The 41,179-nt window shown below is 42.6% G+C and carries 33 protein-coding genes and 4 pseudogenes (1 of these 37 running past the window's edge); 6 read left to right on the top strand and 31 right to left on the bottom strand.

Annotation, left to right across the window (positions count from 1 at the left end; genetic code table 11):
• The 3 genes from JV16_RS08940 to JV16_RS08930 all read right to left on the bottom strand — a co-directional run.
• Positions 1-5,079, bottom strand: a 5,079-nt coding sequence (locus JV16_RS08940; protein WP_042535349.1) for a pullulanase X25 domain-containing protein, incomplete at its 3' end; no start/stop codon positions are given.
• A 181-nt stretch (positions 5,080-5,260) separates the two neighbouring features.
• Entirely contained in the window at positions 5,261-5,647 is a 387-nt protein-coding gene (locus JV16_RS08935; protein ID WP_042535347.1) for a type II toxin-antitoxin system PemK/MazF family toxin, read from the bottom strand.
• A complete protein-coding gene (locus JV16_RS08930; protein ID WP_035063647.1) occupies positions 5,647-5,955 on the bottom strand; it encodes an AbrB/MazE/SpoVT family DNA-binding domain-containing protein in 309 nt (102 codons plus the stop codon). The genes JV16_RS08935 and JV16_RS08930 overlap by 1 nt, the downstream gene beginning before the upstream one ends.
• Positions 5,956-6,103: 148 nt before the next feature.
• Here JV16_RS08930 and JV16_RS16185 point away from each other — a divergent pair, with 148 nt between their 5' ends.
• Positions 6,104-6,394, top strand: coding sequence for an IS3 family transposase (locus JV16_RS16185; protein ID WP_141229953.1), 291 nt, complete (start codon positions 6,104-6,106; stop codon positions 6,392-6,394).
• On the opposite strand, the pseudogene JV16_RS15240 reads toward JV16_RS16185, so the two are convergent.
• The 15 genes and pseudogenes from JV16_RS15240 to JV16_RS08865 all read right to left on the bottom strand — a co-directional run.
• A pseudogene (locus JV16_RS15240) lies at positions 6,393-6,653 on the bottom strand (transposase); the annotation flags it as partial. The gene JV16_RS16185 and the pseudogene JV16_RS15240 sit on opposite strands and share 2 nt — an antisense overlap.
• A gap of 125 nt (positions 6,654-6,778) precedes the next feature.
• On the bottom strand, positions 6,779-7,078 hold the full coding sequence (locus tag JV16_RS08920; protein ID WP_021096047.1) for a DUF2283 domain-containing protein: 300 nt from the start codon (positions 7,076-7,078) through the stop codon (positions 6,779-6,781).
• Positions 7,047-7,430: a hypothetical protein gene (locus JV16_RS08915; protein WP_021096046.1), complete on the bottom strand. Its 384-nt coding sequence runs from the start codon at positions 7,428-7,430 to the stop codon at positions 7,047-7,049. The genes JV16_RS08920 and JV16_RS08915 overlap by 32 nt, the downstream gene beginning before the upstream one ends.
• The gene (locus JV16_RS16100; protein WP_035063648.1) at positions 7,430-7,708 is read right to left on the bottom strand and encodes a DUF3467 domain-containing protein; all 279 of its coding nucleotides are present in this window, start codon (positions 7,706-7,708) and stop codon (positions 7,430-7,432) included. The genes JV16_RS08915 and JV16_RS16100 overlap by 1 nt, the downstream gene beginning before the upstream one ends.
• A gap of 100 nt (positions 7,709-7,808) precedes the next feature.
• Positions 7,809-7,916 (bottom strand): annotated as a pseudogene (locus JV16_RS15965) (DNA repair protein RadC); the annotation flags it as partial.
• An 81-nt stretch (positions 7,917-7,997) separates the two neighbouring features.
• Positions 7,998-9,518: a YifB family Mg chelatase-like AAA ATPase gene (locus tag JV16_RS08905; protein ID WP_021096111.1), complete on the bottom strand. Its 1,521-nt coding sequence runs from the start codon at positions 9,516-9,518 to the stop codon at positions 7,998-8,000.
• 1 nt (position 9,519) lies between these two features.
• Entirely contained in the window at positions 9,520-10,095 is a 576-nt protein-coding gene (locus JV16_RS08900; RefSeq protein ID WP_042535338.1) for a transposase, read from the bottom strand.
• Positions 10,096-10,675: 580 nt separating this feature from the next.
• Positions 10,676-11,557, bottom strand: a complete 882-nt coding sequence (locus JV16_RS08895; protein ID WP_042535337.1) for an RpnC/YadD family protein — start codon at positions 11,555-11,557, stop codon at positions 10,676-10,678.
• A gap of 105 nt (positions 11,558-11,662) precedes the next feature.
• Positions 11,663-12,202 carry a hypothetical protein gene (locus tag JV16_RS15960; RefSeq protein ID WP_244463814.1) on the bottom strand — a complete coding sequence of 180 codons (540 nt, stop codon included), beginning with the start codon at positions 12,200-12,202 and terminating at the stop codon, positions 11,663-11,665.
• 13 nt (positions 12,203-12,215) lie between these two features.
• Entirely contained in the window at positions 12,216-12,590 is a 375-nt protein-coding gene (locus tag JV16_RS15955; protein WP_244463813.1) for a hypothetical protein, read from the bottom strand.
• 63 nt (positions 12,591-12,653) lie between these two features.
• A pseudogene (locus tag JV16_RS15235) lies at positions 12,654-12,893 on the bottom strand (transposase); the annotation flags it as partial.
• Positions 12,894-13,098: 205 nt separating this feature from the next.
• Positions 13,099-13,392 carry a hypothetical protein gene (locus JV16_RS08880; protein ID WP_042535331.1) on the bottom strand — a complete coding sequence of 98 codons (294 nt, stop codon included), beginning with the start codon at positions 13,390-13,392 and terminating at the stop codon, positions 13,099-13,101.
• 60 nt (positions 13,393-13,452) lie between these two features.
• Positions 13,453-13,662, bottom strand: a complete 210-nt coding sequence (locus JV16_RS08875) for a YegP family protein (protein ID WP_167333730.1) — start codon at positions 13,660-13,662, stop codon at positions 13,453-13,455.
• Between the two features lie 666 nt (positions 13,663-14,328).
• Positions 14,329-14,469, bottom strand: a pseudogene (locus JV16_RS15945) (DNA repair protein RadC); the annotation flags it as partial.
• A 566-nt stretch (positions 14,470-15,035) separates the two neighbouring features.
• Complete coding sequence (locus tag JV16_RS08865; RefSeq protein ID WP_052481248.1) at positions 15,036-18,590, bottom strand: S-layer homology domain-containing protein; 3,555 nt, start codon at positions 18,588-18,590, stop codon at positions 15,036-15,038.
• A 376-nt stretch (positions 18,591-18,966) separates the two neighbouring features.
• Between JV16_RS08865 and JV16_RS08860 the strand changes: the two genes are divergently transcribed.
• Positions 18,967-19,932: a C40 family peptidase gene (locus JV16_RS08860; protein WP_042535327.1), complete on the top strand. Its 966-nt coding sequence runs from the start codon at positions 18,967-18,969 to the stop codon at positions 19,930-19,932.
• 23 nt (positions 19,933-19,955) lie between these two features.
• On the opposite strand, the gene JV16_RS08855 is transcribed toward JV16_RS08860, so the two are convergent.
• Positions 19,956-21,539 carry an S-layer homology domain-containing protein gene (locus JV16_RS08855; protein ID WP_042535325.1) on the bottom strand — a complete coding sequence of 528 codons (1,584 nt, stop codon included), beginning with the start codon at positions 21,537-21,539 and terminating at the stop codon, positions 19,956-19,958.
• Between the two features lie 112 nt (positions 21,540-21,651).
• Entirely contained in the window at positions 21,652-25,092 is a 3,441-nt protein-coding gene (locus tag JV16_RS08850) for a S8 family peptidase (protein ID WP_042535323.1), read from the bottom strand.
• Between the two features lie 236 nt (positions 25,093-25,328).
• On the opposite strand from JV16_RS08850, the gene secA2 reads away from it, so the two are divergent.
• The gene (gene secA2 / locus JV16_RS08845; protein ID WP_042535320.1) at positions 25,329-27,662 is read left to right on the top strand and encodes an accessory Sec system translocase SecA2; all 2,334 of its coding nucleotides are present in this window, start codon (positions 25,329-25,331) and stop codon (positions 27,660-27,662) included.
• A 16-nt stretch (positions 27,663-27,678) separates the two neighbouring features.
• The gene (locus JV16_RS08840) at positions 27,679-28,548 is read left to right on the top strand and encodes an accessory Sec system S-layer assembly protein (RefSeq protein WP_042535318.1); all 870 of its coding nucleotides are present in this window, start codon (positions 27,679-27,681) and stop codon (positions 28,546-28,548) included.
• 181 nt (positions 28,549-28,729) lie between these two features.
• Here JV16_RS08840 and JV16_RS08835 read toward each other — a convergent pair whose 3' ends face one another.
• Complete coding sequence (locus JV16_RS08835; RefSeq protein WP_035063140.1) at positions 28,730-29,179, bottom strand: hypothetical protein; 450 nt, start codon at positions 29,177-29,179, stop codon at positions 28,730-28,732.
• Between the two features lie 188 nt (positions 29,180-29,367).
• Here JV16_RS08835 and JV16_RS08830 point away from each other — a divergent pair, with 188 nt between their 5' ends.
• Positions 29,368-29,784, top strand: coding sequence for a helix-turn-helix domain-containing protein (locus JV16_RS08830; protein WP_235045436.1), 417 nt, complete (start codon positions 29,368-29,370; stop codon positions 29,782-29,784).
• A gap of 21 nt (positions 29,785-29,805) precedes the next feature.
• On the opposite strand, the gene JV16_RS08825 is transcribed toward JV16_RS08830, so the two are convergent.
• Entirely contained in the window at positions 29,806-30,033 is a 228-nt protein-coding gene (locus JV16_RS08825; protein WP_021094675.1) for a hypothetical protein, read from the bottom strand.
• 365 nt (positions 30,034-30,398) lie between these two features.
• On the opposite strand from JV16_RS08825, the gene JV16_RS08820 reads away from it, so the two are divergent.
• The gene (locus tag JV16_RS08820) at positions 30,399-30,806 is read left to right on the top strand and encodes a YwpF-like family protein (RefSeq protein WP_042535316.1); all 408 of its coding nucleotides are present in this window, start codon (positions 30,399-30,401) and stop codon (positions 30,804-30,806) included.
• Here JV16_RS08820 and JV16_RS08815 read toward each other — a convergent pair.
• From JV16_RS08815 to JV16_RS08775, 9 genes are all read right to left on the bottom strand, one after another.
• Positions 30,803-31,312: a class D sortase gene (locus JV16_RS08815; protein ID WP_244463812.1), complete on the bottom strand. Its 510-nt coding sequence runs from the start codon at positions 31,310-31,312 to the stop codon at positions 30,803-30,805. The genes JV16_RS08820 and JV16_RS08815 overlap by 4 nt on opposite strands.
• Positions 31,276-32,196 carry a processed acidic surface protein gene (locus tag JV16_RS08810; RefSeq protein WP_021094678.1) on the bottom strand — a complete coding sequence of 307 codons (921 nt, stop codon included), beginning with the start codon at positions 32,194-32,196 and terminating at the stop codon, positions 31,276-31,278. The genes JV16_RS08815 and JV16_RS08810 overlap by 37 nt, the downstream gene beginning before the upstream one ends.
• A 60-nt stretch (positions 32,197-32,256) precedes the next feature.
• Positions 32,257-33,603, bottom strand: a complete 1,347-nt coding sequence (locus JV16_RS08805; protein WP_021094679.1) for an aspartate kinase — start codon at positions 33,601-33,603, stop codon at positions 32,257-32,259.
• A gap of 49 nt (positions 33,604-33,652) precedes the next feature.
• On the bottom strand, positions 33,653-34,081 hold the full coding sequence (locus tag JV16_RS08800) for a DUF1284 domain-containing protein (RefSeq protein ID WP_021094680.1): 429 nt from the start codon (positions 34,079-34,081) through the stop codon (positions 33,653-33,655).
• Positions 34,082-34,115: 34 nt separating this feature from the next.
• Positions 34,116-34,598, bottom strand: coding sequence for a competence protein ComK (locus JV16_RS08795; protein ID WP_021094681.1), 483 nt, complete (start codon positions 34,596-34,598; stop codon positions 34,116-34,118).
• An 89-nt stretch (positions 34,599-34,687) separates the two neighbouring features.
• A complete protein-coding gene (locus JV16_RS08790) occupies positions 34,688-36,784 on the bottom strand; it encodes a methyl-accepting chemotaxis protein (RefSeq protein ID WP_021094682.1) in 2,097 nt (698 codons plus the stop codon).
• 111 nt (positions 36,785-36,895) lie between these two features.
• On the bottom strand, positions 36,896-37,972 hold the full coding sequence (csaB, locus tag JV16_RS08785) for a polysaccharide pyruvyl transferase CsaB (RefSeq protein WP_042535314.1): 1,077 nt from the start codon (positions 37,970-37,972) through the stop codon (positions 36,896-36,898).
• On the bottom strand, positions 37,969-39,831 hold the full coding sequence (locus tag JV16_RS08780; RefSeq protein ID WP_244463815.1) for a DUF5693 family protein: 1,863 nt from the start codon (positions 39,829-39,831) through the stop codon (positions 37,969-37,971). The genes csaB and JV16_RS08780 overlap by 4 nt, the downstream gene beginning before the upstream one ends.
• On the bottom strand, positions 39,828-41,179 hold the 3' portion of the coding sequence (locus JV16_RS08775; RefSeq protein WP_042535310.1) for a putative polysaccharide biosynthesis protein. 181 nt of this gene lie beyond the right edge of the window; 1,352 of the gene's 1,533 nt are visible here — the last part of the coding sequence; its start codon lies beyond the right edge, outside the window; its stop codon occupies positions 39,828-39,830. Before JV16_RS08775 ends, JV16_RS08780 begins: the two co-directional genes overlap by 4 nt.

Below are 41,179 nucleotides of genomic sequence, written 5' to 3'. Positions count from 1 at the left end.
TTCAACTTCATTTGTTGAAATAGTTGCCACTTTTTCTACTACTTTGCCGTCTTTTTCTTTCGTCTCTACTTTCGGCTGTAAAACAACCGTACCATTTTCACCCTTCACTGGTGTTGTGCCACTTCCTGGTGTTGTGCCACTTCCTGGTGTTGTGCCGCTGCCCGGTGTTGTGCCACTGCCCGGTGTTGTGCCACTGCCCGGTGTTGTGCCGCTGCCCGGCATTGTGCCGCTACCTGGTGTTGTGCCGCTACCTGGTGCTGTGCCACTGCCTGGTGTTGTACCGCTGCCTGGTGTTGTGCCACTGCCCGGTGTTGTGCCGCTACCCGGTGTTGTACCACTACCTGGTGTTGTGCCACTGCCTGGTGTTGTGCCGCTACCTGGTGTTGTGCCACTTCCCGGTGTTGTATCCCCTTGCAACACACCTTCGCGCAATTGTTTTGTTTCGATACTTAGTACGTAGTTTTTCGTATTTTTCGCAATGGCACCACCATCATTTTTAAAGATGTCTGACTTACTTCGTTCAGACGGTTCGATGTGGATGCCCACTTCTTTTTGATTGGCTGCTGGTGTGAACGTGTACGTAAATGACATGTCGTCTTGAATCGTGACACGTTCTTTATTGATCGTTAACACGCCATCTTTAATCGCGTTTCCCTTAATCGTGACGCGTTCCCCTTCCTTTTTCACATCTTCGACAACGACAGGCATGTCAATCCAACGTAAAATATAATCTTGAATGACCATTTTGTTATTGCCTTGATTGTGCACCGTTACTTTTAAATCTGTGCCAATCGCACCGTATCCGTAATAGCTCACATCATCATCCGATTGATCGTCACGTGTATGATCAGCTAGCCCTTCTTGATCCCATGAGCTACCTTTTACGTATTTATAAATAATCGTTTCACCTTCTTGTAGCTCCGTTGTAAACTCCCAATCTGGCGTTACGGCTCCACCGCGCGTCATTTCCCATGCTCCTGTGTTCCAGCCATTGATGCTATTTGGAATTGTAATACGCGTATCTAACGGTGTATAGCTTGGTGCTTTCACTTTAAATGTCACTTCAACCATGACAATGTTCGGTGTAATTTCCACCGCGTTTGATGCCACAAAGTTTCCAGCGCGGTCATACAATTTCACGACATAAGTGTATGTTTTTCCATTTTCTACATCGTAATCAGTGAACGATGTACTAATCGTTGTCGTCGTATGAATGACTTGACCGTTACGCTCAATGACAAGCATATATGCATCATCGTCATCACGGTCAACGAACGACCATAATAAATTGACTTGACCCGATTCAACTTCCGGTTGAACGAGCTGAATGTCTTTTGCTGGTGCTTGTGTATCTTCTGTATTTGCGTTGAGCGTAAATGTTTTTTCGCTTGTGTACACCCAATCGATACCTATATTTGTCGTAAATCCGTAACGGTACGTATACATTCCCGCTTGCAACGGAGTGAAAGATGCGCGGAATACGTTTGCTTCACCATCTTGCCGATCATACACCGCTTGTACGTCTTCCCACTTGTCACCATTCGGCTTTTTCACTTGTAAAATCGCTTGAAGACCATCAGCTAGTCCATGTTTCGTTACATCAGCCATTTGCACTTTTGCTTCAACTATAATTGGTTTAGCTAAATCGAGCACTCCATCGTTCACTTCGGAAAGTAAAGCAACGTTCTCTTTTGTTAATGGATAATGTGGTACGACGCGATTTGTTTCTACTTTCACGGACTCATTCCCATTTCCATCAACAGCTGTAATCGCAAAGTAATATGCTGTACCGTTTTTCAAATTGTCAATCACAACATTTTTTTCGCTCGTTTCTTTGACAAGCTGATAACCTGCACCTTTTAATGTTGATTGATAAATGCGGTACGTTTGGGCATCGCCTTCCCACGTTAGCTCGACTTGACCGATTCCCTCTGTCACTTGCACGTTTGTTACTTTATTCGGAAGATCGACAGTTACTTTTCCGAATAACATCCGACCGTCCATCGCTGGAACACGTAACGTCACTTTTCCATTCGCCACGGTTACATCGTATGAGTCGTGCAGTTCGTCTACAAGTTTCACTCCGTTTGGAATGAGTGAAGCGACATCAAGTTGCACCGTTTGTTCACTATTGCCACGGTTCATCGCAACAAGTGCCACATCGTTTTCATATTGGCGAGCAAAGACGTATACATCCCCTTTAGCATATACCGTCTCAATTGTCCCTTTTGCCAATACATCTTGATGTGTTGTACGAATAGCACCTACCTTTTGATAGTGTGCAATTAATTGCTGATCTTCACTTCCCCACGGATACGTACGTCGGCAGTCTGGGTCTTTTGAACCTGTCACTCCTGCTTCATCACCGTAATAAATGGTTGGAGCACCTGGATAGCCCATTTGTAAAATGGCCGCAAGCTTTAACCGCTTTTTACCGAGCTCTTCATTGTAGTTTGGATCAAGCTCGGCACGTTCATATGAATCTGTTCCGTTTCCAAGCAAGAAGACTGCGCGCGCTGTATCGTGTGAACCAATTAAGTTCATGAGCGCATAAAACGCTTCTTCTGGATAATCTTCGCGAATCGCTGTTAAACGTGCATCAATCTCTTCTGCTTTTCCGTTCCGTAAAAAGTCTAACACGGCTCCACGGAAACGGTAGTTCATGACCGAATCGTATTGATCACCTAAGAAGTATTTCGACGCATCATCCCAAATTTCGCCGAGAATTAACGGTTGTTCTCCATTTTTAAGCGTCGGACCACGATCATAGTCGCCTTGCAACAACTCTTTGCGAAACTCGCGCCAAAACTCTGTATCGACTTCATTGGCAACATCTAAACGCCATCCTGAACCACCTCTCGTGATCCAGCTTTTTGCGACAGAATCATCTTCATAGAAAATATAATTCGCAAGCTTTTCATTGTTTAACTCGCTCGCATACCGTACTTTATTACCAGTAATTGATTTGAATTCTGGTAAACTATCAAATCCCCACCACGATTGATATTTGTATACACCGTTCACCTTTTCGTTTTCAATATTGAACCATAGGTGGAAACCATACGGGCTAAACTCTTGTCCTTCATTTTTAAACTTTTGCTCAACTTGAGCACGTGCTTCTTCTTCCGATAATCCTTTTTCGTTCATGAGATCATATACAGCCGACCAATATTCGTACGCTCCGACTGTTTTATATTTGCCATATCGGTCGAAGTAAATGGAATCATCCGATACGTGGTTAAATACACCGTCTAAAATTAAGTGCATTCCACGTGATGCAACCGCTTGCACAAATGATTGAAACTCTTCAGGTGTACCAAACATCGGATCAAGTTCTTTAAAATTATGAGCATCGTACTTATGATTTGATGGAGCGTGCGCAATCGGATTTAAATATATTGTATTAACCCCAATAGATTGTAGGTAATCAAGTTTTTGTTCAATTCCTGCAATATCTCCACCGAAAAAGTCGTTTGACCAAATGCCGTCACCATCATATCCAGTAGTTCCTTTCATGCGCGGGTTGTCAGGAAGCTGAGACCACTGACGACGTTCAATTGGTTCATTTCCTCGTGCATTCGATTTTGCATTGTCGTTGCTTGGATTGCCGTTAAAGAATCGATCAGGGAAAATTTGATATACAACCGCATGCTTCATCCAATCTGGCGTTTTATAGTTTGGATCGTATACAGTTAGCTGGAACAATTCAGCATTTTTATCAACTGCTCTTCCCCATTGACCTTCTTGTGTATCCTCTCCATATTCTGCTTTTGCTGAACCGTCCATCGCAATGAACTTATATGCGTACAATCCTTTGTCATCAGGCTTAAACGTTGCTTCCCAATATTCATCATCACCGATGACTCCAACTTTGTTCATTGTATATAACTTCGCTGTTCCTGTCGTTGTATTTTTCACATATACGTTCGCTTTTGTTAAATCCCCTTTTTTCGCCGCTAGTCGAAGCGTTACGCTTTCTCCTGCTTTTACTGCACCGAACGGTTGGCGATATAACGAATCCCATGTGTTATGTTTTAAACGATTCTTTTGCACTGCCCCATCTGAGCCAATTGGGCTATAGTCTGTGTATAATGTTTTTTCTTTATCGTTAAAGAAAAACGTTATAGTCATATCTTCCAATACGTTTAATTTCGCATTGTCTTGCGGATAATTTTCGGCCCAGCTATTCCCTAATGTCACCTTAAATTCGTACATCCCTTTTGGCACACGTGCCGTGAACGTGTAAATGGAGTCAAAATTATCATCAATGAGAAATGCTGTTGACTTTTCTGGGGTCCATCCGTTTACTTCCGTTTCATAACCGATCGCTGGCAAAATTGTTCCGACTAAACGCGGCTGTTTGTCTTTTGGGATTGGCGTATACCACGTCGAGTCCGCAATCGCGTGCGTGCGGTCATGATAGTAAAACGTCACTTTCGTTTCTTTTTCTAACGTAAGTGGAATATCTGTACCATCACGTCCACCAGCACCGTAATTTTCATCCCAACTACCGTTAATGGCGATTTTGTACTTATACGTACCTGCTGGAAGCGTTCCTGTAAACGTGTACAAACCATCGCCTTCATGCTTCATAATTGTCGCAGTCGCTTTTGGATCCCACTCGCCTGTATGTCCTAACTCATCTTGTAAGTTCCCAACGAGCGTGACGATGCGTTGTTGTTGAACAGGTTGACCGACAACAACGACGCTATTTTTCCCACCATATCCATCATCTACTTGATTTTTATTTAGTGGATCTGGCTTCCAATTTCCATCCACAACAAACTTGTACATATATGTTCCGTCTGGAAGCGTTTTTGTGACTGACCAAATATGGTCGCTTTCTTTTGTCAATTCAATCTTTTTGTCTCCACTTGTTTGCCAGCCGTTAAACGATCCGGCTAATAAGACAGACTGCTCCTCCCCTGTGCCGACATAACGGAACGTCACTTCATTTCCGTTTACAACAGGGCTTTGCACGTTTTCATTAGCGCGAACGATTGCACTAAATGAAAACAATTGCACCAAAAGCAAAAAGATTGAGAAATAAGCGAAATGCTTTCTCCATCTTCTCCCCACGATCGTCTCCTCCTTTTTGAATTACTTTTTAAGTGAAACCGTTTGCACAAAGGGGTACAGTAAGGGGGGAACAAACGGTTCCACCTACCAACTATCGTACATAAAAAATTCAGAAATTTCAACAAAACTTTTTGAATTTTTTATGGATTTATACTGCTTCGGGCGGTGACTGGCACGTATCTCAAGTCAAATATGTTTCTATTTTCGCTAAGCATTCATCAATGATTTTATCTATTTCTTCAATTTGCGCATCCTCTGGATTATACTTTTTTAAAATTTTTAAATGCCGAGCTTTCCAATCCAAAGATTTAATTTGATCAGTTAAAACTACCCCTGTTATTGGATAGCCATCGCTACCAAGAGATATCCCTTCTTTTGGTAAATCTACTTCGAAAGGATAACCCTTCTTTTGATTGGTAATCGGACAAACAGCTATAAATCCTGTTGCTTGATTGAATTCTTTAGGCGATAAAACAATCGCATTCCTTCTCCCTGCCTGCTCATGACCGACTTGTGGATTGAAGTTTAAAACAACGAAATCGCCTCTCTCTGGTACGTCTATTGTCATTAAATCAATTCACGTCCTTCTATCCCGAAATCAATTTCCTCATGTCGATTTTCAGGTGTAATCTGTGATATTAGTTCTTCCAAGGTGTATTTCTTCCTTGCTCTTTTTGGCTTTAATGTGATGATACCTTCATTTTCAATTACATTTAATTCTATTTCAGAACCTTGTTTAATCCCTATTTGATCAGCAACATCTTTTGGGATACGAATGCCCAAACTATTTCCCCATTTTTGGGCAACAACTGTAGACATATAGTCCCCTCCTTTCCTTTGGTTTATTTTGCTTTCTAAATGTTCCTTTGAGTTCATTATATCACCCTAAACCTAAAACGTATATACATAGTATATACGTTTTTCGAAGAATGATACCTTTGATTGTTCGACAAACAAATATTTTCATCACAAAAGCAATCATTTGAATCGATTAATTAACAATACATTTTCGATTACACCAAGCATGTCGAGAAAAGCGAATGCGCTTCATAACGCATGCATAGAGAGCTTTTTCTCCTATCTCAAAACAGAGATGGATCAGGATTTGCAACATGCGAAAAGTGTGGAAGAGGCAACGCAGTTCATTCATGATTACATTCGCTATTATGACCACCAACGTGTACAAGGTGTTCTTTATTATGAAACACGACTCAATATGCAAAGGCTAGTTAAAAACAAGCACAGATGGGCTACATTTCCTCCTTCTCGTCTTACCTACATAAACAAAACGAAACTGAGGAGTCTGAAGGTGTGATTACTTTTGAAATGGATTCATGCTGTGAGCGGAGTTGGAGATGGAAATGATTCGTCATAAGACAATACGAAGCGAGTTCAAATGGTATTTTTTCATGGAGCTGTTCAAGAATATGCAAAAACGCACGAAAATCATTCGTTTCTTTAAACAACGGATCACGCCGATTCCCTCGACAAACAATATGGTAAAACAAATGCGGCACCCATATCCGCCTTGCCCGTCCCGCGCCTTTCTCCCCTTTCAAAATATTTTCGCACATTTCTTCGACAAAAATAGCGAAACTCCTGCATGTTTGGAGAGATTTTTTCAATCCAAACAAAAACCTATGGTGACTGGCACGTATCCAAAAAAAGAAACAGAGAGCCACTCAACGACTCTCTGTCTCTACCAATCTTCGACAAAATTCGGGTGGTGACAGGCACGTATCCCATGAAGCTGTTCATTAATCGAGTGAAAATTGATACGAATCGGTATATGTTTTGTAACCGCATCAACATCTCTTTTCTTATAATCCATAATAACAACACCTGTAATTACATCATCCTCTTCGGAAAATCTAATGAATACACCAGGAGCTGCTTCATCATCATATGACACTTTTGGCTCGCCAAAATAAATATACAGGACATCATGATCATAATCATAGGAGTATTTAATATTCCCTTGTAGATTTTGGACGAACATAAATAGCACTCCCTATTTCTTGATTCAATCTATTTTTCGCAATAACTGTCACCACATCCCCGTACTCTACATTTTGATGGTCCACAATGACAACTAACGCTTTTAGTGACTGAAATTTCGGCAGTTGGACAAGATCGATATATTTTTGTCTCGTATCATTTTGATTCTTAGGATTATTCGGTAAGATAAAACACGGATCTTGAATCACACCTTTAATCATTTCTTCTTGACCAACAAATTCCTCTCTAGTGTGATCTCCTCCAATAATGTGATAGTTCCACGTTGTGCTTTTCAGTCGAATTTCTTTTCCGAAAGGATCCTTAGTAATAAATATATAATCCCCGTCTTTCATTATTCCCCACTCTTCACGCCAATTATTCCTTGTTCAGAAAGCTCACGCATTTTTTCTTCACTCGGCGGAGATGGAATTTCACCAAATATTTCTTCATACTTCTTGACGTGCTCTAACAATAAATAAGCAAATTGTTTCGCATGTTGTGGACTCATCGTTACTTGTCCAAGATATATATTTTCAGTCGGTGATTGCTTTTGAAGATTAAGGATAATGTCATGAAGCCCCATCATAATATCAATGGAATTGCAATAAACATTAAAAGGAACTGTATCCATATTCTCTTCCCCAATCTTACTTTCTTTATTATATTTTAACACGACCAAAAGCTTTCCTGCATCACTGAGATTTTTAACAAAAGGGAAATGCCATGTGGTGCAACTGATACGCATCTTCTGGCGACTGAACACGCCGCTCCCTGTATAACACACTCCCCTCCCGAACGAGCTTCAAGCTTACAATGTTCACACGCTTTGCAGGCTGCATCCGACTCCCTCTTAAGATGGAAATCATCTCAATTCCTTAAGAGGAACATGGGTGTGACAGACACGCATAATAACAGTCATACTAAAAACCCCTTTTCATATTTCTTTCTTGACGTCCTTCTTTTATCCTCCGAAAAGCTATCGCCTTCCATAATGCTTCATCTGTAATGTCATCAGTTTTTGCTAAATCGGCAATCGTTCGAGCGAGGCGAATGATTTTTGTTTGAACGCGGTTGCTCCAATCGTATGTAGCCGCCCAATGTTGAAGCAGTTGTTGGTGCCTTTTCGTCAATGGACTTTTCGCAAGCAGTACATCAATTGGCACGCGACCGTTTGTTATTTCTTCACCATACCGTTCATACTGCTTGAAGCGTGCGGCTTCCACGCGGCTGCGAATGGTTTCCGAACACTCTGTTTGTTTTTGCTTCTCGGTTAAATCAACAGCTTCTAATGACAACAGTATATCAATACGGTCATAAATCGGTCCCGATATGCGCTGACGATAGGCTTGTATTTGTTTTGGGCTACATATGCAATATCGCTTTTTCGAACCAAAATATCCGCATGGGCATGGATTCATTGCCCCGATCAAAATGAAATGTGCTGGATACGTCACCGTTGAAGAAACACGACTAATCGTTACTTTTCCTGTTTCTAGCGGTTGCCGAAGCATATCGAGCGTTTTTTTCGTAAATTCCGCCATTTCATCAAGAAATAACACCCCGCGATGAGCAAGCGAAACCTCTCCCGGCTTCGGCTGAGTTCCCCCACCAATCAACGCCACAGAAGATGCTGAATGATGCGGATGACGAAACGGTGGAGAGGAGTCGTTTTTTACTTCCCCTGCTAGTTGGTACAAACTAAGTACCTCCAGCTGCGCTTCATGGGAAAGACAAGGTAAAATCGTTGGAAACGTCTCGGCTAACAAGCTTTTCCCACATCCCGGCGGTCCGATCATTAACACGTTATGTTCACCTGCAGCCGCAACTTCAAGTGCATATTTAGCATATTCATGTCCAATGATATGTTCAAAATCACGATGCGTTTTTTGAGGTGGATGGACATCGGAAAGAGGCTGACTCATCGAAAATAACACTTGTTGACCTTGTAAATATTGCACCACTTGGTCTAATGTTTGAACAAAAACACAATCGATATGCTGCAGGTACTGAAAGGGAAATGCGGGGTCATATGGGGCATATACTTGTTGAAAGCCAAGTTTTTTGGCAGCCAAAATAGCTGGTAACATGCCATCTACTGGCTGAATAGTTCCGTCCAATGACAATGAACCTAAAAATGCGATATGTGATGGAATTGGTTGTTCGAGTTTTCCTTTTACTTTTAAAATTCCAATCGCCATTGCTAAATCAAACATCGGGCTTTGTTTTTTTCGCTCTGGTGGCGAAAGATGGATGACAAGTTTTTGATTCATCACATCGCATCCAAATGCATGCAACGCTGCAATGACACGCTCCCTTGCTTCTTTTACCGAAGTATCAGCTAGTCCAACAATCGCGACAGAAGGCATTCCCGGCAGTTCTTTCACTTCCACTTGTACACGGTATCCTTCCATTCCTCGTAAACCGATGCTACAAACTTTCATTTTATTCCTCCTTGATCACGTCGCTCGTCACAACATCTGTCTTAATAAACTGTATATATTTTTTCTTTTTCTCAACAATAGTTCCTGAAAAATATTGGAGAAGTGCGTCGATGTTCATAAATGAAGGAAGCGGAGTAATCTGATGATAAAACTGAAAACTGCTCCAACGATAATGTTCGGGGAGGTATACCATACGCGCCTCTACAGGATTCAGGTGGATATAGCGACTGACTTCTAACATGCCTACATCATCATTAATGATTTTACTAAAATAACGCTTTTCAAACACATGTCCTGTTAAGCCGTAACGAGTATTATAATAGTTAGCGTATCGTTTATTGATAAGTGCCATGACTTTTGAAATGGATTCATGCTGTGAGCGGAGTTGGAGATGGAAATGATTCGTCATAAGACAATACGAAGCGAGTTCAAATGGTATTTTTTCATGGAGCTGTTCAAGAATATGCAAAAACGCACGAAAATCATTCGTTTCTTTAAACAACGGATCACGCCGATTCCCTCGACAAACAATATGGTAAAACAAATGCGGCACCCATATCCGCCTTGCCCGTCCCACACCTTTCGCCCCTTTCAAAATCTTTTCGCACATTTCTTCGACAAAAATAGCGAAACTCCTGCATGTTTAGAGAGATTTTTTTCACCCGAAACAAAAACCTATGGTGACTGGCACGTATCCCACTTGTCAAACCAGCTATATCATTTGTATAATATAAGCAGATATTTCATAAAATAAAAAAAGCTGAGTGCGGTGAACACCCAGCAGGCAACTACATGCCGCAAGAAGAGCGGCTGACCTTTAGATGTGTAACAGATAAAAAGAAATAACCGTTTCACACCTTTGGTCGAGGGGGACGGTTATTTCTTTTTGTTTATATAGACGACGATGGTGACAGTCAATGTTAGCATTCCGATGAACACTAAGCTGAATTGCGCAATGCGCAATAAGACTCAGTGCTTCATACGTCGTCATATTCCCACCTCCCTTCATCGGGGAAGTGGTCAACCGCCCACCCTGCTTATGTAGTTGCTACGGAGATTGTAACATTTTTCTATCACTCTCGCAATTTCAACAACAGCTGCCACAAAAAATGCGACAGCACATCAACAAAAATACAGAAAAAGAAACAGAGAGCCACTCAACGACTCTCTATCTCTACCAATCTTCGACAAAATTCGGGACGTGACTGGCACGTACACCGTTCCTTTAACTCCTCAATCTCCTCCACAGGAAGTTCCGTTAATTCGTGAATGGTGTGCACATCATATCCTTTGTCTAACATTCTTTTCGCAATATTTCGTTTCTCTTTCTTCTCATACGAAATCATTAATTCGAACACTCGTTCTTTTTCTTTTGTTTCCATTTCATTCACCTCGTTTCGCAACTGTTGTTCTTCCTCATCCGACAGCTTCACATATGTTTCAAAAAAGCCGATTAATAATCGTTGCTTTGCTTCGTCTAATTCCATTCGTACGATCATGCGTAAAAATTGTTTTTTTAGTTCTACCCGTTCACTTTCAGTATACCCCATTTTGCTTAACAACGCAGCGGCGATTGGGTTGTCGTGGCGAATGTAATCACGCCAGTTTTGTTTGCGCAACTCCACAGTAAGAAATCGAAATTGAAGCACATCAAAAAATGGGAATTGGAGCGTAAACGATGAAGGTTCATTTCGAAGAGAATCATAGCTAAATACCGCAATCGGCAACATGCGCTTTCGGTATTTTTCAAACAAGCGGCTAAAGTAAATAAACATTCGCTCTGGAAACGATGGCTGCACGTAACTTTGATTTTCGATATGGACGATAATAAGGCTATCCTCCCCTTTCAACTTCGTCTCAACAAGCAAATCGACGCGATACTTCTCCCCCGCCGTCACATCGGTGAACAATTCCTCCGATAAAAACGACACGTGCTGAAAGTCGATATGCTCATGCACATGCGGGAAAAAGAGAAGAAGAAACTCTTCAAAAAACGTCGTAATCAGCTCTTTAAACAACCGATCATGATCAACCGCCATATATGCACCTCGCTTTCTGTTTTGTTGTGTATTTTCGATAAAAGCGAGGAGATTCCTGCTTTAGGAATGAAAAACAGAGAGCCACTCAACGACTCTCTGTCTCTGTCAATCTTCGACAATCTTCGGGGCGTGGCTGGCACGTTGTTTTTCTAATGTGATGTCAATCAAACGAGCCATTTCTTCTCTTTTCTCCGCTCGATATAAGTCGTCCAATAAATGATGCAACAAATATAGATCCGTAATAAGGTCTATTTTATTTTGCATCGGTTTACTTTCCAAACCTAATCGCGCGCCTAAGTATTTTTTTATCGCCTGCTGGCTTTCGCTAATTCTTGCGCGTTCTTCCGCCATTTGAATGACTCTCGCCATACTTAGCACCTCCATCAATTTTTCCACATACTCCTTATCAATGAACTTGTCGGACACCGCAATAATCGTCGCCAGTAAGCGTACTTGTTTTTCCTCGTCTTTTATTCGTTTAGCGAGTTCAACTGTCTCGATGGCTCGTTCTGAACGATTCACCGAGCTCTGCATTAATGGGAGGAAAATAAGATGCAACTCATCTAGATCCGTAAGCTCTTCTTCGTTCTCTATTTTTGTCCATAAATCTTGAATGATGGCATCACCGTCATAGTTTCTCATCAATACTGCTTGTATCTTATATTGAACGGAGCCATAGCTTTTTTTGCTCTAACACCTTTTCGACATTAGAACCATAAATGACTACTGTTTTAATCGGCTTTTTGTACCTTTCATAAGCGCTCACATCGTATTGAAGAAACCGATCCAAATCCTTCTCATCAAACGTTGTCTGAAACTCAAGATGTAAGTACGTATCGTCCGCTAACAAAAACAAAAAGTCCATTCTTCTGTCATTTACTGCAATAGTCGGCAAATCCACCGCTTCTACGCGAACAATTGGAGCAGTATGAATACCATAAAAGTCGAGAACCTTTTCTTTAAATTGAGCGGTCATATTGCGGAATATGATGTCATAATTATTATACGCAATATCGGTTTGCCCGCTCATCATCACACTTCCTTTCTTTTTATTTTACTACATTTTTCAGTAAAATAAACAAAACGAAACTGAGGAGTTTGAAGATGTGATTACTTTTGAAATGGATTCATGCTGGGAGCGAAGTTGGAGATGGAAATAATTCGTCATAAGACAATACGAAGCGAGTTCAAATGGGATTTTTTCATGAAGCTGTTCGAGGATATGCAAAAACGCACGAAAATCATTCGTTTCTTTAAACAACGGATCACGCCGATTCCCTCGACAAACGATATGGTAAAACAAATGCGGCACCCATATCCGCCTTGCCCGTCCCACGCCTTTCGCCCCTTTCAAAATCTTTTCGCACATTTCTTCGACAAAAATAGCGAAACCCCTGCATGTTTAGAGAGATTTTTTCAACCCCAACAAAAACCTATGGTGGCAGGCACCGTTCCATCTGCGAAAAAAAGAAACAGAGAGCCATTCAACGACTCTCTGTCTCTACAAATCTTCGGGTGGTGACAGGCACCTACCCTAGATATCAATCTGAATCAGAACACAGCAGGCATGATTGCCAGTAGCCGTGTTTCGGATGACTCACTTTCCCTTGTTTTTCCATACTTTTCAATACACCACTGACCGCATTGCTTATAGAAGCATCTACATGATATCCCATTTTTAAAGCAACTTCTCTATCTATATCTTCCTTTTTCATTAGTCTATTGCTATTCTTCAACATTATTTGCTCTACAATTTGATAAACTGTTGGAGTATTTATTCCTTGAATAACGTCCCTTACTACTGTCATTTTATAAAAATGATTATTATTGGACACTTTTCATCCCCTCTTTTCATAGCACTAAGCATTGTTTCTTTTTTAGTCATCTGCGATCTTCTATACAGTCTCGTCTTCCACATCCGCATCTGCGGCATATTTTTTCACAGCTTCAATTCCTTCTTTGCATTTCTGCTTAGTTAAATATGTTTCACTAGTGGCAATAATCTCATTGTTAGGAGCTACCAAAACAAAATAATATTGCCCATCTCCACTTAACTTTATTTTAAATTTTGCGTTTCTTTTTACGTTTATTGAACCAAAAATCACTTCTCTCCCTCCTTCCGTAACCAAATTATTTCACTTACTTAACTAATAAGAGCGAGGTTCGGAAATGAATAAATTCTTTATTTCTCCTTTCTTACACCCTTGAACGGAGTGTTACTTGACGTTTTCACGTCCATAAAACGACCATCTTCGCCACGTTTCACCCATGAATCAGTCTTTGGATTGTACACTTGAGAACGATTCTTCACAGCGCCAATTCTGTAATTTTCTCCTGTATTTTTAGCCAATGAAACCATTCCTTTCTTTCCCAAACCTCACTTCGAACAAGCGATTCGACAGAAAACGAGAAAATCCTTCCATATATTCAACAGTATTTTTCGACAAATTTCGCAGGCATCATAGCGAACATTTCCACACTAGCAACTTGTACGCATCCGCCGACGACTGAACACGCCGCTCCCTGTACAACACACTCCCCTCCCGAACGAGCTTCAGGCTCACAATGTTCACACGCTTTGCTGGTTGCATCCGATTCCCTCCTAAAAAACAAAAATCGCCCCATTCCCAAACGGAGTGAAGGCGTTCAAAGGTATAATATATGTTTCAAATGCTGGTTGATGCGAAAAAAAGAAACAGAGAGCCAATCAATGACTCTCTGTTTCTATCAATCTTCGACAATCTTCGGGACGTGACAGGCACGCTCGCTGCATCCCGATCCGCATCCACCAAAAACGGCTTCAACAGCTGATACGCATCCTCTGGCGACTGAACACGCCGCTCCTTGTACAACACACTCCCCTCCCGAACGAGTTTCAGGCTTACGATGTTTACACGTTTTGTGGGTTGCATACAACTCCCTCCTAAAATAAAAATCGCCCTCATCCCAACACGGAATGAAGGCGTTCAAAGGTATAATATATGTTTCAAACCACGTTTGATGCGGAAAAAAAGAAACAGAGAGCCAATCAATGACTCTCTGTCTCTATCAATCTTCGACAACCTTCGGGGCGTGACAGGCACGCATCCCCAAAGCGGAATGAAGGCGTTCAAAGGTATAATATATGTTTCAAATGCTGGTTGATCCGAAAAAAAGAAACAGAGAGCCACTCAACGACTCTCTGTCTCTGTCAATCTTCGACAATCTTCGGGACGTGACAGGCACGCAGCCCATGTCTCTACCAATCTTCGACAATCTTCGGGACGTGACAGGCACGCGAACTAAAAATAGCGAAACTCCTGCATGTTTAGAGAGATTTTTTTCACCCCAAACAAAAACCTATGGTGACAGGCACCGTTCCATCTGCGAAAAAAAGAAACAGAGAGCCACTCAACGACTCTCTGTCTCTACAAATCTTCGACAAAATTCGGGACGTTCGGGACGTGACAGGCACGCATCCCATTACCGCACTCATTCATTAGTTAATTTTGATCCAATAAGACACGTTTCCAGCTTCATCAATATAACGGACATACACATCTTTTCCAGAAGTACTTAAACCAGTAAATAATTCTGCACCAGCCACAAATGAACTTACAAAATTCGCTGTCGTTCCTTCAGGAGTAACTGAAGATGCCGGAGCACCTCCACCTGTGTTAACCATTACATACTGCAGTTTTACCTTCTCAGATGGCGTCACGTTAGAAGAACCCACTACAATTTTCGCTCCAGTGCCATCAAGAACAAAGTTTCCTGCTGAAGGAGCAGTTGGTGCTGTTTGCTCAGTTAACGTTTGACCAGATTTAAGAGATGTTGCAGTAAATGCATTAGCTCTGTTTGGTGTAGTAGCTTGATCTAATACATAACGTCCATCTTTAAGTTCAACTGTGATATTAGAGACACCGACAATACCGGATTTAACAACTTTAATTTCGAACTTAGCATCACCGGAAGTACCATCTGCCACAGTGAAGTCACCTGCTACAAGATCTAGAACCTCTCCATTAACTTTCACAACTAAATCATTAGCCACCGAAGAGTTAAAAGCAATTGCTTCATCGAACACAACTTCAATAGTATCTGTCGTTCCGGTTTTAATAACAATCGGATCAGTAGACGCAAGAGAAGGCTTCACTTTATCCACAAGCGCCGCACCACTGCTTGCAGCGAGTTGCGCTGATTTAGCACCATTCGTTAGAGAAACCGCACCTTCATCTGCATACAACTTCACACTTACAGGGCTAGAAGACCCGAATGTCGCATTAGCATTTAATGATTGGTTAAGTGTGAGCACTGCAGACTTACCATCTGAAGCAATATTCACACCTGTAACTTGTAAAGATTGTAATTGATTGTTTGATCCGTCAGCAAACTTTACTTTGTTAGGGTCAATTCCTTGCAGCAAGTATCCATTAGTTGTATATACTTTAATTTGATTTTTAGAAATAAGTTCTATTTTTGTTAAATCAATTACACTATTTAGTGTTGGAGCGGCGTCGAACAGAGAAATTAATCCAAGACCGCCAGCACCTGAACCAAGGTTAGCGTTTACTTGTGTGCTAGATAAAGTATTGCCAGCAGCGTCTTTAACCGCAATGACACGTAAATCAGTATTATTAGCAAACGTTAATTGAGTATCAGAAGAACCACGGTTCACAGTAATTGTTACTGATTTGTTGTCGCTTGCTGGTGTTAATGTAACTGTACCAGGAACATCAGCTAACGGAGTATTGTTAATTAAGTAGTTAGCTTTATTTGTTAATGTAGCAACATCCATTGCTTCGCTGAAATAAATAGTTACTTTGCTGTCTTTTTGATCGCCATCTGAGTTGAAGTCTGTACCCGAGCCTTCGTTCACATATTCAACTTTCGTGATAGTCGGAGCAACTTTATCATTTAATGTAACAGGGAACGTTGCTTCGGCAAATTTGTTAGTACGAATGCTTAAATCTGTTACTTTATCTTTTAAAATTTTAATAGTGTGGGCACCAGATAATGATGTACCGCCTGTGATTGTTAGTACATAAACTTTATCGCTTGCTACACCATCAATTACCTTCTTAGCAACGGTTACAGCGTTAGGAAGCTTTTTGTTGTCTTTATCATATAATTCAACAGTAGTTGTTCCAGTAAAGCCTGTAACATCTTCAGAGAATGTAACTTCAATCGTGTTGTCAGAGTTTACTTTTACATTCGTTACAGTTGGAGCTGTTGTATCATCTACAGCTTTGAAAGTGAATGTTTTAGCTTCTTTCACTTCGTTACCGTAGTTGTCTTTAATACCTTTGTATTCAAGTTTAGCTTCTACAACCGCAGCAAGAGTTAAAGATTGACTTAAAGTGAACTCATAAACTCTGCCGCCTTCTTTAGGAGTAGCACCGTTCACAGCAGCTCCGTTTACTTTAATGTTTGCTAAGTTAGATTGTACAGTTGCGTTGTCAACTGGCTCGTTGAATGTAACTTTCACTTTATCTTTGTTTAATACTTCTACAGCCGTTACTTCAGGTGCAGCTGTATCTGCTGGAATGTTTACAGTAAATTCTTTTGCTGCAATTGGTAAGTTTGCATAATCCTTAAGATTTGCAACTTTAACTTTATGTTCCCCAGCAGTTAAAGGTGTATTAAGGTTTAAAACTACCTTATTTTTAGTGTTGATTTCTGTAAGATCTGGAGTCGCATACACGTTAATTCCATTTACTTGAACAATATCTGTTAGCACAGCTGCTGAAGTCGGGAACTGACCAGCACCGCTACCAGTTTGGATCGGCTCAGAAAAAACAATCTCTACTGTTTTTGGAGATGTAGCAGTTACACTTTCAACAGTAGGTAGGGTTGTATCTACTACAGATACAGTTTTCTCTGCTTTCTCAACTTTCTTAGTAGAATCGCCTTTAACTTCAACGTTCTCTACGACAACTTTGTATTCTTTTAATTGAGAATAGCTACCGTTGTTTGTAATTAATAACGTTTTGTTATCATCTAATAAGTTTAAAGTTACACCTGATACTAACGTGTTACCATCGTACACTTTAACATTTGAAGAAGTAACTGTTTTCTTTTCTACTTCTTTGCTGAATTTAACCACAATATTTTTAAGGTTATTCGCACTTACACTTTCAACTTTCGGTGTTACAACTGGCACATCAACTTTCGCTTTGTCAGTTGTTTGACCTTTGTAAGATACGCTGTAAGATTTGCCTTCTTGTAATGCTGTTTTTGTTTTGATCACAACAACTGTTGTTTTCGCTTCAGCTGCTGCAGCAGCTTTAATTGATACAGATTCGATTTCAACGCCTTGGATGGCGAAGTCTTCTTTTTTCACTTCTTTCAATTCACCGTTGAATGTTACTTCTAACGTTTTCTCGTCAACAAGTTTTACAGCTGCGATGTCTGCTGCTGAAACTTCTTTTTTCACTTCCATCGCACGAACGACGAATGAAGCGAATTGACCGCGTGTGACGCTTTGTTTTGGCATGAATTCTGTGTTTTTCGTTACGCCGTTTGCTTCTAATGTTTGGATGTATTCACGCGCCCATGCACCTGCTTTGTCAAGGTCAGTTACTTTTGTTGTGTGGTTTGCAGGTTTTGTTAATTTGAACGCTTCAACAACAACTTTCGCCATTTGCTCGCGAGTGATTGTTGCGTTCGGGTTGAAGTTACCCTTCTCGTCTCCACCCATGACACCTGCAGCTTTCACGATCGCAACTGCTTCTGCTAATTCAGCGTTTCCTGCTGGAACGTCTGGGAAGCCTGCACCTTGCCCAGGAGCTTTTACGCCTGCATCTTTTAAAATGCGTGAGAAGATGATTGCAGCTTCACCACGTGTTAATGATTTGTTTGGTTTGAATGTACCGTCTGCATATCCTTTAATGTACCCTTTTGCTACTAATGTAGCGATGTCATCTGCATGCACGCTTCCTGCTACGTCTGTGAAAGAAGCCGCGCTTGCTACTGGTGCGATCGCTGAAGCAACAACTGCCGCAGAGACTGTACCAGCTAAAAATTTGCGATAAGACTTTGGTTGGTAAGCCATCGACATATTTCCTCCTTTTGTTTCTATTTCTATTTAAGTTCAGCTAAATTTAAGAGATATGTATGTTTTCTCTATCAAACTCTTAAACTTAGCGAGTGAACGACTACAAACTACATTATAATTTTTTCCATACATCGTGTCAACCATTTTTTGAACAGTTTTTCTTTGTTGGAATAACAAAACTTTTTCACATGTAGTCTTCCACCTATTCACCATTTTACCGAATGTTCGACTTTTTTCAATACCTATAAGCGTAACTTTTGACAAAAACTTTTGTTACATAACTGTAAAGTTATAAATCTCCTTCTTATGATACACTTGGAATAGTGTGAAAATGTCGAAATTGCAAGAACAATAGCGAAGTGAGGTGTATGTTGTGAGACGGTTCGTTTCAGCATTGCTTTTATTTTTCCTCTTCCCTTCCTTCGCCTATGCAAGCGATAGCTATGATCGGCTCGTTCCACTGGCGAAAAAATATGTCGGGGTGCCGTATCAATTCGGGGGGAGTTCAGAAAAAGGATTTGACTGTTCCGGATTTACGAGACATGTAATGAGTGGACTAGGCGTCACGTTAGCGCGGACGACAGCAGAGCAGTATAAGCAAGGAAGTGCGGTAAAAAAAGAAGACTTGCGCATAGGGGATCTCGTCTTTTTTGAGACGTATAAAAAAGGTCCGTCGCATGCCGGGATTTATATTGGCGACAACCAATTTATTCATGCGAGCTCTTCAAAAGGAATTACGGTTACTTCATTAGACGATTCCTATTATAAGAAACGATACATAGGAGCAAGACGCGTACTTGCATACGCACAGGACGCAGGGAAATTTCAAGATGTCGGAAACGATTTTTGGGCAAATAAAGAAATTGAAACGTTAGGCAAAAAAGAAATTGTGCTCGGATATGCAAAAAGCTACTTTAAGCCAGATGAAACGATGACGCGTGCAGAAGCAGCAGGAGTGATTGCTACATATTTCAATTTCGATATGAACAATCGAAAAGAAACGTTTACAGATGTGCCAAGCGACCATTGGGCAGTTGGCGCCATTAACGCGCTTGTGAAAGAAAATATCGTCAGTAAAAACGATAAGTCATTTCAACCGGATGAACCGTTGACGCGGGAACAGCTTGCCGTGTGGTTTGCGGAGGCGTGGAAGTTAAAGCGTGGTGCGGACGTGCCGTTTACTGACGTCAAAGAAACAGATGCGGCATATGATGCGATTGAAAAGCTCGTTGCATCAGGCATCGCGAACGGGTACGAAGACGGAACGTTCCGTCCGAAAGAAACGGTCACACGCGCGCAATTTGCGGTGTTTTTCTACCGTGCGATCAACGCAAAATAGCGAGGAAGGACAAGCCTTCCTCGCTATTTTTTATCAAGCGTCCGTTTTAAAAAGAGGGCAAACTGTCCACGTGTCACGACATCGTTCGGACGATACGGATTGTTGATCGTAATGCCGTTGTAAAAAAGCGTATCAATCGCCCGATACGCCCAATGAGAAGGAGGCACATCAAAAAACGATACATTTGTCGTCGGCTGTTCGTACACATCGGCATACACCCTCGTTAAAATCATCGCCATTTGGGCGCGGGTCATATATTCGTTCGGATATAGCTTCCCGTTATATCCGGTCAGCAATCCATATGCCTCAGCAATCGCCATCTCTTTATACCACGGATCCGTCGGTTTGACATCTTTCGCCTTAATGACATACCCTTCAGGCAGCGTCAGCTTTAAATCGCGAATAAGCATAAGGGCAGCATGACGGCGAGATATTCGTTCGTTCGGGCGATACGTTCCGTCCGGGAATCCTGAGATAATCCCCCGTTCATACAACAGCCGCGCAGCTTCTTGCAACTCCTCCCCGACGACGTCTGGAAAAAGTGGAGGGGTAGAAAGAAGCGAATCGATCGCTCCATACGATACACGCAACGTCGCTGAACCGCGATTAAATCCTTTAGTTGTCGGCTGAACGACACGGAATAATGCCGTATCGACAATCGTTGAGCGAAACAGCCAAGAAACTTGACTATTCAGCTTCGCCCCATCATATGTCGTTTCGTTTATCCCTTTTGGCACACTCCCGATATAAACAGAAGCATAGCGACCTTGTCCATCTTGTGCGTTTAAGTATGCCGTTGTATCGGCATATGTGTAAAGCTTTAGCGAATACACGTTATTTTTTACCGTATAGTTTGTCAGCAGTAATGAAAGCGGAGGTAGCGGCTCGTACGGAGCACCAAGCTGATTTTTCCAATACGTTTGCAGCGCTTGAAGCTCAAATGGCGTCGGAAGTTGGGCGTTCATTTGCATATGCCCTTTTAGTGCATGCGGTGACCCAAATAGCTGCACATAATCTTCAGCTAATATTTCAGGCATATACCATTCATATTTTCCACTCCCGTCAGCATGAACGGACGGATAGCGAAACAACTGGCGCACAGCGGCATACTGCGACTGCAGCCATTCGTTCGGTCGACGCTGTTCTTTATTTAACAAATAATAGAACGTAAAATGATGCCCGTATTCGTGTGCTAACGTCGTCGCCATTTCCTCAACCGTCGTCCATTCGTTGCCACCGTATAAGTGAATGTACCGATTTGGCAATAAAGCAAGCTTTGGGCTAAGTTGATATTGCGCAAAATATTGTCCAAGCACGTTTCGTCCTGCAGGGTAATCAGGAAAAATTTTTACACTTCCTAACAAGGAAAGTTCGGCACCATGTTTGTTTTTTAGAAGCTCTTTCTCAAGCTCGGCAAGCTTCGTTTCGGTCCAATATGAGCTGTAACTTTCAAACGTCACCCCACTCGTTCCTTTATAGCGCGCAATAAGCGGATAATAATCTTCGTACGCTTGCGCTTTTGCTTTATTTGTTAAATCAACGACATCAGCATGAGCTGGATGTTGAAAAAACAATAAAAAAAAGAACGTAAGCCATATGAATCGCATGTGATTCACCTCGTTGTCTATCAATCTATCATTTATTTTAACACGATCGGTCATAAGATGTAGCTGAAAAATGAGGAAGGTTGCCTACATATGCAGGCAACCTTCCTTTCATCTATTTCTTTGTAATAGAGAGCGTGTATGGCTTAGCATTTGGACGAGCGAGCGATTCTTCGATGACGATATAGTACGTTCCTTTTTTCAACGAAAGCGTACCGATTTCTGCATCGCCGTCACCGTAATAGTCGTACGTTTGGATGAGGCGTCCTTTTGCATCGAAAATGGACATGACGCCATCCATCGTGCCCGGTACATCGAGCTTTAATGTAAATGCACCGTCTTTTTCAACGACAAATTTGTACGCGTCTTTATCTCCATAGTCAATGATGTTCATGTATCCCGTTGCTTCATACGTATTTCCTTTTTTATAAAGAGAAAGTGGCTTCGATGGTACGTTGTTTTTCAAGACAGACGATGCGTCTTCATCTTTTTTGTTGAACGATTGAATACCAAAGTTGTAAGACTGAAGCGATAGTCCATCAAACATAAATGAGTTAGCAACAAAGAAATATCCGACATTTTTCTTCGCGCGGAACGATCCGTGTACGTCATATAACGGGCTCCATCCACTCGGGAAAAACGTGACAGCTTTGCCGTATTCGTCTTCGTCAATCGTCATATTGCCGTTCGTATCTTCAACGACGGAGATAATCGGGACTAATGTGCCGCGCAATCGTTTCGGCAGCGACGCATTTGGCTTACTTGGCTGTGCAAAAAGCGTCAACAGTTCGGTCGCTTGGCGATGTTTATAGTAGTAGTAATCGACATCGTTCGGAAGTACGAAGTTTCCTGTTTTCGTTTCATTGACGTTCACAACCGTTGCCTGAATTGGCTCGTTATTTTTCTCATTTTTATCTTTCGGTGCATCGATTAATTTTTTCGACGCAATGCTGTACGGTTCAGCGACCGGTTGATAATAGTCGTTTTGCACCGACATGTAATACGTTTTTCCTTCTTCCAAAATGAGCGTCCAATCTGTTTGTTTTTTGCCTGTCATCCAATCAAACGGCCAAAAGCTGTCTACATGCACGAGATCGTCTTTTTTCTCATCGTATTCAAATAATGTAGCTGAAGGCATCATATCTTCAGGTGTCGCAAACGAAAACTCGTACACTGCCGTTGTCGGGACAGTGAATCGGTAAAAGTCTTGATCCCCACTAAATTGAATGAACGCTTCTGTTTTGTCCCCAATGTTGTAAGGACGGGCATTTTCTTTAATTTGTCGTACTTGTTCTTTATCGAAATAACTCCAACTTCCATCGTCGATAATGACAGCGATGTCGTTCGGTTTGCGCATTTGTTCTTTTATTTTTTCAGCTTGTTCCACAGACCCACTTCCCGATGGTATCGGTTCACGTGCTGGGAAGTTGTCTTCATCAGCTGGAAGCGTCACGACTTCTGCACGAAGCTCATATGGAATTGCTGAACCCGTTAACTGTTTTACTTGATTGCTTGACATCGCCATATCAAACATCATTGGATAAAATCCGCCCATTGGTTCGCTGGAAGCTTCAACGACATATGGCACGCCCGGCTGCGCCTCAAACGTGAGCGTTTCTCCTTTACTTATGCCGTTATTATTTCCATATGCAATCGGGAATGTGATTTCTTTATATTTCGCGTCTGGATTAACAGGGCGATATAGCTCATCAGCGAAATAAATGTTTAACGATGAATCGATCCCTGGAACAGGCGACAATGTAAACTTCACCGTCGTTGGCTCTGTTACGGTAAAAAGGAAATAGTCACGGTCGCTTTCCGTTGCATCTTTTTCAGGGACAAACGTTAAGTTTTCTGCAACAAACGGCAACTGTTCAATAATAGCTGGATTTTCTTTTGTGATCCCATCGTCCGCAAGTTCTGTAAATGACTGTACAGCTAACGTATATGTTGACTTTCCTTGCAAGCTGTAGTTGCCGTTCGCATCTGTGACGCCGATCGCAAGCACGCCTGATTGTTTTGCCGTAAATAGTTTCGCTTCCATTTCACCTGCACGACCATCATTCACTTGAATCGGCTTGTCAGACGCTGTTTTTCCTTCTGGGTAAAAACGGAATACGAGCTTATAGTCGTATGATTGGGCTCCTTCGAGCAACGCTTGCACACTTTCACCTTGTTGAACGTTCACCTTCACCCAATGCATTTCCTCTGGCTTTGTGAACGAACCTGTTTTCACGTACGGTTTTTTCGCATCAATGACTGGCGCTTTCGCTAAAATCGTTTCATCGTTCCATTTTTCTTTTTGCGGCACATTTTTTATGTTATATTGCAACGCTGCCACTGGATTGACTAAACCGTTGCCGTACGTTAAATCGTATCCTTTTTCTCCTAAATCTGTCGCCGTACGTTCTAATATCCATTCGACTTGATACGGTTTTAAATTCGGATCTTTCGATAAAAGAAGTGACGCAACGCCTGCCACAACTGGCGAAGCCATTGACGTTCCACTTAACTCGGCAAACGAAGATCCTTTCGTGTAGTCATAAATCGGGCTGTACACGTCCACGCCCGGTGCCACAATGTCCACAGACGGACCGTAGTTTGAAAACTCAGCAAGTTTATTTTTGCTGTCGGTCGCCCCGACGCTAATGACGCCTTCGTATGAAGCTGGGATGGAGTACATATCTGTCGCTTCGTTTCCTGCTGCTGCAACGACCGTAATCCCTGCGTCAATCGCTTTTTGAACGGCTTCTTCTAAAATTGGGGAGCTAAAATAGCCGCCAAGGCTCATGTTAATGACTTTTGCCCCTTTTTCCATCGCATATAAAATGCCTTGGGCAATCGTATAATCGCTTGCCCCCCATCCCCCACCAAATACGTCAATCGGCAAAATGTTGACGTTTGGGTTGACGCCGTGCGCTCCAACACCGTTGTTGGCGTTCGCACCGATAATGCCAGCAACATGCGTTCCGTGCACATCTTTGATCGGCGCCCCTGCCGGATTGATCGCATTGTAAGCTGGGAGAAGACGCCCTTTGAACTCAGGATGTTTCGTGTCCATTCCTGTGTCGATGACAGCAACCGTCACATTAGACTTCCCAGCAAGTTTTAACGCCTTATCGATGTTTAAAAGCGATAATAAATACATATGATCTGCTTTCGGATCAGCTGAACCGAGCCGTTTGTATGTAAAACTTGGTGTCACACGTTTGACGGCTTTTAATTTTGCGTAATTTTTTATCACTTGCTGCATCTCTTTTCCTTTTTGCACAGTGACAACGTCATAACCTAATTGCGGAAACGACTGCTTCAATGTCGCTCCTAAACTACGATGCACAGCAGCCGGAATTTTCTCGCTGTACTTCACAATCAGCGTGTCGGTGCTCACTTGATCTTGCGCCTCTTCAAACCGTTTGTAAGCAAGAGAGGCTTGCCCTTTTGTCACTTGTTTTTTCCATTGAGCAATTGGCGGTTCCGTCGACGCTTGAGCGACCGTCGGCACGATGAGTGCGGAAGCTAAACTAACGGATAATGCGGTCTTCTTCCATTTTTTCATAAAAGTCCTCCTTCAAAAGAATGTAACATACATATTCGCCCTCAAAAGCAAATACACCTACTAAAACGAAAAAAAGACAAAAAAGTTTCATATTTTGATAATTTTTTCTAACAATCTTACAATATCACCCAAGGACAAAAAAGTAAAGAAATATTTTCCGGGTCGTGAAACATTTTGGGAACAATGGTATACTGTACGTTGAAACGATTTGATTTACAATAAAGGAGAAGGTTCCGATGTTATCTTACATAAAAAAGTTAGTCAACAGCGATGAACGGAAACTAAAAAACTATTATAAAACGGTGGCACGCATGAATGCGCTTGAACCAGAGTTTGAAAAAATGACGGATGAACAATTGAAAGCAAAAACAGAGGAGTTCAAACGTCGTCTACAAAATGGCGAAACGGTATTTGATATACAAGTCGAAGCGTTTGCGACTGTTCGTGAAGCGTCAAAACGTGTGCTTGGCATGCGCCATTTTGACGTTCAGCTCATTGGTGGGCTTGTGCTTGCGGAAGGAAATATTGCGGAGATGGCAACAGGAGAAGGGAAAACACTTGTCGCTTCCGCCCCAAGTTATTTGCGCGCACTTGAAGGAAAAGGAGTGCACGTCATTACCGTAAACGACTATTTAGCAAAACGCGACCGTGATTTAATCGGAAAAATTCATGAGTTTTTAGGGCTCACGGTCGGTCTAAACTTGCCACACATGTCGCCTGAAGAAAAACAAGCCGCATATCAAGCCGACATTACATACGGTGTCGGCAATGAGTTTGGCTTCGACTATTTGCGCGATCATATGGCATACAGTGTCGCCGATCGTGTCCAACGCCCATTTCACTATGCGATTATCGATGAAGTCGATAGCGTATTAATTGATGAAGCGAAAACTCCTCTCATTATCGCAGGGAAAACAGGGGTCAGCTCGGAGTTAAGCTATTTATGCGCTCGCATCGTAAAACATTTCGTCCGCAATGAAGATTACGAATACGATGAAGAAACGAAAACAGTGAATTTAACAGAACGAGGCATTGAAAAAATTGAAAAAGGATTTGGCATCGACAACTTATATGATCTTGAACATCAAGTGTTGTACCATTACGTCATTCAAGCGTTGCGCGCATACGTCATGTTTACACGCGATGTCGACTATATCGTGAAAGACGGAAAAGTGTTGTTAATTGACATGTTCACCGGTCGTCCAATGGAAGGGCGCAGTTTAAGCAACGGGCTTCATCAAGCGATTGAAGCAAAAGAAGGATTGGAGTTAACGGAAGAAAATAAAATTCAAGCATCCATTACGATTCAAAACTATTTCCGCCTTTATCCGATTTTATCAGGGATGACAGGAACAGCAAAAACAGAAGAAAAAGAGTTTCAAACGTTGTATGGAATGGATGTCATCCAAATTCCAACAAACCGCCCTGTCATTCGTCAAGACTTGCCGGATCGTGTCTTTGCGACAGTCGAAGCGAAATATAAAGCAGTCGCCAAAGAAGCGAAACGCGTTCATGCGACAGGGCAACCGATGCTCATCGGAACGACGTCCATTTTACAGTCGGAAAAAGTGGCGCAATATTTAGCAGAAGAAGGGTTGCCGTTTCAATTGTTAAACGCCAAAAGCGTCGAACAAGAAGTCGAACTCATTTCTCGCGCTGGCCAAAAAGGACAAATTACGATTGCGACAAATATGGCGGGGCGCGGAACAGATATTATGCTCGGTGAGGGAGTGGCAGAGCTTGGCGGATTGTATGTCCTCGGTACCGAACGCCATGAAAGCCGACGCATTGATAATCAATTAAAAGGACGTGCAGGTCGTCAAGGCGATCCGGGGCGCTCGCAATTTTTCATCTCGCTTGAAGACGACATGTTCCGTCGCTTCGCGAAAGAAGAGCTAGAAAAATTGAAAAAATCACTACAAGTAAACGAAGAAGGCGAAGTATTAAACAAAGACGTTCATGAATTTGTCAACCGTGTGCAGCGCATTTGTGAGGGAAGCAATTTCTCTGTGCGAGAATACAACTTAAAGCTAGACGATGTACTAAACGAGCAGCGTCGGACGATTTATACGCTACGCAATCGCGTGCTCGAACAAGAGGACGCCGTCACAATTGTCGCAAGTATGATCCCTGCGTTTCTTGAAAGAGAAATGGCTTATACATGTCCAGAAGATGTTATTCCAGAGCAATGGGATCTCGCTCGTCTCGCTGAAACGATCCGCCTTGTGACAAATGAACAAGTGACGTTCACAGGAGTAGTGGAACGAAAAGAAGTAGAAACGATCGTACAACAAGCGATTTCGGCATGGAAAAGACGCCTCGAAACGTTACAATATACAAAAGAACATCAACAGGCGTTAAAACGTGCTATACTTTCACTCATCGATTTTCACTGGACAAAACATTTAGAAGCAATGGAGTTATTAAAGGAAGGAATTGGGTTGCGCTATTACGGACAAGAGGATCCGATGCGCCAATATGCAAAAGAAGGGTTGGAGCTCTTTATAGTCATGTATCACCGATTAGAAAAAGATGTTTCCCAACAACTTGCCCAGCTCATCTTACAATAAGAAAGGAGATGGAACAATGTTTCCATTTTTCAAAAAGAAAAAACAAGGGGAAGATAGTACCATTCAAGCTGGTCAGTTATTTGACGGAGCAGATGAACAACAAGATGAAGACGTGCACACGACATTATCCATTCACCCAATGATGTCGCTGACGACAGAACAAAAATATTATTTTCAATACGTTAATAACGAATTGCCGCCGTTGAAAAAAAATCAAGTATCGTTATCCGGTGTGGAATGGAAAAAGGAAGGCGATCATTACGTTGTTACAGCATTTGTTCGCAACAGTTTGGACCAGCCTATTCGTTTTGACCATATGCCGTTATTGTTCATTGGGCCAGACGGAAAAGTGGTTGGAAGAAAAGTATTTCCAATGAGTGAACTTGGCGATATTCCGCCAAAAAGTAGCCGTCCGTGGCGATTTGTATTTACAACAAGTGACTTATACACAGAAAACATTCCTGAAACGGGATGGAAGTTAGCGTTTGAGTTAAAGAAGCCACATCGATTAGATTTAGAAGAAAGTTGGCAGCAGCATTTAAAAGAAGAAGACAAGCAAAAACTTGAGCAACTCGTGCGCTCCCTTACTCCACCAAAGCAAGGCGAGGTAAACGTCATGGGGTTGCAAGCGCTCATCAACAACGAAGGGAATTTAGTCGTCACCCTACTCATTCGTAACGGTAGTGATAAAAACATTACGTTTGAGCAAATGCCATTAATCGTCGAAGATGCATCGGGGGATGTTATCGCCCGCGGAGCATTTACGTTACAACTAGAAGTAAAAGCAAACACAAGCAAGCCATGGACATTTATTTTTCCAAAATCTCTTTTACAAAAAGACGAATTTGACTTTTCCACGTGGCGTGCCTACATTCCACAATCATAAAAGAAAAAGAGCTGATGTTGTCATCAGCTCTTTTTCTTTGCCTCTGGCCACCAACCGCTCTCTATCGTAAACAGAAGGAAATAGTACTACAGTTATATTTTAGCATCATTTTTTATGTTTAACAAACATATTTTTTGTTTTTTCGTATGATTTTTTCTCCTCTTTCACCTCTTACACGAAACTAAAATAAACAATAACGAATTTTCTGCCCAGAACGAATGGAAACTGAGCGGACTGTACATAGGATGGCCCGTTCTTCAGCAGCTGTGAGGTCGTTCATCGGTGCGGGGATGTAGCGCTTCTCGAGGTCATTCCAACGTTTGACGCATACTTGCAACTTCCCTTTTCCAAACAAAAGCGTCACGACAATCATTAGTTGATCGTCTATCGTTTTAAAAAATAAAAATACATCATCTTTTGTTGTACATGTAATCATGCGATAGCGAATTGGTTCCAGCGGCAACTTTTCGATCGGTGAGATAAACTGAAGTGAATCAGAAAAGTGAATTGGTTCAATTGTTCGGGACTCATGAAAAGGAGGATACGGTTTCTCTTTAATAAGCACTTCACACGTTTTTCCTCCCCTCTTTGTTTGATGAACAATGAAATTCGAAAAATAAATATTCACAATTCATCCTCTCCTTCAACTTTTTCCAATGTATATTTTTACATTTAAAGAATATTCAATCAACTTTTTTCGACAAAGAACTTGTTGATTTTTGTTCTATTTTTGAACATTTTAATTTTTGTTCTTAAAAAGAACAAAACATCCCTTGTTCTTCTTCTATTGTAAAAAGAAAAAAGGGAATTTGGTGGAACATGATGTTACAACATATGAGCGAACAAATTAAACGTTTACGCAGGGCAAACCATTGGACGCAAGAGCAGCTGGCGCAACGGCTAAATGTATCTCGTTCAAAAGTGAGCAAATGGGAAAACGGCGAGGTGCTCCCTGATTTAAAATCGATCATTGACATGAGCGATTTGTTTCGTGTGAGCGTTGATTTTTTACTTGGCAAACATCCGACAGATGAACAACTGCTGCAAGAAGTCAAACTCGCGTACGGAACGAATGAGATGGATGAAGAACGACTCGCGCTTATTCGTTATATAAATGAACAGCGTGAGCTCGCAAAGCGTCTATATGCGTTGCAATCATTGCCTTCGCATAAGCGAAAACGAGTGGAAGAAGTAGTCATAAAAATGATTGATGAAATGATTGAAGCATTGAAATAAAAAAAAGGGGCTTTTTGCCCTTTATTCAATGCCAATTAATTTTTTTAACCGATACACGTCAGCCTCTGTTTGCCATTGTTTTTGCGCATGCAATTCAAATTTATCGTGCAGCTTGTCCACTTTTGTTTCTAACTTTCCGATGCGCACATGCAGCTCTTTTATTTCTTGTTTCAAACTTTCCATCTCTGCGCGCATTTCACGCACTTCATACAGCAATTCTTTTACGGCTTGTAAAACTTGGCTTTCCATTTTCTATTCACCCCTTTCTCCCCCCCTAGCATATCACTCCCATCATAGACGGTCAATTGAAAAAAAGAGGCTAGCAAGGGGGGCTAGCCAAACTGTGAGGGAGCAGTAAGAGGACGCATTTTGGAAGGAAATGAGAGGAATCGGTTTTGCATCACCTCCTCGACTCATATGATACGGGAAGGAAAAAATAATGTAAAATTTCGATTTTTCAATTTTCAAGCGATTTTTTTCGTTTTTTTGCCGTTTTTCGGCCGTTTTTGACGAAAAAAGTGCTTGAAAATTCAATTTTCACTTTTTCTTTTCTTTTTTTGTTGTATGTTGTTCGTATGATATAATGGAAATAACTACTGTTGCGAGGTGGTTTTGTGAAAACATTTAAGCTCGTTGCGCTCACGCTATTACATGAGCAAAAACAAGACATTCCGCTCATTGACGGTTTAATGATTAATAAAGAAGATGAAAATAAACGATGGCTCGTTGAAGCGTATATCGAGCAAACATATCGCGAGTTGTTTACATCGTTAAAAGAAAACGGAACGACGTTTGATGCACTCGTCACGATTTCACGAACAACGAACGATCCCGCCCACGTCCGTGCCACCGTCCGTTCGGTGACGTTGATGGGTGAACGAATAAGCGTATTAATGGATGCGACAATTGTGAAACGCTCCAATTTAGCTGAAGTCGTATTAGAAGATTTAGTTCAACGCGGACTGCACGGCGAAACGCTTCTACAACAATTTAAACAACAAATGCATACAAAAAAAGGCTAACGTTTTTGTTTCGCCACGACGACATACCGTTTCGGAGCATCCCCGATCCAGCGAAACGGATAGCATGTAATTAACGTCAACGTCGGATGTGCCTTTGGAACGAGCACCGTTTGATCGTCAGGACGAACGATGCGAATATGTTGCACGACATACGTCCACGTTTTGTCGTTCGTCCGCACGATCAGCTCATCGCCTAATTGAATGTCACCGAGCTGGCGAAATACCGTATCGCGATGCCCTGCTAGAATGGTATGGTTTCCCTCCCCTGGGAGCGCGCTTCGTTCATCATGTGCGACTCCCTTATCCAATTGTTCCATCCCTTCGTAAATCGGCATATATATGTTTTGTTTCGGAATGAAAAGCGTCCCGATCGCATCATGCGGTTGTTCACTCTGTTGCACTGCTTCATACGCCCGATGCCAACCGAGCGCATTTGCCCAAATGAAAGATGCCCCAAAAAGAAACAACGCTATCGCAACGGCTCGCATCGTTTTCCCTTCCTCCATAACACGAAACTTCCTAACAAAAAGCAAACGCCGATGATGATGTTCATTCCGTACGAAGAAGCTGTTTTTGGCATGCGCGCAACGAGCAAGCCGCTTTCTAAATCGAGCGCCATCATGCCGATATGTGCGAGCTGTTCGCTTACATCAATAAACGTACTTTCATTCATTCGTTCGCGCGGAATGTACACATCCGCAACAAAATTCCCTTTCTCATCGTACCATTCCATCACGACAGGGGCATGAACGGTTTGTAATTGTTCAAACGAAATTGGTGTTCGTCCTTGTTCGTTGACTTCATATACTTTTGCTTGAAGCCGATAAAGTGAGAGCCATTCGTTCCAAAAATGGAGCACCGTTTCTCGCTCTTGTTTTGTTAACGGTGTGGATGGATCGCGCAAGACGAGCGTTTGCATTTGTTCGTCGAGACGTTCAAATGTTTGTTTTGCAGACAGAGGGGTACGTTCAAATAAGCGACGAATTTCATCTTCCGTTAGCCCAATCGTCGCTAACATATCTGTCATCGCTTGCATCGTATCGTAACGGTCGCGGTAAAACGATAACGCATAATTTAAATCTTCGACGAACGTATAATGTTGCAGTTGTTCACCGAACTGCCCGAGAAGCGCTTCCGCTTCTTCTCTCGTCATATCGTACCGTAACAACAACGCATCGAGACGTTCAGGCGTGATCGGGGTACCGAGCTGCTTTTTTAACGCATCAAGCGATGAAAAATCGTGAATCGTCATATTCCATTTCGCCAAATAACGCGTCAAATCTTCCATCGTCCACCCGATGTCTTGTACATACTGTTTTACTGCTTCTTCATATGTCGCTGCTTGCACTGGTGTGGCGAATAAAAAAAGAAATAACCATAGCACGCGCATCTTTTTTCCTCCCTTATGTGTGCTATGGTTATTTTGTTCGATTATTCCATTTTTATACGATTAAAAATATACTTCATATAGTGCGCGCACCGCTTTTTCTACCGCATCGGCTTTGACGCCAAACATCATGCTGACTTCCGATGAGCCTTGGTTAATCATTTCGATGTTGACGTTCGCCCGTGCGAAAGCCGCTGTTGCTTTAGCTGCAATACCGACGCTGCGCTCCATTCCTTCCCCAACGACCATAATGAGCGCCAAATCGCGTTCGATCGACACTTCATCGACACGCAATTCGTTCACGATGCGATGTAATACGCGGCGCTCGACGTCGCCTGCTAATTGTTCTTCACGTAAAATGACAGACATGTTATCAATGCCTGATGGTGTATGCTCATATGAAATGCCTTCGTCTTCTAAAATTTGTAACAGACGGCGTCCAAATCCGATTTCGCGGTTCATTAAATATTTGCTGACGTTAATGCTGCAAAATCCTGTATCGCTGGCGATGCCTGCCACCGGACGTTCACGATGGTCTCTCGTTGCGACGATCATCGTTCCTGGCGCTTCTGGATTGTTCGTATTTTTCACACATACTGGAATGCCGCGGCGATATACAGGCTCAAGCGCTTCATCGTGAAAAACGGAAAACCCAGCATAAGACAATTCGCGCATTTCACGATACGTCAATTCTTTTAATTGGCACGGATGCTCAACGATCGACGGATTGACGCAATAAATGGAATCAACGTCTGTAAAGTTTTCATACAGCTCTGCTCCAACACCTGCCGCCACGATCGAACCTGTAATGTCCGAGCCGCCGCGCGGGAATGTGACGATATGACCTGAACGGGAGTAGCCGAAAAAGCCTGGAATAATTAAAATGCCGCTTCGTTCATTTAATTTGGCGAGCTGTTCGTATGACTCAGGTAACACTTGCGCATTGCCCGGTTCGTCTGTGACGAAAATGCCTGCGTCTTTCGGACTGACGTAATGCGCCTCATATCCGAGCTGGCGGAGATAATGCGCCATCAGTTTTGCATTGTTATCTTCCCCGCTCGCTTTTAACGCATCGAGTAAACGTTCTGGCTGATCATGATACGTATCGATGAGTTGTTGTAAATGGGCGGAAATGACATCTAAAATGTCGCGCGACAACTGTAAGTCAGTTACAATTTCATCATAGCGCGCAACGACTTGGACGAGCACCCCTTCGTATATGTTATTTTCAATGACTTTTTTCGCCAATGCAATTAACAAATCCGTCATTTTTGTGTCGTCTTTAAACCGTTTTCCCGGCGCAGAGACGACGACAAATTTGCGCGCTTCATCCGATGTGATGATGTTTGCTACTTTTTGAAATTGCGCTGCATTTGCAACAGAACTTCCCCCGAATTTTGCTACTTTCATATGCAATAACCCTTTCTTTCTATTTTTATTTCATAATCATAGCACAACTTTATTTGTTTTTGTCAGAAAAGTTTTTTAATTTTCGTATTCCTTCTTTACAAACGCCATACGACAGCCATGAACACCCTTCACAAAGCATGTCTAAATCATTCGGTTCAACCATTCGTTTCGTTCGTTCGATCAGCTCGGATTTCATATATACGCCTCGTTCTTCTAGCTGTAACTGGTTGAGCACACGTCGATCCATTGCCAACACATGATCGTTCGACGCTTCATCTGCTTCACAGCGATCCATCCCATGATGCGGGCATGCATCACATGCTTCATCGAGGGCGGCGATGACGCGAATCGGAAAATCGTACTCGTCGTTTCGTATATCATCGACAATTTCGCTCATTTTTTTGACGAACGATTCACTATACCCCATTCCTTGAAACCCATGTACACATAATAAATGATGTCCTCGTAACGTCCGCATCGCTTTTCTCTTTTCTCCCTCGAAATATTATACACTATTTTTCATAGTTATTCACTATTCTTTGTTGTAAAATGAAAATTAACATCGCCGTTTTATACATCTTCCCTTCCATCGTTCCTTTTTGTATATCAACAATTAATTGTTTATTATTTTTTAAAACGACTTTTGTTTTCTTTTTCCCATGCGGTTGTATCGTCTTGATGTGAGATTGAGCAATCCATACGCATCGGTCGCTGTCAGGAGAACATGTTGGAAAGAAGTAAAGCCGAAGCGCTTCACAAACGGAGACGGGAGCCATTTGCCGAATGCCGAGAATATGTTTTGCTGCTTGTACTTTCCCTTCATACGTACTTCCATAATAGCGGCAGCTTTGTTGCATAATTTGTTTCGGCGACTGGTCCACTTTGTACGTGTCGTACAGCTCATAAACGATTGTGCCAAGCCGACCGTATTCATCATATTGCGGCACGAGCGCAGCCGTTTCCTCCATAATAATGTATTCTTCCATCCGTTCCATCCAAACTCCCCCTCACAAATATATGTTCGCATTTATTATAATGAATTTTCATAATTTTAACAACAAAAATCCCGGAGAAATATCCGGGACTAAACGGTAAATTGCTTCCCTTTTTCCGCTAAATGTTGCGCCTTGTCGCTTAACGTTTGCACGTTTGCGGCAATTTCTTGAACAGCAGAAAGCAATTGTTCGTGTGCAGCTGCTGCCGTTTGTGTTTGCTGTTCTGCTTCTTGTGCGATCGCTTCGGTCTCTTTCATCGTCATCGCCAGTTCATCAAACGCATTTGTCATCACCGCAATTTTTTGAGCGACGTCGTCCATTTGTGTCATGACATGATTTGTCGTTTGGTGAATGCGGTTAAACGTTTCGTCCGCTTCGTGTGCGATCGTCATGCTTTTTTCGGACTGTTGTCGCACATGTTGCATCGCTTCCACCGATTGTGACGTATCCGTTTGCACTTCTTGCAATAGCTCGCGTATTTGCTTTGCAGATAAAGACGATTGTTCCGCCAGTTTCCTTACCTCGTCTGCGACAACGGCAAATCCGCGACCGTGCTCGCCTGCGCGCGCGGCTTCAATGGCGGCATTTAACGCAAGCAAGTTCGTTTGTTCTGCAATGTTTGTAATCATCGTCGCCATTTGGGCAATATCGGCAGAGCGTTGATGCAACGCTTGAATCCATTCGCTTGATTGCGTAATAAAATCGTTCATCGTTTTCATTTGTGCAATCATTTTATCCATCGCCGCTGTTCCTTTTTCGGCTTCATTTGTCATTGCTCGCGCCGCCTCTGCTGCTTCTTGTGAACGAGATAAAATGTAGTTTGTATCGTTGACAAGCGTATGAACAGCCTCGACATTTTGTTGCGCCCATATGCGTTGCTTGCTCGATCCAGCGGCGACTTCTTCCATCGTTGCACCGACTTGTTCCATCGCTTGCGCTGCTTCTTCAGTAATCGCAGTCAACTCGTGAGCGGATGCGGACACGTCATACGTCAATTGTTGGTTGGCGCTAATCATCGAACGGAATGAAGCAACGAGCGACTGGAATGATTGAGCAATACGCGCAAATTCGTCGTTTGACGAGACGGACATTTGCACCGTTAAATCCCCACTTGCCGCTTGTTTGCTTGCCTGCTCAATCGCTGTAATTTGTTCACGCACCGCCATGTAAAAAGCGATAAACAAGTAAATGACAGCTGAAACAGCGAACGCCCCTAAGCCGATCGTCGCCCATTTCTCAATCGTCACCGCCCGATATTCACCATCTAAGTGCGTTTGAAACGCATGTAATGAAAAGCGAGCCAAATCATGAAGCTTCTCATGTGCGTCGTTCGTTTTTTCATATAAGTCAACCGATGTTAACGAAATGCGATTCGTTTGCAAAAATTCGCGTTGAAATAAGCTTGTCATGCTTAATAAATCCGTTGAGATGATGTCATTATATTGTTGTACTTTTTTGCGCATCTTTTCATCGTCAGCAAAAAGCGGAGCAGTTGCACGGCTGATCGTTTGCATCGACGTTTCTAATACGTTTATCCAATATGTCATTTTTGAACGTTCAATTTCATACAATTCGCTTTTTAACGTCAGCTCTGCCGCAAACGACTGCACCCCTCCGATCGTTTCCGTCAGAAATGGCACGTGCTCAACAAATAGACGGGCTAAATAATGATTGTTCATATCGTTATCGAGCGACACGTTCGAACGGCTAGCCACATGAAGCAACAATTGATGCAAATCGTAGACGAGAGCGTTATGACGCTTCACCGCCTCGCTTGCCGTGTACATTTTCCAATTGTCTTGCACATCTTGCATTTGCTGCAATAACTGCTTCCATTTCTCTTCCTCAATAAAGTTTGCTTTTTGCTCTTTATGTACGCTTCGTAATGTTTGTATTGATTTTTTCAACATCGCTTGCGCCTCTGCTACTTTGTCCTCTTTCCCGTGTCCGAGAAGAACGGTCGCCGTATATTCGCGATGTTTTTGTATGCCGTACATCGCATCAATCATCGGAGCGATGTATGCCACTCCTTGCTTTTCTTTTTCAAGTAGCGTCGCTTTATCGGTCAATAACCGAACGTACAAGACGCTTATTGAAAAAAGGGTGAACATAAAAATGGTTGCGAGCAACATAAACTTTTTACTAAAAGGCAAGCGATTCAATAGCTTTTTTCCTAACGTAAACATCGGCGCATTCACGCTCCTTACGAAAACAATATGTCTATATTGTTTTCTATTTTATCAGACGATTCGTAAAAGTTATATAACAAAAATAAAAATAGGTCATTCGACCTATTTTTATTTTCGGAACAAAGCGAGCGCTTCTGCCGCAGTTTGTTGCGCAGTTTGTTGAAGCGGTGCAACGGCATAAATCATTGCTTCTTTTCGCTCTTCTCGTTTATTCATACATTGTTGAATATATGAAAATAGTGCTTCGCCGTCCCAGTGATCATCTTCCACGTGAGCGAACACCGGTTGATTCGCTTGGTTGGCAAACGCATCAATTTTCGGATCGTACGATAAAGCGATAAACGGCGTCTGACCGACAGCGGCAAAAATTAATGCGTGCAAGCGCATCCCAACGAGCAAGTGCGCACTTGCAATCATCGCCATTTTTTCTTCAATACTTGCGTCATGAGGGGCAACGATAGCACGCTCTTTCATCATTCCCAACACACGCCGCGACGTTTCATCATCGTGATGTCCGTGCATCGGGATGAATACGACGTCAAAACCTGCTTGGACAGAACGGTCAAGCGCAATCGCCATTTTTCTTTCAAAATCGCGACCGCGCGCCCAATCGCGCACAGAAACAGCGATGACAGGACGTGTAAACGACTGTTGTTGCCACCAAACGGTTGGCGTTGTCGGTGGCTTTAGCCCCATCACCGGATCAGGCACGACGGTGATCGGCTTTGTAATACCTAACGTTTTTAATAGTTGCGCCGACGGCTCATCGCGCACCGTTAGACGATCGACTTGATTAAGCGTCCATTTCATGAGCCACTGGTTTTGCTTTTTGTTGACAGGGCCCATGCCTTGTGCATAAACCATGACCGGTTTGCCTAACCATTTCGCAATTTGCATAATTCCTGTATAGTACGGGATGCTGCGCCATCCCGTTTGATCTTGAAGCAAACTTCCCCCGCCGCTAATTAAGCCGTCACTATGACGAAGGGCTTGAATGATATCACCGATTCGCCAACGGTTCACCGCATGAACGCCATACGTTTTTTCTGTAAAGGCAGGATCGTTAGAAAGCACGGTCACTTGCACATTTGGATCATGCGCACGGAGCGCTTGAATAATCGCATATAAAATCGCTTCATCACCGACGTTATGAAAACCGTAATATCCAGATAACACGATGTTCATCTTATCACCTTTTTCCATGCCCACTCATATACGTAAATAAGCACGATGCCAATGACGAATCCAAGCCCAAGACTGTATACCGTGCGAATAAACGAAATAAATAGTGGGATATGCAAATGAGTAAATGTATTGATCATCGATAGCCATCCGATCGTTCCAACGATAAGGAGAATAGCCCCTAGCTTTTTTTGCTTATTTATGACAAATAACGCAAGCAAGTACGCTGGAAAACCGAGCAAAAACTCTTTCGTGCGGGGACGTACGTACAACCATTCTTCAAGTTTTTGTCTCGCTGCTAGCTCAAACGCACTTGCAGTTCCCGTATTGCCAGAGCGCAAGACATAGTACGCAAGCAAAGCGAGGATAAACATGCTAAGCACGACGTGTCCAATCGTAATCGGTTGCTTCCATAGTTTTTTAAAAAACGGTATAAGTGGTTGTCCGATGATCGATGGTAATACGAGTAAAATCATTGCCACGAGCGGCACGACGTAAACGAGTTTCACCCCACGAAATCCTTCACCGACATAAGCCATATATTCATTTCCGTACAACATCGTCACAATCCAGCTTATTCCGATAAATGAAATAGCAATCGCGCGGCCGTATGCGGTAATCGTTCCGCGCCATCCTTCCCGAACGGAAGACGGCTTCGCTGCATAAATCGGCGTGACAATCGCCACAAGCAACGCTAGCGCTTTTAAAGCGAAATCAATTGCTAACACCGTACCTGCAATGCCTAAAACGAGCGCCCCACCTGCCGCAAGCGGTGCAATGATCGGTGACACGAGAGAGCGAACAGCGAGAAAAACGAAAGCAGCTGCCCCGACAATAAATCCGATCGTTGCCATATAGGAACGTTCAATCGGTGCGAACGGTTCGCTGTTGCCTAGCGTATAGTGATTTGGCATATGTTGAACAATTTTTTTCATTACCGTGATCGTTTTTTCAATATTTTGCTGCTCATCTAATGACGTATACGGACGAATAAATAGCGCGCGAATATTTCGTTCTTTTACTGCGCGAACCGCCACATCTACCGCTTCATCTGGTTTACGTTGCTCTAAATTTAAACTATGCAAACGAACGACGTGGACATTCATCGCTTTCGCTAATGTCGTCAATCCTTTCGCTTCGTAAAACTCCGTTGATAGTAGAACATATCCTGCTTCATTCCATCTTTTTCCCCATTTTTCAACATCAGACGGATAACCAGCAACTTCTTCCCCTGTCGGTAACAGTTTCGATATATGTTCGTTTTTTAACGTTTCTACTTGTTGAAGGACACGTGCACTCGCTTCATTCATATCGCGCGCATCTGGAATGCGAAGCACGACCATGAAACCACGTGTCATTAGGTCAGAAATTTTCGTTTCGTCATATCCAAGGGGAACGCGCTCGATTTTTTTCGCATTTCCTTCAATCATATAGTACGTTTTCCCGTTTACTTGCATCGCTTTGATGTCATCGCCAAATGTCGCTTGTAAAGATGTAACAGTCGGAAACGTATCATCAAGTGGATAAACGACGATGCCACGCGCTGGCGTCACAACATGTTCATTTGCTAACACAAGTGCCTGTTTCCATTCCCCCATTCTGAATAGCAACACACGTCCGGACTTTTCAAGTGAATCAAGCGTTTCTGCTTCAACGCTGACCGTCGTTAGCCCCGCTTCTTTTAGTTGCTTCCATACTTGTTCTTCGTCTTCTTGCAACCACACTTCCACTTCATCGTATGGCATGATCATTTCATACGTTCGATTGTTCCACTCTGCTTCATGCCGCTTGCCAATCGCTGGAGCAACAAGGAGAAGCGAAATGGCCATCATGAACAACAACCACTTTTTCACATCATTCATCCCTTCTTCGTTTGATTCAACCATTGGCGAAACTGTTGAAGCGTCACACCACCGAGTGCGAGCACAACCCCAAGGTAAAATAAACCGCCTGCGACCGTCGCAGCTGTGACGTAACCGAGGGAGGCGAGTCGTCCCCACGTTGGAGAAATGAAAAATAAACCGACTCCCATCATAACAGAAGCAGCGACATACACGACGACTTTTCGGCTCCAAAAAGCGAGCGAAACGCGCCGACGAATCGCCATATGATTCGCCCATGTAATAAACCCATATGTAATCAATGTCGAAATACCGGCACCAATTAAGCCATATAATGAAACGAATAAGGCGTTTGTTCCCCATTTCACGATACAGCCGATTAAAATGATGGCTGCCGCGCGTTTTGACTCACCAATCCCTTGCAAAATGCCTGTTCCAAGCAAAGCAAGCGACGTAAATACGGAACTTGCTAATACGACCGCCATTGTCGCGCTTCCTTCATTATTTGTAAATAAAGCGATATTTAAAGGGACGGTCAACCCAGCTAAGCCGGCTGCCATAGGCCACGATAAAAAATGTGATAGGTCAAACGATTTTTGAACTGTTTGCTGCGCTAAACTCGCTTCCCCTTTTGCCATTTGTTTACTTAACAAAGGAATAAGCGGAAGCACGAGCGAAGATGAAAACACTGTCGCAATTTGGACGAGCGCTGTTCCGCGGCTATACAATCCAAATAAATAGCTCGTCTCTCCCTCTGCTGTTCCGTACCAACGAAGGGCGATCGGAACAGAAAGCGAATCAACTAAATTTAAAAATGGCATCGCAAGCGCCCCAAACGCAATCGGGATAGATAATTTTAAAATCGTTTTGCTTGTCTCCACCCATTGCACGCGCGAAAGCTTCACGCGTTTCGGACGGTTAGGGGAACGGGCATATAATATACGTAAGTAAATGAGACTTGCTAAGGCACCGAGCGGCGAGCCGATCATGATTCCCCCTGCAACGATATCATCGCGATATGCAGCTTGAACCATATAAAAAGCAACAAGTAAAATGAAAGCGACGCGCACGAATTGTTCTAGCACTTGTGAAGCAGCGGTCGGTTTCATATTTTCAAGACCTTGGAAAAACCCGCGATATACCGCCATATACGGCGAGATGAGAAGCGTCGTGGAAACGACAACAATGGCTAATCGCGCTTCTGGACCGCCAAGCGCTTTCGCAATCCAAAATGAACCGCCTGCAAGGAGTGAAAAACTGAGCACACCGAAGCTAAATGCCAATAAGCTTGCGGTTTGTACAAGTCGCGCCATCTCTTCTTCTTTTTGCCGAGCGCGCGCTTCGGAAATTAACTTCGATACGGCAATCG

The sequence above is a fragment of the Anoxybacillus ayderensis genome (assembly GCF_000833605.1).
Classification (GTDB): Bacteria; Bacillota; Bacilli; order Bacillales; family Anoxybacillaceae; genus Anoxybacillus; species Anoxybacillus ayderensis.
This window is presented reverse-complemented; position numbering and strand designations above follow the sequence as displayed.

Coding starts and splice junctions, on each gene's coding strand:
- JV16_RS08935 (WP_042535347.1), bottom strand. CDS start 5,647: ATGACAATAGACGTACCAGAGAGAGGCGATTTCGTTGTTTTAAACTTC.
- JV16_RS08930 (WP_035063647.1), bottom strand. CDS start 5,955: ATGAACTCAAAGGAACATTTAGAAAGCAAAATAAACCAAAGGAAAGGA.
- JV16_RS16185 (WP_141229953.1), top strand. CDS start 6,104: ATGTCGAGAAAAGCGAATGCGCTTCATAACGCATGCATAGAGAGCTTT.
- JV16_RS08920 (WP_021096047.1), bottom strand. CDS start 7,078: ATGTTCGTCCAAAATCTACAAGGGAATATTAAATACTCCTATGATTAT.
- JV16_RS08915 (WP_021096046.1), bottom strand. CDS start 7,430: ATGAAAGACGGGGATTATATATTTATTACTAAGGATCCTTTCGGAAAA.
- JV16_RS16100 (WP_035063648.1), bottom strand. CDS start 7,708: ATGGATACAGTTCCTTTTAATGTTTATTGCAATTCCATTGATATTATG.
- JV16_RS08905 (WP_021096111.1), bottom strand. CDS start 9,518: ATGAAAGTTTGTAGCATCGGTTTACGAGGAATGGAAGGATACCGTGTA.
- JV16_RS08895 (WP_042535337.1), bottom strand. CDS start 11,557: ATGGCGGTTGATCATGATCGGTTGTTTAAAGAGCTGATTACGACGTTT.
- JV16_RS15955 (WP_244463813.1), bottom strand. CDS start 12,590: ATGATGAGCGGGCAAACCGATATTGCGTATAATAATTATGACATCATA.
- JV16_RS08865 (WP_052481248.1), bottom strand. CDS start 18,590: ATGGCTTACCAACCAAAGTCTTATCGCAAATTTTTAGCTGGTACAGTC.
- JV16_RS08855 (WP_042535325.1), bottom strand. CDS start 21,539: ATGCGATTCATATGGCTTACGTTCTTTTTTTTATTGTTTTTTCAACAT.
- JV16_RS08850 (WP_042535323.1), bottom strand. CDS start 25,092: ATGAAAAAATGGAAGAAGACCGCATTATCCGTTAGTTTAGCTTCCGCA.
- secA2 (WP_042535320.1), top strand. CDS start 25,329: ATGTTATCTTACATAAAAAAGTTAGTCAACAGCGATGAACGGAAACTA.
- JV16_RS08840 (WP_042535318.1), top strand. CDS start 27,679: ATGTTTCCATTTTTCAAAAAGAAAAAACAAGGGGAAGATAGTACCATT.
- JV16_RS08830 (WP_235045436.1), top strand. CDS start 29,368: ATGATGTTACAACATATGAGCGAACAAATTAAACGTTTACGCAGGGCA.
- JV16_RS08825 (WP_021094675.1), bottom strand. CDS start 30,033: ATGGAAAGCCAAGTTTTACAAGCCGTAAAAGAATTGCTGTATGAAGTG.
- JV16_RS08815 (WP_244463812.1), bottom strand. CDS start 31,312: ATGGAGGAAGGGAAAACGATGCGAGCCGTTGCGATAGCGTTGTTTCTT.
- JV16_RS08810 (WP_021094678.1), bottom strand. CDS start 32,196: ATGCGCGTGCTATGGTTATTTCTTTTTTTATTCGCCACACCAGTGCAA.
- JV16_RS08805 (WP_021094679.1), bottom strand. CDS start 33,603: ATGAAAGTAGCAAAATTCGGGGGAAGTTCTGTTGCAAATGCAGCGCAA.
- JV16_RS08800 (WP_021094680.1), bottom strand. CDS start 34,081: ATGCGGACGTTACGAGGACATCATTTATTATGTGTACATGGGTTTCAA.
- JV16_RS08795 (WP_021094681.1), bottom strand. CDS start 34,598: ATGGAACGGATGGAAGAATACATTATTATGGAGGAAACGGCTGCGCTC.
- JV16_RS08790 (WP_021094682.1), bottom strand. CDS start 36,784: ATGTTTACGTTAGGAAAAAAGCTATTGAATCGCTTGCCTTTTAGTAAA.
- csaB (WP_042535314.1), bottom strand. CDS start 37,972: ATGAACATCGTGTTATCTGGATATTACGGTTTTCATAACGTCGGTGAT.
- JV16_RS08780 (WP_244463815.1), bottom strand. CDS start 39,831: ATGAATGATGTGAAAAAGTGGTTGTTGTTCATGATGGCCATTTCGCTT.